This window comes from Neisseria sp. 23W00296, assembly GCF_044772855.1.
Lineage (GTDB): Bacteria > Pseudomonadota > Gammaproteobacteria > Burkholderiales > Neisseriaceae > Neisseria.
Genome location: NZ_CP173024.1, coordinates 2,414,774 through 2,470,980 on the forward strand (window position 1 = coordinate 2,414,774; position 56,207 = coordinate 2,470,980).

Genomic DNA, 56,207 nt, shown 5'->3' on the forward strand with positions numbered 1-56,207 from the left:
CTTCGTAAAAGATGTTCATGGGTTGTGTCTGCGGACGGAAAAGGGGCGGATTATATAGTGGAATGAATTTGCACGCCTACGCCCGATCTTGCGGCAAGCGGATGCGCGAAGGCCGTCTGAAAAGCGGGCGCGGCGGCAAACCCGGCTTTTCAGACGGCCTTTATCGGAGGGAATCAGTCGGCGAACTGTTTTTTCATGCGTTCGCGCCGCTCCTGCGCTTCGACGGACAGGGTGGCGGTGGGGCGGGCAAGCAGGCGTTTGAGGCCGATGGGTTCGCCCGTGTCCTGACAGTAGCCGTATTCGCCTTCGTCGATCAGGCGCAGCGAGGCTTGGATTTTGTTCAGGAGCTTGCGTTCGCGGTCGCGGGTGCGCAATTCGAGGGCGTATTCCTCTTCCTGCGTGGCGCGGTCGGCGGGATCGGGGGCGGTTTCGTGCTTTTTCAGTTCGGCGGCGGTGTCGCTTGCGTTGTCGATCAGTTCGTCCTGCTGTTTGACGAGCAGTTCGCGGAAAAACGCGAGCTGGTCTTCGTTCATATAGTCATCTTCCGGGCCGTTCCAGTTGATGATGTCTTGTTCGGTCAGTTTGGCCATTTTGCTTCTCGTGCTGATTGTTCTTCGGAAAGTGCCGTGTTTTCAGTGTGCTGCGGCACGTCGTGCTGAAAAAAAAAGCAACCCGTCGAAAACGGGTTGCGCATCATAGCATGAAACAAACGGCGCTCCGCCGTTTTTCGTTTCGCTTACATTTTTACGGAACAGGTTTGCAGCCGTTTTCAGATTTCAGACGGCCTCAAACTGCCGCGCCAGTTCGCGCGAACGTTCGACACAGGCTTCGACGCCTGCGGCAATGGATTCGGCGACATGGCGCTCTTTGAAGGTTTCGACGGCTTCGTGGGTGGTGCCGCCTTTGGAGGTGACGTTTTGCCGCAATAGCGAAAAATCTTCGCCCGTCTGCGCCGCCAGCGCCACTGCGCCCCGGAAGGTGGCAAGGCTGAGTTTTTTTGCGTCTTCGCGGCTGAAACCCTGCTGTTCGGCGGCGGTTTGCAGGGCTTCGAGCAGATAGAAGACATAGGCCGGGCCGCTGCCGCTGATGCCGGTGATGCGGTGCATGCCGTCTTCGCTCTCGAGCCATACGGTTTGGCCGACGCTGTTCATGATGCGTTCGGCGGTGTCCCTGTCTGCCTGCGGCAGGCCGTCTGAAAACAGGCCGGAGATGCCCATGCCGATTTTGGCCGGCGTGTTGGGCATCACGCGCACGATGCGCCGCGTGCCGCCGAGCCAGGCCGACAGGGTGTCGATGCCCAAGCCCGCAGCCACCGACAACACCAGCGCGCCGCCCGTGTTCACGCCCGCGCAGGCGGCCTGCATATCCTGAGGTTTGACAGCCAGCACCAAAACGTCGTCCGCGCCCAAGTCGGGCAGGCTCTCAGACACGCTTGCGCCGAGCTCTGCCGCCAAACGCTCGCGCGTCTCTTGGCTGCGGTCGGCAAGGTGGACGCGGTATCCGCCCTGTTTCACCAGCCCGCCGGCGATGGCGGAAGCCATATTGCCGCCGCCGAGAAAATAGATGTTCATGTTTTACTCCTTTATGGTTAAGCGTATCTGCTTAGGTGCCGTTGAGGCCGTCTGAAAAGGGTTTCAGACGGCCTGCGGATATTCCCGCCGCCCGAATATCGCGCTGCCGATGCGGACATGGGTTGCGCCGCAGGCAACGGCGGTTTCCATATCGCCCGACATCCCCATCGACAACACGTCCGCCGCCACGCCCGCCGCGTTCAAATCGGCCAGCAGCCCGCGCATGGTGTCAAACTGTTTTTTCAAAACCTCTTCGTCCGCGCCCGCCTCGGCCACACACATCAAGCCGCGCACTTTGATATTGGGCAGCTTGGCCACCTCAACAGCCAGCGCAACCGCCTCTTCGGGCGGCACGCCGTGTTTGGCCGCTTCGCCTGCAATATTCACTTCGATGCACACCTGCAAAGGCGGCATTTCAGACGGCCTCTGTCCGCTCAAACGGCGCGCGGTTTTCAGACGGCCTATGGTGTGCACCCAGTGGGCGCGCTCGGCCACCTGCCGCGTTTTGTTCGACTGCACGTCGCCGATAAGGTGCCAGACAATATCGGGCAAACCGGCCAGCTCTTCGGTTTTGCCAAACCATTCCTGTATGTAGTTTTCGCCGAAATCGCGCTGACCTGCGGCATACACTTCGCGGATGTCGGCGGCGGGAAAGGTTTTGGACACGGCCACCAGATGCACGCTTTCAGACGGCCTCTGCGCGCGCTGCGCCGCTTCGGCAAGCCGCCGCACGGTCTTTACATAGTTCTGTTGCAGGGTTGACATGATTAGATGGTTGATTTGGAAGTTTTTTTGAAATTTCCGCAGATTTGCATGGAATAAAGCGGCGTTCTTATTTAAAATGCAGCGTTATTTTTTGCAAGAAATTGTAACTGAAAAAGACAAAGGCCACATTATGCAGATTACCGACCTACTCGCGTTCGGCGTGAAAAACAAAGCATCCGACTTACACCTCTCCGCCGGCCTGCCGCCGATGATCCGCGTGCACGGCGACGTGCGCCGCATCAACCTGCCGGAAATGAATGCCGAGGAAGTCGGCCACATGATCACTTCCGTGATGAACGATTTGCAGCGCAAAAACTACCAGCAAAACCTGGAAACCGACTTTTCCTTCGAGCTGCCCAACGTCGCCCGCTTCCGTGTCAACGCGTTCAACACCAACCGCGGCCCGGCCGCCGTGTTCCGTACCATTCCCAGCAAAGTGCTGACACTGGAAGATTTAAAAGCGCCGCGCATTTTCCAAAAAATCTCGGAAAACCCGCGCGGCCTCGTGCTGGTAACCGGCCCGACCGGTTCGGGCAAATCCACCACGCTGGCGGCGATGATCAACTATATCAACGAAACCCACTCCTCGCACATCCTCACCATCGAAGACCCGATCGAGTTTGTGCACGAGAGCAAAAAATGTCTGATCAACCAGCGCGAGCTGCACGAACACACCCACAGCTTCGCCAACGCCCTACGCTCCGCCCTGCGTGAAGACCCGGACGTGATTCTTGTGGGCGAGATGCGCGACCCCGAAACCATCGGCCTCGCGCTCACCGCCGCCGAAACCGGCCACTTGGTATTCGGCACCCTGCACACCACCGGCGCGGCCAAAACCGTCGACCGTATCGTCGACGTATTCCCCGCAGGCGAAAAAGAAATGGTGCGCTCCATGCTGTCCGAATCGCTGCGCGCCGTGATTTCGCAAACCCTGCTCAAAACCCGCGACGGCCAGGGACGCGTCGCCGCGCACGAAATCCTGATTTCCACCGCCGCCGTGCGCAACCTGATCCGCGAAAACAAAATCGCCCAAATCGGCTCGGCGCTGCAAACCGGCCAGCAATACGGCATGCAGACGCTCGACCAGTCATTGCAGGCTCTGGTGCGCACCGGCGTCATTTCCCAAGAAACCGCCCGCGCCAAAGCGCAAAACGCCGACTTTATGTAAACGGATAACGGAGAAAAAACATGAGCGACATCCCGCAAAACCTCGACGGCCTGCTGAGCGAAATCGTGTCCGACTATTCGGGCAGCGACAACCCGCACATCGATCAGGAAAGCCCTGCCGCCATCGGCCAGCACCTGCATCCTATTCTGGCGCGCATGTGCGAAGAAGCCGAAAAACGCGGCGCATCCGATATTTTCATCAGCTCGGGCTTCCCGCCTTCGGTAAAAATCGACGGCAACCTCATTCCTGTGCCGCTGCCCGCGCTGACTGCGGCCGACACCGAAAAAATCGTCGCCTCCACCATGAACACCGCCCAGCGCGAGGAATACCTGCGCAACCACGAAATCAACTATTCCGTGCAATCCAAGGGCAACGTGCGCTACCGTGTCAATTCCTACCACGAACAAGGCCGCTGCGGCCTCGTCATGCGCCGCATCAACACCGAAATCCCCTCCGTGGAAGACCTCGCCCTGCCGCTCAAACTCAAAGAACTCGTCATGCAGAAACGCGGCCTGCTCATCCTGGCGGGTGCGACCGGCTCCGGTAAATCCACCTCCATGGCCGCCATGCTCGACCACCGCAACCGCAACCTGCCCGGCCACATCATCACCATCGAAGACCCCATCGAGTATCTGCACGTCCCCCGCCGCTCCATCATCACCCAGCGCGAAGTCGGCATCGACACATCCAGCTGGGAAGTGGCCGTACAAAGCGCCATGCGTCAGGCGCCCGACGTCGTCTGCGTCGGCGAGGTGCGCGGCATCGAAAGTATGGAATACGCCCTGCAACTGGCGCAAACCGGCCACCTCTGCATCTTCACCATCCACGCCACCACCGCCAACCAAACCATCGAGCGTATCATGAACCTGTACCCCGAAGAGCGGCACAAACAGGTGCTCATCGACTTGGCGATGAACCTCGTCGGCATCATCGGCCAACGTCTCGTCGTCAAAAAAGGCGGCAAAGGCCGCACCGCCATCGTCGATTTGATGATCAACACCCCCGCCGTGCAGGATTTGGTATTCAAAGGCGATTTGATGGGCATCAAAGAACTGATGACGCGCGGCCAAGGCGACGGCATGCAAACCTTCGACCAGCACTTGTTCGACCTCTATGTCGCCGGCACCATCGACTACGACGAAGCCATCCGCCAGGCCGACTCCGCCAACGACCTGCGCCTGCGCATCCAGCTCTACGAAGAAGGCAACAAGCCCGACCACATCTTCGACCGCGTCAGCGACCTCAACCTCATCTGACACGGATGCTTTTCAGACGGCCTGCCCCGCGCAGGCCGTCTTTTTTGTGTAAACAGAGGCCGTCTGAAAACCTGCTTTCAGACGGCCTCTTAACCGATACAGGCGGGAAAACAACAAACTCACCACCGTTAGTAACATTGTTACGCTTTTTTATCGGAAAAGGTTGCAAAAGGTTTGGAATATGCATATAAGCTCGGCCAGCCCGTTTGCTGTATCCGTGAAACACAGGCGGGAACAAATCCGAAAATCTGCGAAATCCGGCCGGAAAACGTCATATCGTGCCAAACCTCCGCAAACGGGGCGCAACAAGAAAAAAGGCCGTCTGAAAACCCTTTGGGCATGAGCCGAAAGAAATTTTCAAACGGAGGTGGGCAGGAAAAGTGCAATGGCACGAAATTTGCAGCAAAGTTTGGTTGCGATGCAGCCGCTGCCGCCGTGGCAAAACACGGCAGGTATTGGCGGCAGAAAAGTTTTAACAAAAAGGAAGTCAAAATGAACAAGATCTATCGTACCGTTTACAACGAAACGACCAACACTTGGGTGGCTGTGCAAGAAACAGCCAAGGCGCATGGCAAGTCCGGGCGCAGCAGCATGGTTGCTGCTGTGGTGGACGGCATTTCTCTGAATAAGAAAGTATTGACGATTTCTGCTTCTGTTGCAGCTGCCTTTATGTCGCAGACCGCAATGGCAGATAATGCTCGCATTGAGAATGGATCTGCTCAATGGACTATTGCTATTAGCCCAAGTAATAGTACTGCGGGGAATGGTGGTGCTAAAGCTACAGGTAAGACATCTATAGCTGCTGGTTGGAATGCTAAGGCCGATGGAGAGAACTCAATTGCGTTGGGGTACGGCGCATCCACAGAAACCAACTCGGCAACTTATCCTCGGATAGCATCTCAGCCTGATAAAACGATGAATAACATCGCGATTGGTAAGACAGCAAGATCAGGTGGTTTGCAGACAATTGCGTTTGGTGCTGAGTCTGTAGCTTCCAAAACACAGTCCATTGCTTTTGGTTATGATGCCCAGGCAACAGGCGATCAGTCTGTGGCACTGGGTGCGAATACCCGTTCGACCGGAGATTCTTCGGTTGCAATTGGTGGCGATGATTTGGATTCGGTTGCTTCCACAACACAGCGGGTGACTTCTCCATCCGCGAATAATGATGCGTATAATGATACGGCACTGGCAAAAAAATATCGGGAGTTAACGGGTCAGAACTTAGTTAATTTCACGCCTAATAATCGCTATATCGGCACATCTACCGGCCAAGCAGGGGTTGCCGTGGGTGTTTCTGCCAAGGCGGCAGATTTGGCAACGGCAGTAGGTACGAAATCCCATGCCACGGGTGATTATTCGGCTGCGCTCGGCGTAGGGGCAAATGCTACATTGGCCAATGCTGTTGCCTTGGGTGCAGGTAGTACAACTGCAACAAACGCTACTGATGTGTCATCAGCCACAATTGGTGCAATCACCTACGGTGGTGGGACTAGCCCGTTTGCTGGTAGCGGCAAAGTGGTTCCCGGTGACCAAGTTTCAGTTGGTGCGGCCGGTTTCGAACGCCAAATCAAACACGTTGCGCCAGGTGCTATTACTGCAGCTAGTACTGATGCCATTAACGGTAGTCAGTTGTTTCATGTAGCTAAAGGTTTGCAAGAGCAAATTACAGCTGCTGGCGGTAATGGCATTCACTTCTATCATGTAAATGGCGCAAATACTGACAATAACTACAATAATGATGGAGCAACAGGTAATAAAGCTTTGGCAGCGGGTATTAATGCTAAAGCGGCTGGCGCTAGCTCTGTTGCGGTTGGTAGCGCTGAAGTCGCAGCAAAATCTGTTGTTGGCCAGTCAAATTCCGAGGGTGCGGTTGCAATTGGTGATTCTGCTTATGCAGCAGGTCGTCAAGCAGTTACTCTTGGCGCTAGCCGTGCGGAAGAGGAGCAGGCGGTAGCCATCGGTTCTAATGCACGTTCTAGTGGTAAAGCCTCTATGGCTATTGGTGCTGCTGCAGTGGCTTCTCAAGAAAATAATATCTCTATTGGTTCCAGTGCCAATACTGCAGGTAATAATAGTGTAGCCATTGGTGCAAATAGTTCTACCGTTGTAGCGGCAGCTGGTTCGGTTGCATTAGGTCATACTTCTCAGGCTACTCGTGCCGCTATCGATGCGACTAAAGTTCAGGCTAATGCAGCACCTACCGTGGCTAACAATCAGGTTTATGCACTTGCGTCAGCTTCCAATGCTGACCAAAACAATATTACGGCAACAGTAAAAGGTGAGTTGGGTGCAGTATCAGTAGGTACACAGAATGCTACTCGTCAAATCATTAATGTGGCTGCTGGTACAGAAGATTCTGATGCGGTGAACGTTGCTCAATTGAAAGCTGTAGCGAATCAGATTACTGCCTCTTCTTCGTCTTCAGCTACGCACTACTACAGTGTTAAAGGTAGTGGATCTACAGATGGTAACTACAATAATGATGGTGCCACTGGTGATAAAGCACTGGCAGCTGGCGTGAATGCCTCTGCTAAGACAGATAATTCGATTGCAATTGGTACTAATGCTTCTGTTGATGTAGGCACAGCTACTGCTGACTCAGGTACAGTTACTGGTGTTGGCTCAGTGGCTGTGGGTGCGGATAGTGCTGCCAAAGGCACTAATGCTGCTGCATTCGGACAAAAATCAGAAGCTTTTGGTCAAAATTCTTTAGCTGCTGGTCAAGATTCCCATGCAACTGGTAAATCTTCTGTTGCTTTAGGGGATGGTGCCAGAGGCAGCCAAGATTCCGCAACAGCTGTGGGTGTATATACCAAGGCGACTGGCGCTGGCGCTACGGCAATTGGTAGCAGTGCTGAAGCCGAGACTTGGGGTGCAACGGCATTGGGTTTAGGTGCTAAAGCAATAACCAATAGCAGTACAACAGCAATTGGCCATGCAGCCAAAGCAACTGGTTCTTCTGCTACAGCTGTTGGTGCAGCGGCAGCGGCAGAAGGTAATAATTCGGTTGCTGTGGGTAATGATAGTAAGGCAGCTGGAGCCAGTTCTTTTGCTGCAGGGCATGGCGCTGAGGCTGGTGCTGTGAATAGTGTATCTATTGGTCTTAATGCAGGTAAGGGTGCGAGCAATAATATTCGCACTATTGCGATTGGCGATTCTGCAGCAATCAATAGCAATGGTAACAACAATGTTGCAGTAGGCACCCAAGCCATGAATGGCTATGTAGGTAATGCCAGTATTGGTATTGGTGAACAAGCTGGTTTGGAATCGAAGGGTCAGCATAATACCGTGATTGGTTGGACTGCTGCACGCCACTTGGATGGCGATGACAATATTGCCATTGGCACCCGTGCGAATGATGCTACTGCTGCAACTCCTCGGACAGTTGCTAAGACTGTAGCTTTAGGTTCGGACACCAAAGCAACCGTAAATGGTGCTGTTGCTGTGGGTAATAAGTCCGTTGCTTCTACCGCTGCTGGTGTGGAAGGAGCTGATCCGCTGAATGCAGTTACAGCTAAAAATAATGCTACTTGGACTTCTACTGAAGCAGCAGTATCTGTAGGCGATGTTGCAAATAATATTACTCGTCAGATTACGGGGGTAGCTGCAGGTAAGGAAGATACTGATGTAGTAAACGTTGCTCAGTTGAAAGCTGTGGCGAGTCAAATTACTACGCAAGCCGTATCCACTACTCCGTTGACCGTAGCCAACGATGGCAAAGTTACTCCGCCGGCCGCAGCCGACGCAGGCAAACTGGCCACAGCGGGCGACATTGCCAACGCCATCAACAACAGCGGCTTCCAAGCCACTGCCGGCGGCAGACTGGCTAGCGGTACTACGGCTACTGCCACTACCGTTAAACCCGGTCAAAAAGTTACCTTTGCTGCCGGTAACGGTTTGACTGTTAAACAGGATGTGGACGCTACCAACGGTGACCAGACTTACACTTACGCATTGGATGCCCAAACCGTAGTGCAGAATGCCCAAACTCCGGTGGTATACACCGATGCCAACGGCAACAAAGTGTACAAACACACGGATGGCAACTTCTACGATGCACCTAACGGCGCAGGTAACCAAGTAGCCACCGGCGACGTGATTGCCAGCATGCAGAATGCAGCAGGCAATACCACTGCACCGACCACATTGGCTAACGTGAAGGGCAATCTTGCCGATACGAGCAATGCCACCGGCAATCCGAACGGTAACGATCGTGCTACCTTGGCAGCAGGTAACAAAGGCAACAACGCCGCCACCGTCAACGACGTACTCAACGCAGGCTTCACCGTCCAAGGCAACGGCGTAGCGAAAGACTTCGTAACCCACGGCGACACCGTCAACTTCGCCAACGGCCAAGGCACAGTCGCCAAAGTCGAAAGCAAAGACGGCGTAACCAAAGTCAGCTTCGACACCCCGATGCAGTACGTCGACAACAGCGGCAAAGCCAGCACCGACCCGACCAACACCGTCAGCCTCGTCGGCAAAGACAGCGGCAAACCCGTACAGCTCAAAAACGTCGCCAAAGGCGTAGCCGACACCGACGCAGTGAACGTCAGCCAGCTCAAAGGCGCGGCATCGGCACTGGGCGGCGGCTCGTCCATCGACAAAGACGGCAACTTCACCGCACCGAGCTACACCCTTGTGGACGGCAAACCGTCTGACGGCAAAACCAAAGCCTACAACAACGTAGGCGACGCCCTGAGTGCCCTGAACACAGCGGCCACCAGCCCGCTGACCTTTGCGGGAGACAGCGGCACGAACGTCGAACGCAAACTGGGCAGCACCGTGAACGTCAAAGGCGGAGTAACCGACGCTTCCAAACTGAGCGACAACAACATCGGCGTAGTAGCCAACGGCACAGACGGGTTGAACGTCAAACTGGCCAAAGAGCTCAAAGGCCTGACCAGTGCCGAATTTGCCAACGCGGCGGGCGACGTAACCGCCATTGGCGGCAACGGCGTTACCATCACGCCGAAAGCTGCGGGCAAGAAACCGGTGAGCCTGACTTCAAACGGCCTCAACAACGGCGGCAACACCGTTACCGGCGTAGGTTCCGCACTGAACCTCTACCCTGCGACCGCGCCCAAAACAGCCGGACTGCTCGACCTCTCCAACCTGAGTGCCGACCAGAAAGCCAGCGCGGCCACCGCAGGCGATCTGGCCAACATGGGCTGGGTAGTCAGCTCCGACAAAACCACCGGCAACGAAAGCCAGGCATTCAGCGGCCAGGTTAAAAACGCAGGCGAAGTCGAATTTGTCGGCACCGGTGCGGCCAAAGTAACGGCCAAAACCGAAAACGGCAAACACACCGTAACCGTAGGCGTAGACAGCGCCAGCATTGCCGACAGCATTGCCCAGCCCGTCGTCTACACCAAAACCGACGGCAGCAAAGCCTACAAACGCGGCAACAAATTCTACGACGCGCAAACCGGCGGCAACGAAATCAAACCCGCCGACGTCATCGCCTCCATGAACAACGCCGCCGGCAGCACCACCGCCCCGATGACCCTCGCCAACGTCAAAGACAACCTCAAAGACGCAGCCAACGGCAAAGCGGTCAGCACACCGACAGACGGTGCCCGTTCCGACCTGACCAAAGACGGCAAAGGCAACAACGCCGCCACCGTCAACGACGTACTCAACGCAGGCTTCACCGTCCAAGGCAACGGCGTAGCGAAAGACTTCGTAACCCACGGCGACACCGTCAACTTCGCCAACGGCCAAGGCACAGTCGCCAAAGTCGAAAGCAAAGACGGCGTAACCAAAGTCAGCTTCGACACCCCGATGCAGTACGTCGACAACAGCGGCAAAGCCAGCACCGACCCGACCAACACCGTCAGCCTCGTCGGCAAAGACAGCGGCAAACCCGTACAGCTCAAAAACGTCGCCAAAGGCGTAGCCGACACCGACGCAGTGAACGTCAGCCAGCTCAAAGGCGCGGCATCGGCACTGGGCGGCGGCTCGTCCATCGACAAAGACGGCAACTTCACCGCACCGAGCTACACCCTTGTGGACGGCAAACCGTCTGACGGCAAAACCAAAGCCTACAACAACGTAGGCGACGCCCTGAGTGCCCTGAACACAGCGGCCACCAGCCCGCTGACCTTTGCGGGAGACAGCGGCACGAACGTCGAACGCAAACTGGGCAGCACCGTGAACGTCAAAGGCGGAGTAACCGACGCTTCCAAACTGAGCGACAACAACATCGGCGTAGTAGCCAACGGCACAGACGGGTTGAACGTCAAACTGGCCAAAGAGCTCAAAGGCCTGACCAGTGCCGAATTTGCCAACGCGGCGGGCGACGTAACCGCCATTGGCGGCAACGGCGTTACCATCACGCCGAAAGCTGCGGGCAAGAAACCGGTGAGCCTGACTTCAAACGGCCTCAACAACGGCGGCAACACCGTTACCGGCGTAGGTTCCGCACTGAACCTCTACCCTGCGACCGCGCCCAAAACAGCCGGACTGCTCGACCTCTCCAACCTGAGTGCCGACCAGAAAGCCAGCGCGGCCACCGCAGGCGATCTGGCCAACATGGGCTGGGTAGTCAGCTCCGACAAAACCACCGGCAACGAAAGCCAGGCATTCAGCGGCCAGGTTAAAAACGCAGGCGAAGTCGAATTTGTCGGCACCGGTGCGGCCAAAGTAACGGCCAAAACCGAAAACGGCAAACACACCGTAACCGTAGGCGTAGACAGCGCCAGCATTGCCGACAGCATTGCCCAGCCCGTCGTCTACACCAAAACCGACGGCAGCAAAGCCTACAAACGCGGCAACAAATTCTACGACGCGCAAACCGGCGGCAACGAAATCAAACCCGCCGACGTCATCGCCTCCATGAACAACGCCGCCGGCAGCACCACCGCCCCGATGACCCTCGCCAACGTCAAAGACAACCTCAAAGACGCAGCCAACGGCAAAGCGGTCAGCACACCGACAGACGGTGCCCGTTCCGACCTGACCAAAGACGGCAAAGGCAACAACGCCGCCACCGTCAACGACGTACTCAACGCAGGCTTCACCGTCCAAGGCAACGGCGTAGCGAAAGACTTCGTAACCCACGGCGACACCGTCAACTTCGCCAACGGCCAAGGCACAGTCGCCAAAGTCGAAAGCAAAGACGGCGTAACCAAAGTCAGCTTCGACACCCCGATGCAGTACGTCGACAACAGCGGCAAAGCCAGCACCGACCCGACCAACACCGTCAGCCTCGTCGGCAAAGACAGCGGCAAACCCGTACAGCTCAAAAACGTCGCCAAAGGCGTAGCCGACACCGACGCAGTGAACGTCAGCCAGCTCAAAGGCGCGGCATCGGCACTGGGCGGCGGCTCGTCCATCGACAAAGACGGCAACTTCACCGCACCGAGCTACACCCTTGTGGACGGCAAACCGTCTGACGGCAAAACCAAAGCCTACAACAACGTAGGCGACGCCCTGAGTGCCCTGAACACAGCGGCCACCAGCCCGCTGACCTTTGCGGGAGACAGCGGCACGAACGTCGAACGCAAACTGGGCAGCACCGTGAACGTCAAAGGCGGAGTAACCGACGCTTCCAAACTGAGCGACAACAACATCGGCGTAGTAGCCAACGGCACAGACGGGTTGAACGTCAAACTGGCCAAAGAGCTCAAAGGCCTGACCAGTGCCGAATTTGCCAACGCGGCGGGCGACGTAACCGCCATTGGCGGCAACGGCGTTACCATCACGCCGAAAGCTGCGGGCAAGAAACCGGTGAGCCTGACTTCAAACGGCCTCAACAACGGCGGCAACAGAATCACCAATGTTGCGCCGGGCACAGCCGATACCGATGCAGTCAACGTTTCCCAGTTGAACCAGGCGGCAGCGAAAGCGGCCAACAAAGTTGAAGCGGGCAGCAACATTGTCGTTACCCCGACTCAGAACAAAGACGGCAGCACCACTTACAAAGTGGCCACCGCCAACGATCTGAAAGCCAATAGCTTCACTGCGGGCGGCGTATCGCTTTCTGCCAAAGGCATCAACGCCGGCAACAAAGCCATCACCAACGTTGCCGCCGGTGTGAACAACACCGATGCAGCCAACGTCGGCCAGGTGAAAGCGGCGAAAACCGAAGTCAAAGCCGGCACCAATATTGCCAGCGTTGTGGAAACCAAAGGCAGCAACGGCCAAAGCATTTACACCGTGAATGCCGACGGCGCGAGCGTTTCGGCCGGCTCTACCGCCCTCACCGTTACCAAAGGCAAGAAAAACGCCAACAACGTAACCGACTACGCCGTGGATCTGTCGGCCAAAACCAAAGCCGACATCGCCAAAGGTGCGGTCGCGAAAGACGCGCTGGACACCAAAGGCCTGACCTTCACCGGCGACACCGGCACAACCGGCGTGAAAAAACTGGGCAGCCAGGTAGCCGTAACCGGCGACAGCAACATCACCACCAAAGCCGACGCTTCGGGTGTGAATGTCGCCCTCAAACGCGATCTGAACGTGGACAGCGTTACCGCCGGCAACACCACCGTGAACAACGGCGGCGTTACCATCAAATCGCCGACCACCGGTAATCCGAACAACACCGTGAACCTGACCGCAAACGGTCTGAGCAATGGCGGCAAGCAGATTACCAATGTTGCCAGCGGTTTGAACGGCAGAACCGTCGCCCAGATCAAAGCCGAAGGCAGCAAGGCGGCCGAATGGAACAATGCGGCGACCGTTGGCGACCTGACCCAGGTTGAAAACAACGTAACCAATATTTCCAACAATTACAGCAAAACCCTCGGCGGCGACAACAACCAGTATGTCGACAACACCGGCAAGCTGACCCCCGCCGGCAAAGTTGCCCTGAAAACCTACAACGTTTCCGGACAAAAAGAGTACGTCAACAACTCGGTTATTTCCGCCATCAAAAACATGAACGAACAAGGCATCAAGTTCTTCCATGTGAATGACGGACAGACGCAGATTGACCAGGCCACCAACACCGAGGATTCCAGCGCGGCCGGCAAATACGCCGTTGCTATCGGCTACCAGGCCAAAGGCAACGGTGTGGATGCCGTAGCGATGGGCAGCCAGTCTGTGGCTTCCGGCCAGAACGGCATCGCCATCGGCAAAGGCGCGCAGGCGACCGGCGCGAATTCCATCTCCATCGGTACGGGCAACAAAGTATCGGGAGCGAATTCCGGCGCATTCGGCGACCCGAGCATCATCAACGGAGCCAACAGCTACAGCGTCGGTAACAACAACACCGTCGCCACAGACAACACCTTTGTCTTGGGCAACAACGTTACCGCCACCAAAGCCAACTCCGCGTTCTTGGGCAACAATTCGGGCAGTTTCTCGCAAACCGGCGCAACCACCGACGCAACCACCGGCGTACACAAAGCCGTATCCGGCAGCAGCAACTACACCTACCTGGGTGCGAACGACGCCAATGTTGCGGGCGTGAGCGACACAGTCGGCATCGTCAGCGTCGGCAACGCAAGCGAAACCCGCCAGATTCAGGGCGTGGCCGCAGGCGTGATTTCCGCCACCAGCACCGACGCCATCAACGGCAGCCAGCTCTATTACACCAACCAGGCCATCAACCAAAACATCAACAACCAAGTGGTCAACATGGGCAACCAGTTGAACCAGAAAATTGACGATGTGGCGGCCGACTCCAAAGCCGGAACAGCTGCGGCGATGGCGGTGGCCGGCCTGCCCCAGGCTTATCTGCCCGGCAAGAGCATGATGGCCGTCGGCGGCAGCGTGTATCGCGGCGAAAGCGGTTACGCCATCGGCTATTCCAGCATTTCCGACGGCGGAAACTGGATCATCAAAGGCACCGTAACCGGCAACTCGCGCGGCCATGTCGGCGGCACCGCTGCCGTAGGCTACCAGTGGTAATGTCGTAAACGTTTTCAGACGGCCTCTTTTATAATAGAGGCCGTCTGAAAACCAAACTTAAAGGATTTGAAACATGAAAAACACACAATTTCTGAAAACGGGCGCGGCACTGGCCGCCGCCTGCCTCCTGGCCGCCTGCGCCACCAAAAGCAAAATCACCGCCGAGGGCACGACCGACAACCCCGTGTTCCCCAAACCCTATTCCCTCACCTTCAACAAAGACCGGGGCACTTTCCCCACCTATGACGAGCTGGACAAAATGCGCCCCGGCCTGACCAAAGACGACATCTACAAAATCCTCGGCCGCCCGCACTACGACGAAGGCATGTACGGCGTGCGCGAATGGGATTACCTGTTCCACTTCTACACTCCGGGCGTGCCGGCCGATCCCGACAACACTTCCGGCGTGGACGGCATCACCACCTGCCAGTACAAAGTGATTTTCGACAAACACAAATTCGCCCGCAGCTTCCACTGGAATCCCGTATTCCCGCAAGGCGCGGTCTGCCCGCCGCCGCAGCCCGAGCCGCCCAAAGCCGAGCCGCAGGTCATCATCCGCGAAGTAGTGGCCGCTCCGGCCAAGAAAATCCGCCAATAAACGGGTTGTATGCTGAAAACCTTATGGTTTGTGATGCTGCTGGGAGGAAGCGTTGCCGCTTCCGCTTCTGGCAGCATTGATGCTTTCAAGCAGAGCCGCAAAGTCGTGGTCGATACCGCCAAAGCCGAATTGTGCTTTGCCGACAACGGCCAATGCCATCCCGTTCTGGTCGGCAAAACCACGCCGAAAGGCGTGTTCGACATGAAAATCTACAAAACCGACAAGCGCGGCTACGGCGGCGACATCATCGGTTTCAAGCAGGAAAAGGATTTTCTGTTCGCCCTGCACCGCGTTTGGACGCTCAAACCGTCCGAACGCCGCTTGGAGCGCATCCAATCGCCTGTGGCTGCCGACCGCATCATGACCAACGGCTGCATCAACGTCAGCGACGAGGTATACGAAAAACTGAAACAGTATTTCGTGCTGGAAGTCATCTGACAGATTCCGAATAACGGGGCGCAAGCCCCGTTTTCTTTTGCTCCAAATCATCAAACCACAGGATAAACGCCGCAGAACGCCTCCGAACGGTTTAAGCGCATGGCGTGAAAAGCTATAATCACGCCCTGCCGCCGCCTGTTCTGCCTGCCCCGTTTCCCGCGCCTGTACGGCAATAGGCCGTCTGAAAGCGCAGCTTCGGCAGAACCGATTTCCCGATTCAAAAACGGATACGGCAAACCCAAGCGCTTCGGCAGCGCAACACACGGGCGCAACGCCCGATTGTCCAAACCATTTTTACGGAAGGAAAATCCATGTCGCAAACGCAACAACCCGCCGTTCCCTCTTGGGAATGGATGATGCGCCGCCCCGTGCGCATCCTCGGTCTCGGCTTCGGCACCGGCCTGGCCGGCAAAGCCCCCGGCACCTTCGGCACGCTGCCCGCCGTTTTCGTCTCCGGCCTGCTCTTGGGAATGGGCATGAGCCGCACCGCCCTGCTGGTTTTGGCGCTGATTCTGTTTGCTGTCGGCGTGCGCATCTGCGATACCGTCAGCCGCGAATTGGGGCAGACCGACCACCGCGCCATCGTTTGGGACGAATTTGCCGCCATGATGCTGGTGCTTGCCTGCGTGCCGCAGGGCTTCGGCTGGTGGCTGCTGGCCTTTATTCTGTTCCGCGTTTTCGACATCGCCAAACCGCAGCCCGTCAAATGGGCCGACAGCCGCGTCAAAGGCGGCTTGGGCGTGATGCTCGACGACACCGTCGCCGCCGTCTGCACCATCGTGCTGATACAGATTCTGCATTGGCTGTTTGCCTGACTCAAAAATAAGAAGAGGCTGTCTGAAAAAAGTTTCAGACGGCCTCTTCTTATTTCCGCAGCCTTTGTGCCGGTTTGGCGGAGTAGGGCGTTCAGACGGCCTTTTGCCAAACTGCTCTTTCAGACGGCCTTATCGGTGCAGAAAAACGAATACAGCAGCTCGATGGTGGCGGCGACGCGCGGGTCGGCAATCGAATAGAGCCGCTCGCGGTGTTTGGTTTCGCAGGCCACCAGCCCGGCTTCGCGCAGCAGGGCGAGTTGGGCGGACATGGCGGCCTGCGGCAGGCCGACGGCTTCGGCCAACTCGGTGACGTTGCGCGGGGCATCGTGCAGGCTGCACAACACGGCCAGACGGTTGGGGTTGGCCAGCAGTTTTAAAAAGGCGGCGGCTTCTTCGTAGGGGGGATTTTCTGTGTTCATGTTTGGCGCGGTTTGTGTGTTTTTATAGTGAGCCAAAATAAAAAATCTACGGCGTTGCTGCGCCTCGACGTACTATCTGTACTGTCTTCGGCTTGCTGCCTTGTATCTTTTTTATTTTGACTCACTATAAAATCAAAATGTTTTCAGACGGCCTTTGCGCTTGGCTGAAAGGCCGTCTGAACGGGTTGGCAAACAGATTGTACCAGCTTTGCTTCAAAGCCGATTCCACGGCATCCGCGCCAGGATTTTGGCCATGCCGCAAAACCCGGTCAGCCCCGCCGTGAGCAGCCCCGCACCGACAAAGGCAGAGAGCCAATACAGCGTGGGCAAGAGAAACGCGCCGCCGATGACGCCGAGCAACACCAGCGAGCCTGCGCCGATTTGTACCTGCCGCATGATGTCGGGCGGCGCGCTGCGGTCGGCCACGGTTTGCAGGCCGGCTTTTTTCCATGCCTGCAAACCGCCGTCCAGAATATAGGCCATGCGCCCGTTTGCCGCTGCGGCCAGCGTTGCCGCCGCCTGCGCGGTACGCATGCCCGACAGGCAGTAAAACACCAGCGTATCGGCGTTTGCGGCGGCATCGGGTTTTGCGGCCAATTCGGCTGAAGGAATGCAGACGGCCTCGGCGATGTGTTCGCGCCGGTATTCGGCCGCGCTGCGGATATCGACAAACAAGACTTTGCCGCCCAGTTTGCCCGCTTCGTTTGCGCCGATACGCGGCAGATTCGCCGTGCTCATTTTTTATCCGCCGGACAAGTGTTGATGCCGAGCAGGCTGTATAAAAGGCAGTTCGACATCAGCCCCGTGGCCAGCGGCACGATGCCTATCCAGCCCCACCGGCCGATTGTGCCTGTGGCGGCGGCGGCGATTAAGGCCAAACCCAATGCGATGCGGATAATGCGGTCAAGCGTGCCGACGTTTTTTTTCATGGTTTCATCTCCTGAGTTGCAGATATAAAAAATTTTATATATTAAGCGAATCATAGTTGAGCGCAATCCGCGCTGTCAAGGCCGCCGAATGCGGTTGATATACGCTATAATCCGTTCATTTCTAAAAAGGATTATCTATGGAAGCCGTCGTTTACTTGGAAGACAAAGAATACATCGCCCTGTGCGACCTGTTGAAACTCGCCGGATTGGCCGAAAGCGGCGGGCAGGCGAAAATGCTGATTGCGGCGGGAAACGTGTTGCGTAACGGCGAAGTGGAAACACGCAAAACGGCGAAAATACACGGCGGCGAAGTGATTGAGTTTGACGGCGCAAGATTGGAGATTGCCAATGGCTGCGACCCCGAAGCCTGATATGAGGCCGTCTGAAAATCTGCTGCCCGAACCCGTGCGCCCCGAAGACTGGGAATGCTGCGGCAGCGAATGCGGCGATGCCTGCACTTTTGAAATCTACCGCCGCGAAAAAGCGGCCTACGACGCACAGAAAAAACAGTTGGAAAATCAAAATAATGAGGCCGTCTGAAAGTACATTATGATAGATTTGCACTGCCATTCCACCGTTTCAGACGGCCGCTTAAGCCCCGCCGAAGTCGTGCGCCTCGCGTATCAAAACGGCTGCACCCTGCTCGCGCTCACCGACCACGACCACACCGGCGGCCTCGCCGAAGCCCGCGCCGAAGCCGCCGCGCTCGGTTTGCGCTTTGTCAGCGGCGTGGAAATCTCGGTAACGTGGCACGGCAACACCGTCCACATCGTCGGCCTTGATTTTGACGAGAACAACACCGCGCTGCAAAACCTGCTTGCCGCCGTGCGCCAAGGCCGTCTGAAACGCCTCGAAGCCATCGCCGCCAAGCTGGAGAAAAAAGGCATCGTCGGCGCATACGAAGGCGCGCTCGCGCTGGCCGCCAACCCCGAAATGGTCAGCCGCACCCACATCGCCGACTTCCTTATCCAACAAGGCCATGTCCGCAACAAACAGCAGGCGTTCACCAAATATCTGGGCGAGGGAAAATCCTGCGCCGTGCCGCACCAATGGGCAGAGCTGGCCGACTGCGTGGCCGCCGTCAACGGCGCGGGCGGCCTCGCCGTGGTTGCCCACCCCATGCGCTACGGCTTTTCCGCCACCGCCAAACGCCGCCTGTTTGAAGAATTCAAAGCCTTGGGCGGCGCGGGTATCGAAGTGCACAGCGGCAGCTGCAGCAAAAACGACAGCCTCAACTACGCCCTGCTCGCCGAACGCTACGGCCTGCTCGCCAGCGCAGGCAGCGATTTCCACCGCTTGGGCGACTTCTCCGGCGGCATCCTCGGCGCGTGTCCCGAGTTGCCGAAAGGCTGCCGGCCGGTATGGGAACACTTTAAGGCCGTCTGAAAACGCGTTCCCGCTCCGTTGCCGCGCCGTGTTCAGGCCGTCTGAAAGCAAGGATTTCACGAAGTTAAAACCGTACGGGCGCGTTTCAGACGGCCTCAATGTCCCAGCGAAGGAAGCGCCGGAAACGGATGCCGTTATATTGAGCTCGTGTGACGAATCCGCGCAGGCAAAGTCCGCTCCCGCCTGCACGCAAACGGCGTTTACAAGCCTCCGTAACTTTTCCCGCACCGGAACAAAAAGGTCGTCTGAAACGCGTTTTCTGTGCCAACTTCATTGGAGATCCGCTTTCAGACGGCCTTTGGCGCGCGGCTGCGCCTGTCCTCCTCCTGCGCTATAATCCGCCCCCTCACAGTCTGCGAAAAAACCAAGAAAAGAGGCCGCGATGTTCACCCCCAACCCCGACGAAATCGTTATCTACGGCACAACCTGCAAAGGCAAAGTCTTCCGTCCGAGCGATTGGGCGGAACGCCTGTGCGGCATCCTGTCGTCGTTCGACAAGGGCAACCGCCTGTCCTACCACGAATGGGTGCGGCCGCTTCTGGTCGGCAAAGTGCGCAGCGTCGCCGTGGGTACGAGGTTGGAAACCATCAATCCGCCGATGTTCCGCTTCCTGATGGACTTTGCCGCCGACAACGATTTGCAGGTGCTCGATGCAGACGGCCTCGCCGCCCTGACGCGCGAACAGCCGCCCGCCGCAGCGCCCGTGTCGGAACAAAGCGCCCCCGCGCCGCAGCCCGCCCCCGTAACAGAGGCGGAACACAGCCTGATCGTGCGCGAAATTGCAGCGGGCGACACCAAGCTGGCCTTCCCCGCGTTAAGCGTATTGCGCCCCGAGCTGACCGATGCCAACCGCTTCGCCGAGCAGGTGGACAACGGCCAGCGCCCCGAAGGCTACCGCTTGTTCGGCGTGTTTGAAGCGGGCAAAAACAACGCCGTCGCCGTATGCGGCCTGCGCACCGCCACCAGCCTCTCGGCGGGCAGGCATATTCTGATTGATGATTTGGTTACCGTGCCGCAGATGCGCGGGCGCGGCTGCTGCCGCCTGCTGCTGCAAGCCGTGGCCGCGTTCGCGCGGGCCGAAAACATTGCACAAATCCACGCCGCTGCCGATGCGGGTCTCGAACGCGCCGAAGCGCACCGCCTCTATTTCCGCCACGGCTTTGCCATCGGCGCCTACCGCTTCGTCTGCCAAACCGATTCCTTCCGCCCTTGAGCCGCCGCAGTTTGAAGGCCGTCTGAAACCCCGCTTTCAGACGGCCTTTGCCGTTTCGCGCTATAATCGCCGCCTCATTATTTATTGATTGATAAACGGCAAAACCGCTATGGCAGTAATCATCCACACCCCCGAAGAAATCGAAAAAATGCGCGAACTCGGCCGCCTGGCCGCCGAAGCGCTCGACTACATCGGCCAATTCGTCAAACCCGGCGTCACCACCAACGAAATCGACAAACTCATCTACGACTACCACGTCAACGTACAGGGCGGCTATCCCGCGCCGCTGAACTACGGCAACCCGCCGTATCCCAAATCCTGCTGCACATCCGTCAACAACGTTATCTGCCACGGCATCCCCAACGACAAACCGCTGAAAAACGGCGACATCGTCAATATCGACGTCACCATCAAAAAAGACGGCTTCCACGGCGATTCCAGCCGCATGTACGCCGTCGGCACGATTTCCCCCGTCGCCCGCCGACTGATCGACGTGACGCACGAAGCCATGATGGCGGGCATCGCCGAAGTCAAACCCGGTGCCACGCTCGGCGACGTCGGCCATGCCTGCCAGCAGGTGGCCGAAAACGCGGGCTATTCCGTGGTGCAGGAATTCTGCGGCCACGGCATCGGCCGCGAATTCCACTGCGAACCGCAGGTGCTGCACTACGGCCGCAAAGGACATGGGCTGGTGTTGAAACCCGGCATGATTTTCACCGTCGAACCGATGATCAACCAAGGCAAACGCCATCTGAAAATCCTGGCCGACGGCTGGACAGTGGTCACCAAAGACCGCTCGCTCTCCGCCCAGTGGGAACACGAGGTGCTGGTGACCGAAACAGGATACGAAATCCTCACCGTCAGCCCCGCAAGCGGCAAGCCGTAAGCCGCAGAGAAAACAAAACGTTAAGCAGTGTAAAAAAACAGAGCGCCGTGGTGGTATAGTCACACGGCGTTATTGTTTTTAAATTATACTGATTTGCGCCGTTTGTTCTAAAAAATAACCTTTTATTTTCGGCTCGGTTACTTTATACTACACACAAGATTCGGTTTGGTTCGGATAAGGTTTGTTTGTAATGATTAATTTCGGTATGGATAAGTATCGGAATTAAATGTTTTGGTTGGCATAGTCAGATAGATTTTAAATTTTGATTAAGTTGTTGAAAACAGGGTTTAAATCCGAATATCCCGTCTCTATAATTCCCACACGTGAAAATGGGTAGGAAACCGTCCCTCAGAGTCGGATTTCCGCACCGCATTAAGAAAAAAGTCTGTTATTTGTTAAGGAAGTTAAGAATGTCTACATTTCCCCAACTGTCAAACATCCGTGACATACGGAAAAAGCTCGGCCTGAATCAAAGCGAATTCTGGAGCAAAATCGGTGTTACCCAATCCGGCGGTTCCCGCTACGAATCCGGCCGTAATATGCCCAAGCCCGTGCGCGAGCTGCTGCGCCTGGTACACATCGAGCGCGTCGATTTGGAAAAAGTAAACGGTCGCGACTACCATCTGCTCAAACTGCTTAAAGAACAGGAAGCCGAAACCTACCACCGCCTGCTCAAACAACTCGAAAAAACAGAAAATCCCTGAAACAGCGATGTATCCACTTCCCAAACCCATATCCCCAAGCGCCGCGCCGCTTGGGGATTGCTTTTTTCAGACGGCCTTTGCGCTATAATCCGCTGTTTTCAAATCAATACAGAAACCTCCCCATGCTCGACAAATACTCCCCCTCTGACATCGAAAGCAAACACTACCAAAACTGGGAAAGCAAAGGCTATTTCGCCCCCGATATGGATTTGGCGAAACCCTCGTTTGCCATCCAGCTTCCGCCGCCCAACGTAACCGGCACGCTGCACATGGGACACGCGTTCAACCAGACGATTATGGACGGCCTCACGCGCTATTACCGCATGAAAGGCTGCAACACCGCCTGGATTCCGGGCACCGACCACGCGGGCATCGCCACGCAAATCGTGGTTGAGCGCCAGCTTGCCGCGCAAAACGTGTCCCGTCATGACTTGGGGCGCGAAAAATTCTTGGAAAAAGTGTGGGAATGGAAAGAAGTTTCCGGCGGCACGATTACCCAACAAATGCGCCGCGTGGGCTGCTCTGCCGACTGGACGCGCGAGTATTTCACGATGGACGACGTGCGCGCCGAAACCGTGACCGAAGTGTTCGTACGCCTGTATGAACAGGGCTTGATTTATCGCGGCAAACGCTTGGTAAACTGGGATCCGGTTTTGGGTACGGCGGTATCGGATTTGGAAGTGGAAAGCGTGGAAGAACAAGGCTCTATGTGGCACATCCGCTATCCGCTGGCGGACAATCCCGCCGAAGCCGTTATCGTGGCGACCACCCGTCCCGAAACGCTGCTGGGCGACGTTGCCGTTGCCGTCAATCCTGAAGACGAACGTTATACCCATTTGATTGGCAAGGAATTAATTCTGCCGCTGACCGGCCGCACCATCCCCGTGATTGCCGACGAATACGTCGAAAAAGACTTCGGTACCGGCTGCGTAAAAATCACGCCTGCGCACGACTTCAACGACTACGAAGTCGGCAAACGCCACGACACGCGCCTGATTAACGTGTTCGATTTGGAAGCCAAAGTGCTGGCAAACGCCGAAGTGTTCAACTTCAAAGGCGAAGCGCAACAAGGCTTTGCCCTGCCTGAAAAATATGCAGGCTTGGACCGATTTGCCGCGCGTAAACAAATGGTCGCCGATTTGCAGGAACAAGGCTTGCTGGTCGAAATCAAAGCGCACACGCTGATGACGCCGAAAGGCGACCGCACAGGTTCGGTGATTGAACCGATGCTGACCAGCCAATGGTTTGTCTCTATGAAGGGTAAACCAAACCAATTGGATAAGGTTAGCATGGATCGTATTAACCAAATGCATGAAAATGGTAGTGGTCAAATAACTTTCCGCAGTCAGCCACTATTTCCTGAGCCTGACAGCGAATTCAAAGGCTTGAGTCTCGCCGAAAAAGCCAAAAAAGCCGTCGACAGCGGCGCGGTACGCTTTATCCCTGAAAACTGGGTCAACACCTACAACCAATGGATGAACAACATCCAAGACTGGTGTATCTCGCGCCAACTGTGGTGGGGGCATCAAATCCCTGCGTGGTACGACAACGAAGGCAATGTTTACGTTGCCCGCAATCAGGAAGAAGCCGAAAAACAAGCCGGCAAAACAGGCTTGACCCGCGAAGAAGACGTATTGGACACATGGTTCTCCTCCGCGCTCGTGCCGTTTTCCACGCTCGGCTGGCCGTCTGAAACCGACGAACTCAAAGCCTTCCTGCCGTCCAACGTTTTGGTCACCGGCTACGAAATCATCTTCTTCTGGGTGGCGCGCATGATTATGATGACCACCCACTTCACCGGCAAAGTACCGTTTAAAGACGTGTACATCCACGGCATCGTGCGCGACCACGAAGGCAAAAAAATGTCCAAATCCGAAGGCAACGTCATCGACCCCGTCGATTTGATTGACGGCATCGACTTGGACAAGCTGCTGGTGAAACGCACCACCGGCCTGCGCAAACCTGAAACCGCGCCGAAAGTGGAAGAAGCAACCAAAAAACTCTTCCCCGAAGGCATTCCAAGCATGGGCGCGGACGCATTACGCTTCACCATGGCGAGCTACGCCAGCCTCGGCCGCAGCGTCAACTTCGACTTCAAACGTGCCGAAGGCTACCGCAACTTCTGCAACAAAATCTGGAACGCCACCAATTTTGTGCTGATGAACACCGAAAACCAAGACTGCGGCCAAGACGAAACCCAGCCGCTGGCCTACACCTTCGCCGACCAATGGATTATCGGCCGCCTGCAACAAACCGAAGCCGCCGCTGCCGAAGCATTTGAAACCTACCGCTTCGACTTGGCCGCGCAAACGCTGTACGAATTCGTGTGGAACGACTATTGCGACTGGTATATCGAATTGGCCAAAGTGCAAATCCAAACCGGCTGCCCCACCACCCAGCGCACCACGCGCCGCACCCTCGTGCGCGTACTCGAAGCCATCCTGCGCCTCTTGCACCCCATCATGCCCTTTATCACCGAAGAGCTGTGGCAAACCGTCGCCCCGCTGGCAAACGCCAAACACAGCGACAGCATCATGCTCGCCGCCTACCCCGTTGCCGACCAAGAAAAAATCGTCCCCGCCGCCTTCGACAAAATGGGCAGCCTGAAAGAGCTGGTGGAAGAAGTGCGCAAACTGCGCGGCGAAATGGGCATCGCCCCCAATGTCAAAGCCCCGCTGTTTGTCGAAGGCGGCAGCGAACTGGCCGACCTGCTCAAATACCTGCCCGCCCTCGCCCGCCTCACCGAAGCCAAGCTGGTGGACAAACTGCCCGAAGCCGAAGACGCCCCCGTCGCCGTGTGCAACGGCGCACGCCTGATGCTCAAAGTAGAAATCGACAAAGCCGCCGAAACCGCCCGTTTGAGCAAAGAAGCCGAAAAGCTGCAAAAAGCCTTGGACAAACTCAACGCCAAACTCGCCAAACCCGGCTACACCGACAAAGCCCCCGCGCATCTGGTGGAGAAGGATAAGGCGGATTTGGCGGAGCTGACGGATAAGATGGCGAAGGTTGAAGGGCAGTTGGCGAAGTTGAAAGGGTAGTATTGTTGGGTTGTGAGAAAGGCAGCCTGAAAATGATGGAGTGGTTTTCAGGCTGCTTTATCACATCAAAAATATTTGATCCAATGGGGTTGAAATAATTTCAATTACCATTATTTTGAATTTTGCCATTATTGGCTAACTTAACTTTCTTATTCATGAGGATTTAATATTATGATTACCGAGACAAATCCAGAAATTTTTGCAAAAAATTTTCTTGAAGAAAAAGGTTCTGGGCGTTATACATTAGATGATTTAGTAGACGCTTATTATGAGGGAATAAACACCTCAACAGCAGAGAAAGAAGCAGCTAAAGCTGGATTCAGAAAAGTTATAAAAGATGGAGTTATACGTGCAGATGACAAAGGTTATCTACATCTTCAATAACAAATTTTCAGCAAGCGTAGGTTGGGTCAAGACCCAACAAAACCATTAAACCATCTGTTTTGCGTTGGGTTTACAACCCAAGCTACCCAAAGTTCGTCTGAACCCCACCTTTCAGACGGTCTCTCCATTTTCAGGCTGCCTTCCCCAAGGCAGCCTGAAACCTTTCCCCTATACCAAGCCCCCATCGCACTCAAACGCCTTTACAATACCGCCAAACATTGAGCACCAACCAAGCAGCCTGAAAACCTTTTCAGGCTGCCGCAAACGGAATTCCTATGGACAACCTAATCATCTACAACACCGACGACGGCCAAAGCCATGTTTCCCTGCTGGTGTCCGACGGCGAAGCCTGGCTGACGCAAAACCAGCTCGCCGAACTTTTTGCCACCTCGGTGCAAAATATATCTGAACACATCAATAATATATTGTCAGACAATGAGTTAGATGGAAATTCAGTTATCAAGTATTTCCTGATAACTGCCCAAGACGGCAAGCAGTATCAGGTCAAGCATTACGCGCTGGATATGATTCTGGCAGTCGGTTTCCGCGTCCGCAGCCCGCGCGGGGTGCAGTTCCGCCGTTGGGCGAATACGCAGCTTCGCACCTATTTGGACAAAGGTTTTTTGCTGGACAAAGAACGGCTGAAAAATCCGCAGGGGCGTTTGGACTATTTTGACGAACTGCTGGCGGAAATCCGCGAAATCCGTGCCAGCGAAGCACGGTTTTATCAGAAAGTGCGCGATTTGTTCGCCCTATCCAGCGACTACGACAAAACCGATAAGGCGGCGCAGATGTTTTTTGCCGAAACGCAAAACAAGCTGATTTTCGCCGTTACCCGCCAAACGGCGGCCGAACTGGTCTGCACCCGCGCCGATGCCGCGCTGCCGAATATGGGCTTGACCTCATGGAAAGGGAGGATAGTGCGTAAAGGCGATATTGTGGTGGCGAAAAACTATCTGTCTGCCGACGAGTTGGACACGCTCAACCGTTTGGTGATGATTTTCTTGGAAAGCGCGGAACTGCGCGTGAAAAACCGCCAAGACCTGGCGCTGGATTTCTGGCGCGGCAATGTGGATAGTCTGATTGGTTTCAACGGTTTCCCCGTATTGCAAGACAAAGGCGGCCGCACGCACCGCCAAATGGAGCTGTTCGCCCAAGAACAATACGCGCTGTTTAACCAGGCACGCAAAGCTGCCAAACTGGCCGCCGACGAAACCGAAGACTTGCGCGAACTGGAAAACTGGCAGGCGGAATTGGAAAAACGCTAAACAACGGTTGGCAACGGTTGGCGCAAGCCGAACTCGGTTGTTGGAAAATATTGGTTCTGACAACCCAAGCAGCCTGAAAACAAAAAAAGCCGTCTGAAACCCTTTTCAGACGGCCTTTTAAAATCCCAACCATACTTTCAGGCTGCTTTTAGCCTGAGGCAAAACCTACCGCACCCGCGACCGATGTTCGCTTTCTTTGTAATCGCGGATAACGTGGTTGGTGTCGGTAATGAAATAGCGGTAGCGGGTGAAATTGGTTACGCCGCGCTCGTAATAATTGGTTTGGCTGCCGTCGCTGTGGTAGCCCGTGCCGAGATAATGGGTCGATTCGCTGTTTTGGCTGACATCCGTCCAAGTGTAAATGTAGCCTTCCTGCCCTTTGAGTTTGCCTTCCTGGATAATTCCGTGCTGGATATCGTCGGCCTTACCGAGTTCCGCATACGCCGAAACAATGTGCTTGCCTTTGAAACGCGCGCCGGCCACGCCCCTGCGCGCCGCGTTGATTGCGCCGTGCGGCGAGATGTCGGCACTCATAATTTTGTCCACCGTTTCGCAACCGGCAAGCGTCAGCACGGCGGCGGACAACAGCAAAACGGATTTCAAAGCGGATTTTGGTGAAAACATAATTTCCCTTAGCAAAAATAAAATAAACGGACACTCAAGCCGCGCATTATAAGGCTGCGGAGGCGAAAGCGATATGAACCTTGTATAATCGCGTGCTGCACGGCGATACCTGTTTTGACCATTATTATCTGAAAGGAGTTGTATCTTGTTGAACAAAAAACATCTGTTGGCGGCCGGCGCGCTCAGCCTGCTGTTGTCCGGCTGCCAAGGCTCGCTTGCTTACGAACTTCTTCAAGCCGCCAAAGGCAGCAGCGGCCCCACTGCGGAGCAAGTGCAAAATATGATGCCCATTGTGGAAGACATGGAAAAACTGCCTTCCGCCGCCGAATTGTCCACGCGCCAAATGCGACCGCGCAAATGGGGCGCATACGCCGCTTCTCCCGAGATAAAAATGGTATGGGTAACCGATAAAGCCTTCGACACCCCCGAAGCCGCTTCGGCAGATGCAGTAAAACAATGCCTTCAAAATGGCGGTAAAAACTGCCAAACCTATATTATTTACAGCAATTTGTGTTTTGCCATGTCGCAAGGCTATAAAAACAAGCCCATTAACGACATGGGCTACGGCCCCACCGGCGAGTTTGCCAAAAAAGTAGCGGTTGCTTCCTGCAAACACCACGGCGGCACAAACTGCATACCCGTCCCCGGTGCGCCAGCTTCATGCGCCACACCATGCAATCTGATGACCGATCCGACCTGCCGCTACGAAGACCCCGCATATATCTTCCCCAATAAAAACGGCGGCAGAATGCAGAAAATGCCTTCGTTTATCCGCTAGCACGGGCGACTAAGGAAAGCCGTATCGTTATGAGTGCCGTTTTGGGCGGGTAGCCCGATGTGCTTACAGTTTGAACAGAAAGGCCGTCTGAAACCTGTTTTCAGACGGCCTTTAACTTTGTCGGAGTTGCGCTTTCAGACGGCCTTGTCCGCCAGCAGCGGCACACCGCTCAAAGCCGACATCCGGCGGACATAGTCGGCCGTTTTCGGCGGCATCTGCAAGCCGCGCACGATGGTGAGGTTGCGCAGAATCGGAAAAACGATGATGTCTTCCATGCCCAAAACGCCGCCCAGCGCTTCGGGCGAAACCACAAGCGCTTCCAGCTCGGCCAAATCGCCGGCAAGCTGCGCCAAAAGCCCTTCGGTTTTTTCGAGGTTGGCGGCAAAGCTGCCGATCAGCTTTTCCTTGCGCTCGGTGAAATAATCGATTGCCGACTGCGTGGCAAACTCGGGCAAACCCGCCAGCACGTCGCGCGGCTGGATAAGCTTTTTGGAGTATTGGGTGACCCTGTCGAACCAAGCTTGGATTTCGGGGCGGATGTCTTCTTTCAGACGGCCTTTTCCTGCCGTTTCATCGATGTGGCGCACGATATCGAGGCTTTCGCCCATAAACGAACCGTCGTCTTTTTCCAGAATCGGCAGCTGCTTCGCGCCTATCATCGCAATGGGCGCGGCTTCGTCGTCGTTTAACAAAACGGCCTCTTCAACCGGCAGGCCGCGCAAGCCGAAAATCATGCGCGCGCGGACGCAGAACGGGCAGTGGTCGTAAATATAAAGCTTCATCGCATCTCCTTTTTGTCTGACAGATTGATCGGATAAACCGGCCGCAAACCCCGCAAAGGGTGCGGCAGAATCATACCGACAAATCCGGATAAATGCCAAAGTGTTGTTTCGAATGACGAATTAACCATTTTTTACAAAAATAAATGTCTAAAATTTAATCAATTCTTGATGGTTGTTTTTTATAGAATATTTTTCGCCAAACCGACAATCGGTAGATTTTCAGGATAAATGGTAAGGTACCGCACAGGCAGTTTGCCTGCCTGTGCGGTTTACTTAATTAAAACGCAGGCATATACTGCGCACAACTTTACCGCCGCACACACAAGCGCGGTAATCGTCGCCGGGCGGTCCGGTATAAAAACCACATCACATTATCGAAACAAACGGAATATGCCGGCTTCGCCGATAGAGCTGCCGGTTCCTCTTACTAACTTGTTATCTTTGGAGTTTATTATGAATTACAATAAAGCGGTATCGGAAATGTTGAATGTTGACGGCGCACTGGCTGCCGCCGTTGTGGATTTCGAAAGCGGCATGATGCTGGCCGGCGGCGGTTCGCCCTCAATCGACTTGGAAATCGCTGCTGCGGGTAACACCGAAGTGGTGAGCGCCAAAATGAAAACCATGAAAATGCTCGGCATCAACGACGTAATCGAAGACATCCTGATCACCTTGGGCAAACAGTACCACCTGATCCGCCCGCTGAAAAAACACGAAGGCCTGTTCCTGTACTCCGTACTGGATCACTCCAAATCCAACTTGGCTTTGGCCCGCCGTTCGCTGATCGAAGTAGAACGCAACCTGAGCTAATCGCAATCCGCCAGAAAAAGCGGCCGGTTTTTCCGGCCGCTTTTGTTATGCCTGCCGTTTGTAAAGCGGACAGGGTGGCAGGGTTCGTGTCCGCACTATGCCGTCCGTGTTCTTTCAGAAACGCCATTCCCGCGCAGGCGGAAACGGCTGATAAACGCTGCTTCTTGATATATCGGCTTTTGCGCCTTATCGGCACGGCGGCATTGGGCTACAATGCGCCGTCTTTTTCCTGATCGGATTCGGAGCGCATTATGGTTGACGCAACTTCCCTGCCTGACGCATCAGACGGTTTTCAGACGGCCAAACAATGGCTCGAACAGTATGCCGCCGCGCAACCCGAGGCGGAAGCCGCCATGCTGCGGCAGGCGCTGGCGGCAGCGCAGAAAGCCTATCCTGCCGATGCCGCCACGCCGATGGGCGAGCCGCTGCTGCCGCATCTTTTGAAAGCGGCGCGGCTGGTGGCGGAAATCGACCTGCTGCCCGAAGCCGTTGCCGCCACCGTGCTGGCCGACATTTCGTCCTGCCGCGAAGGCTGGTATGAGGCCGTTGCCGAAACCTGCGGCAAAACCGTGGCCGATCTGGTGCGCGGCATCGACGAAGTGCAGAAGCTTACCCACTTCGCCCGCGTCGACAACCTGAACACGCCCGAAGAGCGCGCCGAGCAGGCGGAAACCATGCGGAAAATGCTGCTGGCGATGGTGTCGGACATCCGCGTCGTGATTGTCAAACTCGCCCTGCGCACGCAAACCCTGCACTTTCTCGGCAGCGTGCCCGACAGCCCCGAAAAACGCGCATTGGCCAAAGAAACGCTGGATATTTTCGCGCCGCTGGCCAACCGCTTGGGCGTGTGGCAGCTCAAATGGCAGCTCGAAGATTTGGGTTTCCGCCACCAAAATCCCGAAAAATACCGCGAAATCGCCAAGCTGCTCGACGAAAAACGCACCGAGCGCCTCGAATATATCGAAAGCTTCCTCAACACCCTGCGCGGCGAACTCGACAAATACGGCATCCGCTACGACGTGGCCGGCCGGCCGAAGCACATCTATTCCATCTACAAAAAAATGGTAAAGAAAAAGCTCGGTTTCGACGGGCTGTACGACATCCGCGCCGTGCGGATTCTGGTGGATACCGTGCCCGAGTGCTACACCACCCTCGGCATCGTCCACAGCCTGTGGCAGCCCATCCCCGGCGAGTTCGACGACTACATCGCCAACCCCAAAGGCAACGGCTACCAGTCGCTGCACACCGTGATTGTCGGCCCCGAAGACAAAGGCGTGGAAGTGCAGATCCGCACCTTTGAAATGCACCAGTTCAACGAATTCGGCGTGGCCGCCCACTGGCGTTACAAAGAAGGCGGCAAGGGCGACGCGGCCTACGAGCAGAAAATCGCCTGGCTGCGCCAACTGCTCGACTGGCGCGAAAACATGGCCGAAAGCGGCAAAGAAGACCTCGCCGCCGCCTTCAAAACCGAGCTGTTCAACGACACCATTTACGTCCTCACGCCGCACGGTAAAGTGCTGTCGCTGCCCGTCGGCGCGACGCCCATCGACTTTGCCTATGCCCTGCACAGCAGCATCGGCGACCGCTGCCGCGGCGCGAAAGTCGAAGGCCAGATTGTGCCGCTGTCTACACCGCTGGAAAACGGCCAGCGCGTCGAAATCATCACCGCCAAAGAAGGCGAGCCCTCGGTAAACTGGCTCTACGAAGGCTGGGTCAAATCGCACAAAGCCATCGGCAAAATCCGCGCCTACATCCGCCGCCAAAACGCCGAAGCCGTGCGCGAAAACGGCAAACAGCAGCTGGAAAAAATCCTCGCCAAAATCCCCTTCAAGCCTAATTTGCAGCAGCTTTGCGACAAACTCGGCTTTGGCAAAACGGAAGACCTCTACACCGCCGTCGGCCAGGGCGAAATCACGCCGCGCGCCGTACAGAAGGCCGCGGGCGCATTGAACGAGCCGCCGCCCGCGCCCGTGAGCGAAAGCAGCATCGTCAAACAGTCGAAAATCAAAAGCAGCCAGTCCGGCGGCGTTCTGATCGACGGCGAAGGCGGCCTGATGACCGTGCTGGCCAAATGCTGCAAACCCGCGCCGCCCGACGACATCACCGGCTTTGTCACACGCGGACGCGGCATTTCCGTCCACCGCAGCAGCTGCCCCGCGCTGCAAAACCTTGCCCGCCAGTCGCCCGACAAAGTGCTGCCCGCCGCATGGAACGGCGCCGAGAGCGGACAGGTGTTCGCCGTCGACATCGAGATCCGCGCGCAAGACCGCTCCGGCCTCTTGCGCGACGTGTCCGACAACCTAGCCCGTCACAAAATCAACGTCACCGGCGTGCAAACCCAGTCGCGCGATCTCGAAGCCAGCATGCGGTTTACGCTGGAAATCCGCCAGGTCGGCGACTTGCCGCGCGTCTTGGTCGGCCTGAGCGAAATCAAAGGCGTGCTATCCGTCACCCGTTTGTAGCCGCTTGGACAGAGGCCGTCTGAAAGCACAGCTTCGGCGCAGCCAAAACGGGTTTTCACTTTGTCGAAGTGTTTTCAGACGGCCTTTATCCCTGTGCCGCTTTGTCGGAACGTGCGGCTGCCGCCGCGCAAAGAGGCCGTCTGAAAGGAAAAAACCGCTTTCAGACGGTCTTTTGCCATATCGTCCGCCCCGCCTGTTGCTATATAATCCGCCGCGCCGAAACACAAAGGCCGTCTGAAAACCCGTTTTCAGACGGCCTGTTCAAATCAAGATAAAGAACACCATGAGCCAAACGCCCCTACTGGACAACGTCGCCCTGCCGCAAGACCTGCGCCTGCTCGCCCCCGCCGAGCTGCCGCAGCTGTGCGGCGAAATCCGCGCCTTCCTGCTCGAATCCGTCGGCAAAACCGGCGGCCACTTCGCCAGCAACCTCGGCGCGGTCGAACTCACCGTCGCCCTGCATTACGTTTACGACACGCCGAACGACCATCTGGTTTGGGACGTCGGCCACCAAAGCTATCCCCACAAAATTCTCACCGGCCGCAAAAACCGCATGGACACCATGCGCCAGTTCGGCGGCCTCGCCGGTTTCCCCAAACGCAGCGAAAGCGAATACGACGACTTCGGCGTCGGTCACTCCTCCACCTCCATCGGCGCCGCACTGGGCATGGCCGTGGCCGACAAACTCGCCGGGCGCAGCGCCCGCAGCGTCGCCATTATCGGCGACGGCGCAATGACCGCCGGACAAGCCTTCGAAGCCCTCAACTGCGCGGGCGACATGGCCGACACCGACCTGCTCGTCATCCTCAACGACAACGAAATGTCCATCTCGCCCAACGTCGGCGCCCTGCCCAAATACCTCGCCCGCAACGTCATGCGCGACATGCACGGCCTGCTCAGCACCATCAAAGCCCGCTCCGACAAAGTGCTCGGCAAACTCCCCGCCGTCAAAGAAATCGCGCAAAAAGCCGAAGAAACCATCAAATCGCTGGCGGGCGAGAGCGAACACATCAAACAATCCCTCTCCCTGTTTGAAAACTTCGGCTTCGCCTACACCGGCCCCGTCGACGGCCACAACGTCGGCAAACTCGTCGAAACCCTGTCCGAGCTGCGGCGCAGAAAAGGCCCTCAGCTCTTGCACGTCGTCACCAAAAAAGGCCAGGGCTACAAACTCGCCGAAAACGACCCCGTCAAATACCACGCCATCGGCAAAACCCCAGCCCCCGCCGAAGCCGCCGCCCCCGCGCCCGCCGCGCGTCCCACCTACACCGAAATCTTCGGCCGCTGGCTGTGCGACCAGGCCGAAGCCGATCCCCGCCTCGCCGCCATCACCCCCGCCATGCGCGAAGGCAGCGGCCTCGTCGAATTTGCCCGACGCTTTCCCGAACGCTATTTCGACGTCGGCATCGCCGAACAGCACGCCGTCACCTTCGCCGCCGGCCTCGCCTGCGAAGGCGTCAAACCCGTCGTCGCCATCTACTCCACCTTTTTGCAGCGCGGCTACGACCAACTCGTGCACGACGTCGCCCTGCAAAACCTGCCCGTGCTCTTTGCCATCGACCGCGCCGGCATCGTCGGCGCCGACGGCCCCACCCACGCCGGCGCCTACGACCTCAGCTTCCTGCGCTGCATTCCCAACATGACCGTCGCCGCCCCCAGCGACGAAAACGAATGCCGCCTGTTGCTCTCCACCTGCTACGCGCTGGACACCCCCGCCGCCGTGCGCTACCCGCGCGGCACAGGCTGCGGCGCACAAGTTTCAGACGGCCTCGACACCGTGCCCGTCGGCAAAGGTATCATCCGCCGACAGGGCAAATGCATCGCCGTCCTCGCCTTCGGCAGCATGGTTGCCCCCGCCCTAGAAGCCGCCGAAACACTGGACGCCACCGTCGCCGACATGCGTTTCGTCAAACCGCTCGACAAAGAACTCGTCCTGCAACTGGCCGACAGCCACGATTATCTCGTCTGCGCCGAAGAAAACGCCGTTTGCGGCGGAGCGGGCAGTGCCGTCCTCGAAATGCTCGCCGCCGAAGGCCGTCTGAAACCCGTCCTCCTTATCGGCATCCCCGACACCGTTACCGACCACGGCGACCCCAAACTCCTGCTCGACAAACTCGGCCTCAGCGCAGAGCGGCTCGCCGAACGCATCGCCGCCTTCGCCCGAGAGGCCGTCTGAAAACCGGAAAACCGTGCCGCATTTGCCGTTTCAGACGGCCTCAATCTGTGGAGGCCGTCTGAAACGGCAAAGCCCGAACCCGTCATCAAAGAAAACGGCATAAGCCGCATACTGGGCAAAATCATCGCAAGTCAAATCTCCGCCCGACACAGCCGTTCCGTATCTGCCGCCCTACGACGAATGCGGTTTGCGGCGGCAGATTTTGCGGTGTCGGATATTCGTCGTCCGCATGGGTGCGCTGCATATCCTGTACATAGCGAAGAGGCCGTCTGAAAAGATTTCAGACGGCCTCTTCGGCTGTTCGCGGCGGGGTTTTAACTGTGAAAACCGTGTTGCGGAAACATCATTCCTGCATCTGCGCCCCGAAGGTGCGGGCGGGAGCGGGTCAGGCAAACAGTATTTGCGAATCGCGCACGCAGGGGTTTTCCCTGTCCCAGGCGTAGCCGGCGAGGATGGCGCAGACCATGCGGCAGAGTTCGCTGTCTTTGTCGACGTCGAAAATCAGGTCTTGGAAGCGGCCGTCGTACCAGCCGTTGATGTAGCTGCCGAAGGCGTTGACGCCGGTGGTGAGCGGTACGGCAAACTCGTTTTTCCAGTCTACGGGCAGGCCGCGCAGTTCGCGTGCCACGCAGTCGGCGGCCAGTTTGGAGGAGTGCACGGCGATGGTGACGCCGGAGGAGAAGACGGGGTCGAGAAATTCGCCCGAGGCGCCCAAAAGGGCGAAGTGGCGGCCGTAGAGGCCTTTGCCTTTGGTGGTGTAGCCGGGCAGGTAGCGGAAGGGGAAGCCGTTGTCCCATTTGGCGTCGGCGAGGATTTCGGCGAGGAAGGGGATTTCGGCAACGGTTTCTTTCAGGATGTTGGCGGTGCTTTCGTGGCGGAAGTAGTGTTCTTCGCCGACTACGCCGATGGAGCTGCGGCCGTTGGCGAAGGGGATGAGCCAGACCCATACGTCGCGGTGTTCGGGGTGGATGCAGACGAGGTTTTTGTTGCGGTCGAATTTGGGGGAGGTGATGCGGTCGTCGATATGGGTGAAATGCACCTGGCGCATAACGGTTTCGGGCGGCAGCTCCCAGTTCATCAGGCGGGGCAGGGCGCGGTAGAAGCCGCTGGCGTCGAGGACGAAGCGGGCTTCCATGTCGTAGGTGTCGCCGTTGTCACGCTCGACGGTGAGCAGCGCGGTATTGCCTTCGTTGTCGAATTTTTTCAGGGTTTCGCCAAAGCGCACGGCCACGCCCTGTTTTTCCGCTTCGCGGATCAGGAGCAGGTCGAACTCGGCGCGCTGCACGTTGAAGGCGGTGTCGTTGCCTGCGCTGAATTTGTCCAAAAAGCTGAACGAGGTGTAGCGCTCGCCCCATGAGAAGGCGAAGCCGTTTTTGTATTGGAAACCCAAACCGGCGGCCTGCACGGCACGCAGCAGCCCGGCTTCCTGCAAGATGTCCATCGCGTAGGGCAGCAGGCTCTCGCCGATAACAAAACGCGGAAAATGCTGCTTTTCGAGTACGCAGACATTGAAGCCCTGCTTGTTCAGCAAGGCCGCCGCCACAGAACCGGCAGGCCCTGCGCCGACAATCACAACATCGTAGATAAATGCAGCCACAACGTCCCCCTGTTTGTTAAATTACGGAATTTTTTGTTTGTTTGTTTTCGTTATTGTAACGGTGGTGCCGTTTTCTGACAATCGCACGGCATATGCGGCAGGCGGTAAAAAGGCCGTCTGAAAAGGTTCGGCCGGCCTTTTCAGACGGCCTCAAATGCGCTGCGCCAATTCTTCGGCTTTGCCCACATACAGCGCGGGCGTGAGCGCGAGCAGGCCGGCTTTGGCCTCGGCGGGGATGTCGAGCGATTCGACAAACGCTTTGAGCACTTCGGGCGTGATGCCGTCTTTGCCGCGCGTGAGGTCTTTGAGTTTTTCGTAGGGGTTGGCCACGCCGTAGCGGCGCATCACGGTTTGAATCGGCTCGGCCAGAAGCTCCCACGTTGCGTCCAAATCGGCAGCCAGCGCGGCAGGGTTCGGCTCGAGTTTGTTCAGGCCGCGCAAGTGGGCGGCGAAACCGAGCAGGGTATAGCCCGCGCCCACGCCCATATTGCGGAGCACGGTGCTGTCGGTAAGGTCGCGCTGCCAGCGGGATACGGGCAGTTTTTCGGCGAGGAAACCGAGTACGGCGTTGGCCATGCCGAGGTTGCCTTCGGAGTTTTCAAAGTCGATGGGGTTGACTTTGTGCGGCATGGTGGACGAGCCGACTTCGCCCGCTTTGACTTTTTGTTTGAAGTAACCGAGCGAGATGTAGCCCCATACGTCGCGGTTGAAATCAATCAGGATGGTGTTGATGCGCGCGAGGGTTTGGAAAAACTCGGCCATGTAGTCGTGCGGTTCGATTTGGATGGTGTAGGGGTTGAAGGTCAGCCCCAAGCCGGTTTCGACGAAGCGGCGGCAGTGTGCTTCCCAATCCACGTCGGGATAGGCGGCCAGATGGGCGTTGTAGTTGCCCACCGCGCCGTTGATTTTGCCGAGGATTTCCTGCTGTTCGAGCTGTTTTTTCTGGCGTTGCAGGCGGTAAACCACGTTGGCGATTTCTTTACCGAGTGTGGTGGGCGTGGCGGGCTGGCCGTGGGTGCGGCTCATCATGGGGATGGCGGCCAAATCGTGTGCCATGCCGGTGAGTTTGTCGATGATTTCGGCGAGCTTGGGCAGTAATACGGCTTCGCGCGCTTCGCGCAGCATCAGGGCGTGGGAGAGGTTGTTGATGTCTTCGCTGGTGCAGGCAAAGTGGATGAACTCGGCGGCGGCGGCCACTTCGGGTACGCCGGCGAAGCGTTCTTTGAGCCAGTATTCGATGGCTTTGACATCGTGGTTGGTGGTGGCTTCGATGGCTTTTACGGCGGCGGCGTCTTCGAGCGAGAAGTGTTCCGCCACTTGGTCGATTTCGGCCAGCGTGAAGCTGCCAAAAGGCGGCACTTCGCTGATTTTCGGCTCGGCGGCAAGGGCTTTGAGCCAGCCCAGTTCGACTTTGACGCGGGCGCGCATCAGGCCGTATTCGGAGAAAATCGGGCGTAGGGCTTCGACGGAGGCGGCGTAGCGGCCGTCGAGCGGGGAAAGGGCGGAAATCGGGGTGATCATAGCGGGATTCCTTAATGGATGGTTTTTTGAAAACGGCTTGGGCAGCCTGAAAAACGGGATGGGCGGGTTTTTCAGGCTGCTTTGGATATGGAGAAACTTATTTTGCCGATGAAGGCTTGAACTTGCCGTAGCCCATAAACCTTTTACCTGCGGCTTCTCTGGCATTGATACAGGCAGGCGTGTCTCTCAGCTTGGCGGGATCGTTACTGCATTTATCCAACTGTGCATCCAGCTCTTGGGGATGGTCGAGATACCACTGCACATCGTGTGCTTTTTCGCCACAGGCGGCGAGCAGGAGCAGGGCGGTGGCGGAAAGCAGGAGTTTGTTCATGGCGGTTTCCTTATCGGGCGAAACGGGTTGTTGAATTCAAATGCGGAATCGGCAATGTCGTGGCGGCGGGATTCCTGTTCGGACAAAAGCCGCGATTATAGCGGAACGGCAGGAAGAAACATTGTTAAAATAAGGCCGTCTGAAACCCTGTTTTAATCTTTTCAGACGGCCTCTTGCCCTTTATTTCAGGAATCCGCCATGGAACAAACGACCGAACACGCCGCCGTCACCCGTCCGCCCAGCATCCACCCCGCCGCCTATGTGCTGGCGGGCATTTCCTTTATCCCGCTGCTCGGCCTGCCTTTCGGCCTGGCCGCCATCGTTTGGGGCTTGGCGGCGCGCAAAAAACGCGGCGGCAAAATCGCCGCCCTGATTGCCGCCGCCGGCGTCGCCTGCTCCGTTGCCGTTTACGGCGCGCTGTTTTATTTCGGCTTCCAACAGCGCGGCGGCGTTTACGACAAACTGCGTGTCGAACTCGCGCAGCAGCAGCTCGGCCAACTGGTGCAAAGCATCGAATTCCACAAGCTGCAACACGGGCAATACCCCGAATCGCTGGCCGCCCTGCAACAGGCGCAGCCGAAAACGCCGCTGTTTGTGATTGACCCCACCGACACCCGCCTCACCGATACGCCGCGCCTGTTCCACTACGAGCGCGTCGGCGCAGAGCATTACTACCTGCGCAGCGCGGGCGCGGACGGCGTTCCCTTCACCGCCGACGACATCGTCCCGCCAACCGACACCGCAGGCGGCAAAATCGGCCTGCTCAAAGAAAAGGCACAACCGTGATTCCGTTGAACGCCGCAGCCGACGCCCCCGCCGCAGCCCTCGCCATTGCCCAAGACTACGGCTTCAGGCCGTCTGAAAACCCCGTTTCAGACGGCCTCTACCTCCTTGCCGACGCCGAGGGCATCAGCCTGTGCCAAGCAGGCGAAAAAGGCCGCGTCCGCGCCGATTTCACCGGCGGCGCGGCGCAATACCGGCGCACAAAAGGCGGCGGCGAACTCATCGCCAAAGCCGTCAACCACACCGCTGCCCCCCTCGTGGTCGACGCCACCGGCGGCCTCGGCCGCGACGCCTTCGTCCTCGCCGCGCACGGCCTCACCGTCCACATCATCGAACGCCACCCCGCCGCCGCCTGCCTGCTCGCCGACGGCCTGCGCCGCGCCCTCGCCGACGGACAAACCGCCCCCGCCGCAGAGCGCATCACCCTGCACCACGGCGACGCCCTCGAACTGCTGCCCCGCCTCGCCGCCGAGCTGCACCCCGACGTCGTCTGCCTCGACCCCATGTATCCCGCGCGGCAGAAGTCCGCCGCCGTCAAAAAAGAAATGGCGTATTTCCACCAGCTTATCGGCGCCGCGCAGCCGCAAAACGACGCCGCCCTCCTCGCCGCCGCCCGCGCCGCCGCCGCAAAACGCGTCGCCGTCAAACGCCCGCGCCTCGGCGAAACCCTCGCCGGCGAAAAACCCTCCTACCGCTACGAAGGCAAATCCACCCGCTTCGACATCTACCTGCCCGCCGCCAAGCCATGAACCTGCCCCGTCTCAGCCCCCTGCCCGACAGCGTGCAAACCGGCCTGCTCGGCTTTCTGCACGACACCTTCCGCTTCCACGCGCCCGACTGGCGCCCGCTGCTGCTCAACGGCCTGCCGCTGGGCATGGTCAACGGCATCTGGCAACAGCGCCTGCTGCGCGACTGGCCGGGCAGCCAGCAAATCCTTTCAGACGGCCTCCTGCTGCAAAGCGGCAGCTGGGACGACATGGCGCGCCTGTTGCAGCAAACCGCACGCGGCTGGCACGATGCCGGACTGTTCGGCGGCTGGCGCAATGAGACCTTCGATGTCTGCGACAGCAGCGGCACGGCACTATTCGCCCTCGAACGTGCCGCCTTCCGCCCGCTCGGCCTGCACAGCAAGGCCGTGCACATCAACGGCCTGAGCCCGTGCGCCGACGGCTGGAGTTTCCTCATCGCCCGCCGCAGCCCGCACAAAGCCGTCGACCCCGGCAAACTCGACAACCTCACCGGCGGCGGTATCGCCGCAGGCGAAACCCCCGAAGCCGCCATGCGCCGCGAAGGCCGCGAAGAGGCCGGCCTGCCGCCCGAGCTCCTCGATACCGCCGCTCCCGCCGGCCGCATCATGAGCCTGCACACCGTCAAACGCGGCCTGCACCGCGAAAGCCTGTATCTCTACGACATCATCCTGCCCGACGGTTTCACGCCGCAAAACCAAGACGGCGAAGTGTCCGCCTTCGCCGCCATGGACGCGCACGCCGTCGCCGATGCCGTCATACGCGGCGAAATGACGAACGACGCTGCCCTCGTCACCCTCGACCTCTTCCGCCGCTGCGGCCTGCTGTCGCCGCAACACCCGCTGACGGCCTATTTGCACTCAACCCGCCTGCAAACGGCCGTCTGAAAAGACTGAGGCCGTCTGAAAACCTGTTTGGCGGGTTTTCAGACGGCCTTTGTCGTGTTTTACGCCCATTGCGCCCGATTCGGCTGCCTGTCCGGCGCGGGCTTTGATTTGGTGTAATCGAAAATCGGGAGCGGCGGCAACCATTGTCAAAAGGCCGTCTGAAAAACCCTTTTCGGGGTTTTCAGACGGCCTTTGTACGAAAAAACGCGGCTTATTTCACAAAACGCTTGTCGGCTTTGAACGGCGCGCTGCTGGTCGGTTTGGCGGTGTAGAAGCGGGTGAAGGTGCTGTCGAGTTCGGTTTCCACCGCTTTGCCGTCGATCACCGCACCGGCTTTCAGCTTCACGCCGCCGCCGCTGGCTTCGCCTTTTTTCATGTTCGGCAGCTCCAGCTCGCTGATATGCAGGTGGGCTTTTTCAACCACGGCGTTTTCGTTCATCAGCTGTTTGCCGACGGGGCGGATTTTCTCGTCAGGCGTGTGCGGCGCATCACCGCCGTTGTCGTCCACCACGCCGATGTTGAGCAGGCGGGCGTGTGCCAAATCGGCTTTGCCTTTGACGACGGGCACGCCGACAAACAGTTTGATGCCTCTGTGGACGTAGGCTTTTTCACGCCATTGGCTCTGGCCTTCTTTGGGCGGTTTGGTCTCGGCGGCGGCGGAGTAGGTGCGTCCCATAATCATGATTTTGTAGCCGGGCACTTTTTTGCCGGACAGGCCGTCGGTAATGTCGTCCACCAGTTCGGGCGCTTTGAGCTCTTTATTGGCGAGGATGCGGGCGGAGGTTTCGGCCAGATAGGCGGCTTTGCCGTCGATGGTGAGGGTTTGCTTGCTGCCGAAATCGGCGGCGGAGGCGGGCAGGGCGGCTGCGGCGAAGGCTGCGGCCAGAATCAGGGCGGTTTTTTTCATAAGGATGTCTCTCTTGTTTAAGGATGTTTGAATGGTTGGCAAACGATTCGCGGCAAACGGCGTATCGTCCTGCGGCCGCATTGTGCTACAAATGGAAAGTATTATCAAGTTTATGCGTGATTGTGTCAGAAAACGTGTGTGCAGCCCGAGGGGCTTTAACATTGTGTTACAATGCGCCGTTTTCGTTTGCCGCCTGCGCCGCAGGCAGAAATCATGGAACTTCCCTGTCTTTTGACATTTTTCCTTCCCTTACGCAATCCGTAGCCATCCCGCCTGAATGCCCTGCCGTCTTCATGCGGGCGGAGCATTTATGAGCAGCCAGAATCCCGTTTCCTCTTCCCGTCCGTCCGACGCGCAGCGTCTCGAACTCGATATCGACCGCGTGCACGAGCTGGCCGCCGCGCTGCTGCCCGTTTACGCGCAAATCGCCGCCGCCGCGCCGCTGGCCGACGCTTCCCTCAACGAAAAACTGTCCGAGCTGACGGGCATTTTGCACGAACTGCACCCCGCCGACATGGCGGTGCTGCTCGAATCGCTGCCGCCGAAAGAGCGCGTGGTGGTGTGGCGGCTGGCCGAGCCGGAAGACGACGGCGAGGTGCTGCTGGAAGTGTCCGAAGCGGTGCGTGAAACGCTGATCGAGGCGATGAACCGCGAAGAGCTGCTCTCGGCGGTGGAAGACATGGATGCCGACGAGCTGGCCGAGCTGGCCGACGATCTGCCGCACCAAGTCGTATACGAAGCCCTGCAAACGCGCGACGAGGAAGAGCGCGAGCAGGTGAAGGCGGCGATGTCCTACGAAGACGGCCAAGTCGGCGCACTGATGGACTTCGAGCTGGTGAGCGTGCGCGCCGACGTCACCTGCGAAGTCGTTTTGCGCTACCTGCGCCGCTTCGACAGCCTGCCCGACCACACCGACAAAATCTTCGTCGTCGACGAAGAAGACGTGCTGATCGGCGTGCTGCCCGTGCGCAAGCTGCTGATTTCCAACCCGGAAGATTTGGTGGCCGACGTCATGGCCACCGACGTGGTGCGCTTCTCGCCGCAGGACGACGCCGAAGAAGCCGCGCAGGCTTTCGAGCGTTACGACCTGGTGACCGCGCCCGTGATCGACGCAAACGGCAAACTCATCGGCCGCATCACCATCGACGAAATGGTGGACGTCATCCGCGAAGAATCGGAAGCCGACATTTTGAACATGGCCGGTTTGCAGGAAGAAGAAGACCTGTTCGCCCCCGTGCTCGATTCGGTGAAAAACCGCTGGATGTGGCTGGCCATCAACCTGTGCACCGCCTTTCTCGCCAGCCGCGTAATCGGCGCGTTTGAAGGCAGCATCGAAAAAATCGTCGCCCTGGCCGCGCTGATGCCGATTGTGGCGGGCATCGGCGGCAATTCGGGCAACCAAACCATCACCATGATTGTGCGCGCGATGGCCGTCGGCCAGCTTGCCGACATCCAGGCCGGGCGGCTGCTGAAAAAAGAAATCGGCGTCGCGCTGGTGAACGGCATCCTGTGGGGCAGCGTGATGGGGCTGCTCTCCTATCTGCTCTACGGAAGTGTCGGCATCGGCCTCGTCATGGTGGCCGCCATGACGCTCAACCTGCTCTTGGCCGCCGCCGTCGGCGTGCTGATTCCCATCGTGATGGAAAAACTCGGCCGCGACCCCGCGCTGGGCAGCTCGGTATTGATTACCGCCGTCACCGACTCGGGCGGCTTCCTGATTTTCCTCGGGCTGGCGACGATATTCCTGCTGTGATTGTTCAAACATGAAAAGGCCGTCTGAAACTCCGGTTTCAGACGGCCTCATTGTTTTGCGGCGGCAGCAAAGAGGCCGTCTGAAAGCCTGCGGCGGACTTTCAGACGGCCTCTGTCTGCAAACGCTCAATAGCGGTAGGCCGCCAGCTTGCGTTTGATTTCCGGCAGGGCGGCGAGAGCGGCGGCTTCGCCCGTTTTAATCGCCTGCGTCTTCTGGTCGAAACCGCCCACCGCGCCGAGGTTCTGCACGCGCGGTTTGATTACCACGTCGGCCTTGCCCAACTCGGCGTTCAGCGCGGAAGTGCTCATGATGTTGAGCGTTTGGTCGAGGTAGGCGAAGAAACTTTTGCCGACCGCGTTTTCCGGTTTGGCGGAAATATCGACGGCAATCACGAAATTCGCCCCCTGCTGCCGCGCGGCGGTGACGGGCACGGGCTGGGTCAGGCCGCCGTCGACGTATTTCCGCCCGCCGATAACGGCAGGCTGGAACACGTTGGGAATGGCGGCCGAGGCGCGCACCGCCTGCCCCGCGTTGCCGCGGTTGAAGGCCACGGCCTTGCCGGTGGAGAAATCGGTGGCGACGGCGGCGAATTTGAGCGGGAACTGCTCGATGGGGCGGTTGCCCGTTTTGCGGTTGACATAGTCTTGCAGCTTTTCGCCCTTGATAAAGCCGTTGGTTGACAGGGTGAGGTCGACCAAATCGGTTTTGCCGAGGATTTCCGCTTCGAGCTCCATGCGGTCGGGCGACATACCCGAGGCGTACATGCTGCCGACGATGGCGCCCGCGCTGGTGCCGGTGACGACTTTGACGGGGATGCCGTGCTGTTTGAGTACTTTGAGAATGCCGATATGGGCGAAGCCTTTCGACGCGCCGCCGCCGAGGGCGATGGCGACGACGGCCTGCGGTTTTTGCGGCTGCGGTTTGACACGCACCTGCGGTTGCGGTGTGTTGCCGCTCGGACAGGCGGCAAGAACGAGGGCGGCGAAGGCGGCCAGGGCGGCGCGGCGGGACAGTGTTTTCACGGGTTTCCTTTCGGATGATTGGGAGGACGGGTTTCACTTCGTTAGGGCTTGGCTTTCAGACGGCCTCAGGGGGTGTTCAGGCCTTGCCGCGCGGAAAGAACATGACTTCGCTCTCGCCCGCGGGCAGGGCTTTTTTCTTGACGGCGTGGCCGTACACCGTTTCCAACTCGATGCGGGCAAGCTCGCCTTTGTCCCACAGGCTTTGCGCGGCGGCGCGGGCGGCGGCGGGGTCGGCGAAATCGAGCGCCTGCCACAGGCCGAGGGTGTCCATGTCCTGCCAGAAGGTGTCGGCGCTGCGGTATTCGAGGCGCAGGGCGGCGGTGTCGGTGACGGGGTCGTAGAAGCCGCTGTCGGCCAGCATGTCGCCCAAGTCGTGCATATCGATCAGGGCGGGGCGGCGGGCTTCGTGTCCCAGCGTTTTCAGACGGCCTGTGAGTTCGGCGAGGCTGTCGCGGCCGAAGTGGGTGAAAAACAGCAGGCCGTCGGTTTTCAGCGCGTGCGCCCAGGCTTGGAAAACGGGCAGCGGGTCGGCTTCGGTTGTCAGGCCGAGGTTCGACCACAGCATGTCGGCCGAGGCTTCGGGCGGCGGAGAGGCGAGGCTTTGGCAGTGCTGCGGCACGCTTTTTCCCGCCAGCTTGGCGAGAAACCCGCTTTTGCGCGCGGCGGCGGCGGCATCAAGAAAATCGCGGCGCGGGTCGTATTCGGAGAAGGCGGCTTTGGGGTAGCGGGCGGCGAGCAGGCCGCGGCTGAGATCGCCGTCAGCACCCGAGAGCAGGATGTGCTGCGGCGCGGCTTTGAGGATTTGCAGACGTTCGTCGGCGGTTTGGGCGAGGTAGCGGTGGATTTGCCAGCGGTCGTTGTTCATATTTCAGTGTCCCAATGGTGCGCGGGGCGGGAGTGTAACCGTTTTGCGCGTGCGGTTCAGCAGTTTTGCGGCGGCGGCTTGGGAAACGGCGTCCCGGCGCGGTGTTGCCCGTCTGGAAAGCTTTCAGACGGCCTTTATAGTGAAACAACACGAAAATCTACGGCGTTGCTGCGCCTTGCCGTACTACTTGTACTGTCTGCGGCTTGCTGCCTTGTGTCTTTCCTATTTTGTTTCACTATATGTTTCTTTATCCAGCCACGGATAAAGCCGCAGGATGCGTTTTTCGGCGAAGCTGCGCACGGAGCGGGCGAAGAGGCAGGCGATGCGGCGGGAGGCGGGGTCGGGCAGAGCGGCGGCGCGGGGTTCGAGGACGTCGAGCAGGGCGCGGGCGCGGCGGCGTTCGCCGCGTATCCATTGGTGCACGGCGGGATCGGCGGACAGGGCGGCGAAGTCGGGGCGGAAGGACGTCGGGTTTGTGCGGTCGGAGGCTGTCTGAACCGCTGCGTAGGGTGTGTCGCTCCGCGACGCACGCGGTTTGTGTTGTTCGGAAACGGCGGGGCGGCTGTTTTGCCATCCGCCATCCGCGTGCGTGGCTGCGCCACATACCCTACCTGTATTTTCAGACGGCCTTTCGGCTTGGTTCAAAATTTCGGCGGGGATGTTGACGATGCCGGCGGCGAGGTCTTGGCGCAGGTCGCGCATTACGGAGCACCAGGCGAGCGCGTCGGCCAGTTCGGGCACATTGCGGCTGCGGGTGGCCGCGCCTGCGGCGGCAAAGAGGAGGTCGAGCGAGTCGGCGAAGGTGGCGCGGTGGTGGGCGGCGAGTGCGGCGGCAGGCCAAATTTCGGCGGCGTCGGCGCGCAGGCGGTCGCGGCGCATGGTGTGCAGCAGGGAGGCCGTCTGAAACACGGCTTCGCGGGCGGTGTCGGGCGGCAGCACGGCATTCAGACGGCCTCGGAAGCAGGCGGCGAGGCGGCTGTAATGGTCGTGCGTGTCGAAAACGCCGCGCTGCCATTCGCTTATCAGGCGGTCTGCTTCGGCGACGGGGCTTGCGGAAACGTCATGCCCGCACGCTTTGGGCGGGAGCGGCCTGTCGCCGTCCATCAGGTCGTCGAAAGCCTGCAAAAAGCAGTAGCCCGCCACCATCAGGCCGCCGCGTTTCGGGCGGCGGAGGCGGTAGAGGGCGAGAATCAGGCTGATGAGGGCGTAGCGGCGGTGGCGGCGGGCGAAGGCGGCCTGTTCGCGCAGCAGCAGAAAGGCGGTGTCGGCGCGGCGGAAGGCGTCGCCGTCGGCGCGCGCGGGAACGAGGCGGCAGGCGGCGAAGGCGAGCAGGCCGCCTGCGGCGAGGTCGGCCAGATGGTGTTCGTGTATCAGCAGGGTGGAGAGGACGACGGCCGCCGCCCACAGGACATAAAGGGCGCGGGCGGGAAACCGCTGCCGCCATGCGAAGCGGGCAGCGGTTAGGGCGAAGGCAGTGTGCAGCGAGGGGAGGTGGTTGCGCGACAGGCTGACGCGGTCGGCCAAAAGGAAAAAGGGCTGCCAAAAGCCCCCGGCTTCGCGCGGCGGCCAGGCCGTCTGAACGGGCAGGAAAACGAAAAAGGGAAGGGCGGCCGCCAGCTCGGCGGCCAGCACGGCAAACAGCAGCCACGCGCCGTGCCTGTCCGCGCGCAGGCCGCACAGCAGAAGCAGCAGCGGCAGGCTGAGATAAACAACGCTCCACGCGGGCACAAAGGGAACGGCGGCCTCAAAAGGCAGGGCGGGGCGGATGCGCCACGGCACAAGGGCGGCAAGCAGATTTGCGCCGCCGTAAAGCAGGACAAACAGCAGGGCGAAGAGGGCGGCAAGGGCAAGGCAAAAGGCGGGATCGCGGCGGAAATTCATGGGGCGGGATTTTAAGCGATTGGGACGGGAAGGCGTTTTCACTTCGGTGGAACTTAGCTTTCAGACGGCCTTTTTGCGTTTACACAATATCCCGTTCGCGAAAGCGCGGGAAGTTTTCGAGGCGGCGGGGGCCGCGCAGGCAGGCGAGCCAGACGGTGAAAAAGGCGGGGCCGCGGGCGGGGCGGCGGGGCAGTTCGTACCAGGGCAGCTCGGGGTGGCGGTGGTGGGTGAGGTGCAGGTGGTAGTTGAGGAAGACGAGGCGCAGCCAGCGCGGGGTGTGGAGGTTCCATGCGCCGTTGTGTTTGTCGAGCGGCGAGAAGGCGTGGTCGGTGTATTGCAGCGAGCTCCACGCGAGGGCGAAGGCGGCGTAGCAGGCGAGCCAGCCCGTCCATGTCCAGCCCAGCGTCCATGCCCAGAAAAGCTGCCATGCGGCCGCGCCGAGCACTTCGAGGCGGGCGGCGGCGGGCAGGCTGTCGAGCGCGCCGATGTAGTCGTCGGCGCCGGTCTGTATGCCGCCGCGTTGGCCGAAGGCGCGGATCAGGGCGCGGCGGACGGCGGCGGGGGTGAGGGCGTAAACCAGCACGCCGGTGGCGGAGACGAACCAGTAAACGCCGGTGTAGATGGCGTACCACTGGGCGTATTTCAGCCACAGGACGTCGCCTTCGTGCAGGATGTCGAACTGTTCGGAGGCGGAGCGGTTGTTGCGGTGGTGGGTGAGGTGGAAGACGCGCTGGACGGCGAGGCCGGTGGGAAACCATGCCGCCGCCAGTCGGCCGCACCATTCGTTCAGACGGCCTCCCCGCCCGTTGGCGGCGGGGGCGAACACGCCGTGCACGCATTCGTGCAGCAGGGCGAAGACGGTGTTGTTGCTGAGGGCAAACAGCAGCGCGGCGGCGACGGCAACCGGCCACGGCGCGTGCGAGGCGGCGGTGAGCAGGGCGAGGTTGGCGCATGAGGCGGCGGCGAGGATGAGGAGGTTGCGGGCGATGGGGGTCATGGCGGTTTTGTGGAGGGAGGCCGTTCCCGCCTTCGCGGGAATGACGTTTCTGAAAATCCCGGCAGACGGGGATTACAGGCTTTCGAGCGTGCTTTGGTAACGCGCGGCCTGCTGCACGCCGGGGTCGTCGGCGCCGTCGAGTTTCAGGCGCATATTTTCGACAATGACGAAGTCTTTTTTCAAAAACGCCAGATATAAAAAGCGGGCGATGTAAAGTTGCAGGCGCGGGAAGAGGGTGTCGGGCGGGATGCCGATGGCGGCGAAGGCGAGGGTGCTGCGCTCTTCGGGCGGCGTGCCGGGGGCGTCTTGCGGCAGCAGGGCGAAGATACCGCTGGCACGGAAGCGGCCGACGCGGCTTTCCACCATGATGCTGCTGCCGTTGCAGGTGTGCGCCAGTTCGACGCGCCCGCCGGAGAGCCGCTGCATCAGCCAGCTGGAAAAGCCGCCTTTGGGCAGGATGCGGGTGGCAAAACGCATGCGGATGCCGCCCTCGGGCGGGGTGTCGAATACGGGATTGCCTTCGGGCGTGCGCTGGTGGACGATGGCCATGTGCGAGAGGTCGAAGCCGTTGCAGATCATGGCGCGCCAGTCGGCGTTGATGGTGCGGGAGGCGGTGAGGCGCAGGTGGCCGTTGTTGGCGAAGGGTAGGGGCGGGGCGGTTTCGCCTTCGGTCAGCGGCGGGTGCAGCCAGACGAGGCCGAAGCGTTCGGCGCACGGCCATGCCTGCGCGCCGATGCGGCAGCCGGGGCGGATGGGGGGGAGGCCGTCTGAAAGGGCGGTTTGCGGCTCGATCAGGCAGCCGTGCAGGCCGCAGCAGAGGGCTTGTCCTTCGACGCGCGCGCTTTTGAGGTGCGCGCCCATGTGCGGGCAGAAGGCGTCGGTGGCGCGGAACGTGCCGTCGGCGTCGCGGTAGAGCGCCCACTCTCGCGTGCCGAGGCGGCCGCTGCGGACTTGGCCGGGGGCGAAACCGTGCACGCGGGCGGCGGGATACCAGCAGCGCGGCCAGTGGTGCCATCGTGTTTCGGCGGGGTCGTGTTCGGTCATGGGGTTTCCGTTTGTTGTTTTTACTGGTGTCAGAATGATGTTTGGCTTGTGCTTTCAGACGGCCTCAGCCGTTTTCTTCGTCGAGCAGGCGGCGGATGTCGTGCGTTTGGTTGCGGCGGTTTTGCCGGTGGACGGGCGGCCTGTCGCGGACGCAGAGGGCTTTGACGGATTGGTGGCGGTTCATGAATTTCATCCGCTGCCCGTTGCCCCTGCCGCCGTCTTCGCCGCAGGTAATCCATTCGCTTACGGTATACGCGCCGACGCGGGCGTTGCAGATTTTGCGTTTGGCAAACTCTTTTTCCTGTTCGCAGCGCAGCTTGTTGATGTATTGACGCATTTGCGCGTCGCCCAGCGGCTCTTGGCCGAGGCGCGAGAGGGCGGCGTAGGTGCGCAGGTCTTTCAATAACAGGTGTCGGTAAAAGCGCGGGAAGGCTGCTTTGGCTAGGGAGAGGACTTCGAGTTGCTCCGCTTCGCCGAGTTTGCCGTTTTCGAGGATGGAGCGGAAGAGGGCGAGCGGGTTGAAGTCGGCGTAACGCTTGTGGTTGGCAATGGCTTCGCGGTAGCGCGGCAGGGTGAAGGTGTTGAAACGAGCGTTGAGTTTCATGGTTTCCTTTTCAGACGGCTTCTGTGCCGTTGCAGGCCGCTCCCTCCTACGCGGGAATGACGTTTCTGAAAACGTGTTCAGCCGAAAAAACGGGCGAGCAGATTGGCGAATTCTGCGGCGTGGCTGAGGAAGGGGGCGTGGGCGGCTTTGTCGATCACGACGGTTTCGGCGTGCGGCAGGTGCTCTTGCAGATATTCGCCCATGCGCGGCGGCGTGATGCCGTCTTTGCCGCCGTATACCAGCAACACGGGCTGGCGGATGTGCGGCAGCAGGCTTCGGGCGTCGGCGCGCTCGACGGCTGCGAGGGCGGCGGCCAGCGCGGCGGGCGTGCCGTGGCGGACGATGTCGGGCAGCAGGGCGTCGACTATCTGCCGCGCTTCGGGCGTGTGCAGCAGTTGCAGCTCCAAAAACTGGCGCATATATTTCGCATAGTCCTGCGCAAACAGAGGCAGCATTTTGTGCAGCGCGGGGCGTGCGAGACCCTGCGGGTAGCCGGGCGCGGCGGCGAGTTTGGCGAAGGAGGCGGTGAGGCACAGGCGGCGCACTTTGTGCGGGTGGCGGTGTGCGGCGTGCAGGGCAAGCAGTCCGCCGAGCGACCAGCCGACAAGGTCGCTGCCTTCGGCCAGGTTGTCGGCCAGTTCGTCGGCGGCCGCTTCAATATCGAACCCGCCGGCAAAGGGCGCGCCGCCGTGGCCGGGCAGGTCGGGCGTGTGCACCTGCCAGTGTGCGGGCAGCAGCGGGCGCAGGCCGTCGAACACGCGGCCGTTTGCCGCCCAGCCGTGTATCAGATAAACAGGATGATGGGGTGTGTCTGTCATGAAATTCCTTTCCCGATTAAGCCGTTTGGCCGGGCCGCAAAGCTGCGCATTATGCCATGCGCGGGCTGAGGGCGGCATCTGCGGCGGCTGTATGGCCGATTTGCTGAAAACCGCCACGCCGCCCGAACGGGTCTGCCCGCGGTGCGGCGGCGCGGGCGACGGCGTGACGATCTGCGGCGCGTGCCAAAAGAAGCCGCCGCCGTTTGATTTGTTGTGGTCGTCGTGCGCCTACGCGCCGCCCGTCAGCGGCATCCTCCACGAATTCAAACACCTGCGCCGCTTGGAGCTGCGCCGTCCGCTCGCCTGCCTGATGGCCGCGCTGCCGCCGCCGTGGCTGCGGCACGAAGCCGTAGACGGCATACTCGCCGTGCCGCTGAGCCGAGAGCGGCAGATGGAGCGCGGCTTCAACCAGTGCACGGAACTCGCCCGCCTGATCGCGCCGTTTTTCCGCCTGTCCGTGCTGCCCGAAAACACCGTTTTCAGACGGCCTTCCGCGCCGCAAAGCACGCTGTCCTACCGCGAGCGGCTGAAAAACGCCAAAGGCTTGTTTGAGGTGCGCGGCGACGTTAAGAAACGCAATCTGCTGTTAATCGACGACGTGGCCACCACAAACGCAACATTGGCCGAACTGGCGCGGATGTTAAGACGGGCGGGGGCGGAGCGCGTTTTCTGCTGGACGCTGGCGCAGGCGAAAATGCAAAGGCCTTGACGCACCGGGCAGATGGGGGCATAGTGCGCGCCGTTTTAAGTGTCTGATTTTATAGTGAGCCCAAATAAAAAACCTACGGCGTTGCTGCGCCTCGGCGTACCGGATGTACTGTCTTCGGCTTGCTGCCTTGTATCTTTTTCATTTTGACTCACTATATGTTTACTGTTGTTTTGTACCAGCCGGAAATCCCGCAGAACACCGGCAACATCATCCGCCTCTGCGCCAATACCGGCGCGGCTTTGCACCTCGTCAAGCCGCTCGGATTCCCGCTCGACTCGGCCAAAATGAAACGCGCGGGGCTGGATTACCACGAGTTCGCCAGCCTCACCGTCCACGAAAACTTCGCCGACTGCCTCGCCGCCCTCGCCGGCCGCCGCATCTTCGCGCTGACCACCAAAGGCAGCACCCGCCCCGACCAAGTGTCTTTCCGGGCGGGCGACGTTTTCCTCTTCGGCCCGGAAACGCGCGGCCTGCCCGCCGACATCCTCGAGAGCCTGCCCGCCGAACAAAAAATCCGCCTGCCGATGCGGGCAAACAGCAGAAGCATGAATTTGTCGAACACCGTTGCCGTCACCGTATTTGAAGCGTGGCGGCAAAACGGCTTTTCAGACGGCCTCTGAACGGGTTTGGCCCGCAAAGGCCGTCTGAAAACACCAAAGCAGCACCCCGCCGCACAAGAAGAGAAACAGACGCGGCACATCCCTTCAACTCCGGAACAGGACCTTGTTTTGACTCAAGCCAAAAATACTTTCTTCGCCGGCCTCGCCGCCGTTCTCTCCCTCACCGCCTGCGCCGGCGCGCAACCCGCCGCCGACCCGTCCCCCCCTTCTGCCGCCGCGTCTGCCGCGCCGAAGGTATCGGTTAAAGCAGAGCCGCTGCACAAATCGGCCAACCTCAGCTACAAAGTGGCCGGAAAACGCTACCAGCCCGCCAAGAAAGTAGAAAACTTCAGTCAGACCGGCAAAGCCTCATGGTACGGCCCCGGTTTCCACGGTAAAAAAACCTCCAACGGCGAACGCTTCGACATGGGTTCGCTCTCCGCCGCCCACCGCACCCTCCCCATCCCCAGCTACGCCCGCGTCACCAACCTTGCCAACGGCAAAAGCGTCGTCGTCCGCATCAACGACCGCGGCCCCTTCCACGGCAACCGCGTGATGGACGTTTCCAAAGCCGCCGCGCAGCAGCTGGGCTTTGTCCGCACCGGCACCGCGCAGGTGAAAATCGAACAAATCGTGCCCGACGGCAAAACCCGCCGCGAACAAAACCGCCGCAGCGGCATCGTTACCGACAACAAGGGCAAAGGCCAAACCGCCATTTAAGCGCCCTGCGCCGCCAAACCCGTGCCCCGCACGGGTTTTTTGCGCGCTTGCGCTATAATCCGCCGCCCGCCTCCCCGGCCGTTTTCAGACGGCCTACCGTACACCGAAGGAAAACCCATGATCGGCAGCCTCACCGGAAAACTGACGGAAAAACATCCGCCGCAAATCATCATCGACGTCAACGGCGTCGGCTACGAAGTCGACGTTTCCATGCAGACCTTCTACAACCTGCCGCCCGCGGGTGAAACCGTGCGCCTCTACACCCATCTGGCCGTTCGCGAAGACGCACACCTGCTGTTCGGTTTTGCCACCGCCGCCGAGCGCGCCACCTTCCGCCAACTCATCAAAGTCGGCGGCATCGGCGCGAAAACCGCCCTCGGCATCCTGTCGGCCATGAACGCCGAAGAGCTGGCGCAGGCCGTGGCGCAGGAAGACGTCAAACGCCTGTCGTCCGCACCCGGCATCGGCAAAAAAACCGCCGAGCGCATGATTCTCGAGTTGCGCGGCAAACTCGCCGCCGCAGGCATTTCAGACGGCCTCTTCGCTCCAACCGCCGCCGACGGCAGCGACGACATCGTCAGCACCCTGCTGGCGCTGGGCTACAGCGAACGCGAAGCCCGTGCCGCCGTCAAAGGCATCGCCCCCGACACGGACGTGGCCGAGGGCGTGCGGCTGGCCTTGAAGAACCTGATGAAATAGGCAAAGGCCGTTCCCGCCAAAACCGTGTTCTGACAAGCAGCTTCTTTCAGACGGCCTCTGTGCGTTTTTCTGTGCGGCGGGGAAACCAAAATCCCGCTGCATTCGGCCATGCCGGAAGAAACAGTCCGTTTGCTTGGCTTGCGATAAGATTTCCACCTGCGCAGAAGCAGCATTGTTTGGGGATTTGGGATTTCAGGCTTGGCGCAGGCAGCTTCGCCCCGACGGATCGGCAAAAGGCCGTCTGAAAACGCGAAATGCGGTTTCAGACGGCCTTTTGCCGCTGCCGCACACAGGGCGCGGCACGGATTGGCGGGATAAAAAACAGCCGCCGCACATTCCCACAATATGCAGCGGCCTATCCCTAAAAGACTCCGCCTTCCCGAGCGGAGCGACAGCATAGAGGCCGTCGGTTTTACCGTAATGTATTTGTTTTTCGATGCCGTAGCATCCGTTAAAAACGACCGACGCGCTGTGCATCGGTATGGGATACCAAGCAAGCTGCGTGCCAGCTTGCGGCATAGTTTGGTTTTGCATTTAGCATGATGATTTGCAAAGAAAAATAAAATTTTCGTCAAAAAACGTCTGCCGACTGTTTTTTAAAGGCGAATATTTTTTGCTTCTTTTTGCCCTTGCACGCGTTTGCGGAAACTGCGGCTTTATGCCGTTTTTCGGCAGAACATGGGCATATCGGCGGTGTGTCAAATCGCCGTCTGAAAGTTGAGGCCGTCTGAAAGTTGAGGCCGTCTGAAAGTTGGGGCCGTCTGAAAGTTGGGGCCGTCTGAAAGTTGAGGCCGTCTGAAAGTTGAGGCCGTCTGAAAGTTGAGGCCGTCTGAAAGTTGAGGCCGTCTGAAAGTTGAGGCCGTCTGAAAGTTGAGGCCGTCTGAAAGTTGAGGCCGTCTGAAAGTTGAGGCCGTCTGAAAGTTGAGGCCGTCTGAAAGTTGAGGCCGTCTGAAAGTTGAGGCCGTCTGAAAGTTGAGGCCGTCTGAAAGTTGAGGCCGTCTGAAAGTTGAGGCCGTCTGAAAGTTGAGGCCGTCTGAAAGTTGAGGCCGTCTGAAAGTTGAGGCCGTCTGAAAGTTGAGGCCGTCTGAAAAAACCTGCTTCGCAGGTTTTTTCAGACGGCCTCTTTTGCTTTGCAGCGGCGGTTTAGGAAACCACTTCGCCGTTTTTGCGCTGCTGCTCAGTGCTGCGGTTAACGTACATCTGCTGGGCGATGGTCAGGATGTTGTTCACCACATAGTAGAGCACCAGCCCGGCCGGGAAGAGGAAGAACATGAAGGAGAAAACGAAGGGCATGATTTTCATCATTTTCGCCTGCATGGGGTCGGAGGGCGGTGGGTTGAGGGTAGTTTGGAACCACATGGTGGCGGTCATCAGTACGGGCAGGATGAACCAGGGGTCGTGGCGCGACAGGTCGGTAATCCAGCCCAGCCAGGGTGCCTGGCGCAGTTCGACGGAGCTGAAAATCGCCCAGTAGAGGCCGATGAAGATGGGGATTTGCAGCAGCATGGGCAGGCAGCCGCCCAGGGGGTTGATTTTTTCGTCGCGGTACATCTGCATCATGGCCTGCTGCATCGCCATGCGGTCGTCGCCGTATTGTTTTTTCAGGGCTTCGAGTTTGGGGGCGACGGCACGCATTTTCGCCATGGATTTGTAGGCGGCGTTGTTCAGCGGGAAGAGGACGATTTTGACGATAACGGTGAGCAGCACAATCGCCCAGCCCCAGTTGCCGGTGAAGCCGTGCAGTTTGTCCATCAGCCAGAAGAGGCCGGTGGCCGGCCAGTGGACGCGGCCGTAGTCTTTGACGAGTTCGAGTTTGTCGGCAACGGCGCCCAAGTCGGCGGTGGTTTGCGGGCCGGCGTAGAGGGTGGCGGCGTAGCTTTGTGTCATGCCGTTTGCCAGTTCGGGTTCGGCCACGCTGACGCCGGCGGAGTAGAGGCCGTCGGCGCGGCGTTTGATGTCGATTCGGCATTCTGTGCCGGCGCAGATGCTTTGGCCGTTTTTCGGTTGCAGTATCCACGAGGAGAAGAAGTAGTGCTGGCTCATGCCGACCCAGCCGGACTGGCTTTTGCGCTCGTATTCGGCCTGGTCGCGGCCTTTTTCAAAGTCGCTGTCGAGGTCGCCGAAGGAGACTTTTTGGAAGTCGCCCTGCGGGGTGTAGAGAACGGGGCCGGTGTAGCTGGACATGAAGTAGCCTTGTCCGGCGGGGGCTTTGCCGTCGCGGAGGATGCGGTAGACGGCGTCGGCTTTGACGGGGCGGCCGCTGCGGTTGGTGACGTCGAAACGCACGCCGATTTGGTAGCTGCCTTTGGTGAAGGTGTAGGTTTTGGCGATTTGCAGGCCGTCGGCAGTGGCGGCGGTGAGGCGCACTTCGGCTTTGTCGCCGTTTAAGGCGTATTGTTTCTGCGCGCTTTTGAAGCCGGTGCCCTGGGTGAGGCTGCGTCCGGCGGCGTCGACAAGGTCGGACTGGGCGATGTAGGTGTTGTCTTTGCCGTTTTCAAAGAGGACGAAGGGTTTGCCTTCGTCGTCGGCGGAGTTGTATTTGAGCAGGGTGAGGCCGCGCAAATCGCCGCTGGTTTCGTCGATGACGGCGGAAACGGTGTCGGTGCTGACGGTAATGGGGACGGTGGGGTTGAGGGCGGTTGGCGCGGCGGCGGCCTGCTGCACCTGTTGCTGTTGCGCGGCGGGCTGTACTTTCGGGCTGGGGAAAAGCTGTTCCCAACCCAGCAGTATCAGCAGGGCAACGGCAAAAAACACGGTCATTCTTTTGGCGTCCATACGGATGCTCCTGTGGTGTGGTCTGGATAACGGCGGGAAGGCCGTCCCCGCCTGTACCCCTTCGGGGCATAAATGCGGGGATGACGTTTCTGAAAAAGGGGGCGGTTGCGTTGCGGGCGGATACCAGCCGACCGCAAAGCGCCGCAGCATAACAGATTATGCGGCGGCATCAAATGTTTGTTCCTTATCCGTTTTCAGACGGCCTCAATGCGCAGAGGCCGTCTGAAAAGGCTTATGCTCCATCGTACAGATAAAGTGCGTTTTGCGGCAGGACGTGGCGGAAGAAACGCCATTCGCCCACCGCTATGTCGTCGATGTACACGTCGGGCTTGGACAGGAAAGCGGCGAAGCAGTGTTCCAGCTGCAAAAAACACGCGGCCTCGCGGGCGTAATCCGCGTCGCCGCTGCTCCACAGATTAAAGCGTTGCGCCTTCGGCGGTAAGCCGCTTCACGGCCTCGACGGCGGCGGGAATCGGAATGCGCACGCTGCCTGCGCTGCGCAGCAGGGTGTCGTCGACATCGACGAAAACGGTTTTCGGGCGGCGGTTCATGGCTTCGCTGTGTCCTTTGTATCGGAAAACGGGTAACAGCCATTAGGGCACGGGATCGTGCCCGTGC

At 58.9% G+C, this 56,207-nt stretch carries 53 protein-coding genes and 2 pseudogenes (2 of these 55 running past the window's edge); 28 read left to right on the forward strand and 27 right to left on the reverse strand.

Annotated features, from left to right (window positions below):
* From ACG2K1_RS12145 to ACG2K1_RS12160, 4 genes are all read right to left on the reverse strand, one after another.
* Window positions 1-19 carry the beginning of a ribonuclease catalytic domain-containing protein gene (locus ACG2K1_RS12145; RefSeq protein ID WP_395429511.1) on the reverse strand. The gene continues 1,832 nt to the left of window position 1, outside the view, so the window shows 19 of its 1,851 coding nt (coding positions 1-19); its start codon is at window positions 17-19; the stop codon falls past the left edge of the window.
* A gap of 154 nt (window positions 20-173) precedes the next feature.
* Window positions 174-590: an RNA polymerase-binding protein DksA gene (gene dksA, locus ACG2K1_RS12150; RefSeq protein WP_009426816.1), complete on the reverse strand. Its 417-nt coding sequence runs from the start codon at window positions 588-590 to the stop codon at window positions 174-176.
* Between the two features lie 186 nt (window positions 591-776).
* Window positions 777-1,571: a pyrroline-5-carboxylate reductase gene (gene proC / locus ACG2K1_RS12155; protein ID WP_009426814.1), complete on the reverse strand. Its 795-nt coding sequence runs from the start codon at window positions 1,569-1,571 to the stop codon at window positions 777-779.
* Window positions 1,572-1,634: 63 nt separating this feature from the next.
* Window positions 1,635-2,336, reverse strand: a complete 702-nt coding sequence (locus tag ACG2K1_RS12160; protein WP_009426813.1) for a YggS family pyridoxal phosphate-dependent enzyme — start codon at window positions 2,334-2,336, stop codon at window positions 1,635-1,637.
* Between the two features lie 130 nt (window positions 2,337-2,466).
* Between ACG2K1_RS12160 and ACG2K1_RS12165 the strand changes: the two genes are divergently transcribed.
* Entirely contained in the window at window positions 2,467-3,504 is a 1,038-nt protein-coding gene (locus ACG2K1_RS12165; protein WP_036496460.1) for a type IV pilus twitching motility protein PilT, read from the forward strand.
* 20 nt (window positions 3,505-3,524) lie between these two features.
* Complete coding sequence (locus ACG2K1_RS12170; protein ID WP_094031054.1) at window positions 3,525-4,760, forward strand: PilT/PilU family type 4a pilus ATPase; 1,236 nt, start codon at window positions 3,525-3,527, stop codon at window positions 4,758-4,760.
* 140 nt (window positions 4,761-4,900) lie between these two features.
* On the opposite strand, the gene ACG2K1_RS12175 is transcribed toward ACG2K1_RS12170, so the two are convergent.
* Window positions 4,901-5,260 (reverse strand): hypothetical protein, encoded by a 360-nt coding sequence (locus ACG2K1_RS12175; RefSeq protein ID WP_402839191.1) that lies wholly within the window; start codon window positions 5,258-5,260, stop codon window positions 4,901-4,903.
* Here ACG2K1_RS12175 and ACG2K1_RS12180 point away from each other — a divergent pair.
* The 5 genes and pseudogenes from ACG2K1_RS12180 to ACG2K1_RS12200 all read left to right on the forward strand — a co-directional run.
* A pseudogene (locus ACG2K1_RS12180) lies at window positions 5,253-8,459 on the forward strand (ESPR-type extended signal peptide-containing protein); the annotation flags it as partial. The gene ACG2K1_RS12175 and the pseudogene ACG2K1_RS12180 overlap by 8 nt on opposite strands.
* Window positions 8,460-14,621 carry a YadA-like family protein gene (locus ACG2K1_RS12185; RefSeq protein ID WP_402839186.1) on the forward strand — a complete coding sequence of 2,054 codons (6,162 nt, stop codon included), beginning with the start codon at window positions 8,460-8,462 and terminating at the stop codon, window positions 14,619-14,621.
* A 73-nt stretch (window positions 14,622-14,694) separates the two neighbouring features.
* Complete coding sequence (locus ACG2K1_RS12190; RefSeq protein ID WP_009426477.1) at window positions 14,695-15,219, forward strand: outer membrane protein assembly factor BamE; 525 nt, start codon at window positions 14,695-14,697, stop codon at window positions 15,217-15,219.
* 33 nt (window positions 15,220-15,252) lie between these two features.
* Window positions 15,253-15,657, forward strand: coding sequence for a murein L,D-transpeptidase (locus tag ACG2K1_RS12195; protein ID WP_369799226.1), 405 nt, complete (start codon window positions 15,253-15,255; stop codon window positions 15,655-15,657).
* A gap of 311 nt (window positions 15,658-15,968) precedes the next feature.
* On the forward strand, window positions 15,969-16,472 hold the full coding sequence (locus tag ACG2K1_RS12200) for a phosphatidylglycerophosphatase A (RefSeq protein ID WP_009426474.1): 504 nt from the start codon (window positions 15,969-15,971) through the stop codon (window positions 16,470-16,472).
* Between the two features lie 119 nt (window positions 16,473-16,591).
* Here ACG2K1_RS12200 and ACG2K1_RS12205 read toward each other — a convergent pair whose 3' ends face one another.
* From ACG2K1_RS12205 to ACG2K1_RS12215, 3 genes are all read right to left on the reverse strand, one after another.
* Window positions 16,592-16,891: a helix-turn-helix transcriptional regulator gene (locus tag ACG2K1_RS12205; RefSeq protein ID WP_009426473.1), complete on the reverse strand. Its 300-nt coding sequence runs from the start codon at window positions 16,889-16,891 to the stop codon at window positions 16,592-16,594.
* A gap of 213 nt (window positions 16,892-17,104) precedes the next feature.
* Window positions 17,105-17,629: a rhodanese-like domain-containing protein gene (locus ACG2K1_RS12210; protein ID WP_395429394.1), complete on the reverse strand. Its 525-nt coding sequence runs from the start codon at window positions 17,627-17,629 to the stop codon at window positions 17,105-17,107.
* Window positions 17,626-17,820, reverse strand: a complete 195-nt coding sequence (locus tag ACG2K1_RS12215; RefSeq protein ID WP_395429395.1) for a DUF2892 domain-containing protein — start codon at window positions 17,818-17,820, stop codon at window positions 17,626-17,628. Before ACG2K1_RS12215 ends, ACG2K1_RS12210 begins: the two co-directional genes overlap by 4 nt.
* A gap of 137 nt (window positions 17,821-17,957) precedes the next feature.
* Here ACG2K1_RS12215 and ACG2K1_RS12220 point away from each other — a divergent pair, with 137 nt between their 5' ends.
* The 9 genes from ACG2K1_RS12220 to ACG2K1_RS12260 all read left to right on the forward strand — a co-directional run bounded on the left by ACG2K1_RS12220 (window position 17,958) and on the right by ACG2K1_RS12260 (window position 26,699).
* The gene (locus ACG2K1_RS12220; RefSeq protein ID WP_009426469.1) at window positions 17,958-18,191 is read left to right on the forward strand and encodes an RNA-binding S4 domain-containing protein; all 234 of its coding nucleotides are present in this window, start codon (window positions 17,958-17,960) and stop codon (window positions 18,189-18,191) included.
* On the forward strand, window positions 18,169-18,360 hold the full coding sequence (locus tag ACG2K1_RS12225) for an oxidoreductase-like domain-containing protein (protein WP_009426468.1): 192 nt from the start codon (window positions 18,169-18,171) through the stop codon (window positions 18,358-18,360). Before ACG2K1_RS12220 ends, ACG2K1_RS12225 begins: the two co-directional genes overlap by 23 nt.
* Before the next feature lie 9 nt (window positions 18,361-18,369).
* On the forward strand, window positions 18,370-19,206 hold the full coding sequence (locus ACG2K1_RS12230) for a PHP domain-containing protein (protein ID WP_009426467.1): 837 nt from the start codon (window positions 18,370-18,372) through the stop codon (window positions 19,204-19,206).
* A gap of 382 nt (window positions 19,207-19,588) precedes the next feature.
* Entirely contained in the window at window positions 19,589-20,419 is an 831-nt protein-coding gene (locus tag ACG2K1_RS12235; RefSeq protein WP_009426465.1) for a GNAT family N-acetyltransferase, read from the forward strand.
* A gap of 109 nt (window positions 20,420-20,528) precedes the next feature.
* Window positions 20,529-21,305: a type I methionyl aminopeptidase gene (map, locus tag ACG2K1_RS12240; protein WP_009426464.1), complete on the forward strand. Its 777-nt coding sequence runs from the start codon at window positions 20,529-20,531 to the stop codon at window positions 21,303-21,305.
* Window positions 21,306-21,715: 410 nt separating this feature from the next.
* Window positions 21,716-22,009: a DNA-binding transcriptional regulator gene (locus ACG2K1_RS12245; protein WP_009426463.1), complete on the forward strand. Its 294-nt coding sequence runs from the start codon at window positions 21,716-21,718 to the stop codon at window positions 22,007-22,009.
* A 122-nt stretch (window positions 22,010-22,131) separates the two neighbouring features.
* Entirely contained in the window at window positions 22,132-25,047 is a 2,916-nt protein-coding gene (locus tag ACG2K1_RS12250) for a valine--tRNA ligase (protein WP_395429396.1), read from the forward strand.
* A gap of 171 nt (window positions 25,048-25,218) precedes the next feature.
* Window positions 25,219-25,431: a hypothetical protein gene (locus tag ACG2K1_RS12255; RefSeq protein ID WP_395429397.1), complete on the forward strand. Its 213-nt coding sequence runs from the start codon at window positions 25,219-25,221 to the stop codon at window positions 25,429-25,431.
* Window positions 25,432-25,706: 275 nt separating this feature from the next.
* Window positions 25,707-26,699, forward strand: coding sequence for a virulence RhuM family protein (locus tag ACG2K1_RS12260; protein WP_395429398.1), 993 nt, complete (start codon window positions 25,707-25,709; stop codon window positions 26,697-26,699).
* A 165-nt stretch (window positions 26,700-26,864) separates the two neighbouring features.
* Here the strand turns inward: ACG2K1_RS12260 and ACG2K1_RS12265 are convergent, their stop codons facing one another.
* Window positions 26,865-27,323: a hypothetical protein gene (locus ACG2K1_RS12265; RefSeq protein ID WP_395429399.1), complete on the reverse strand. Its 459-nt coding sequence runs from the start codon at window positions 27,321-27,323 to the stop codon at window positions 26,865-26,867.
* 145 nt (window positions 27,324-27,468) lie between these two features.
* On the opposite strand from ACG2K1_RS12265, the gene ACG2K1_RS12270 reads away from it, so the two are divergent.
* Window positions 27,469-28,101, forward strand: coding sequence for a DUF4189 domain-containing protein (locus ACG2K1_RS12270; RefSeq protein WP_395429400.1), 633 nt, complete (start codon window positions 27,469-27,471; stop codon window positions 28,099-28,101).
* Between the two features lie 134 nt (window positions 28,102-28,235).
* On the opposite strand, the gene grxB is transcribed toward ACG2K1_RS12270, so the two are convergent.
* Complete coding sequence (grxB, locus tag ACG2K1_RS12275; protein ID WP_395429401.1) at window positions 28,236-28,883, reverse strand: glutaredoxin 2; 648 nt, start codon at window positions 28,881-28,883, stop codon at window positions 28,236-28,238.
* A gap of 453 nt (window positions 28,884-29,336) precedes the next feature.
* Between grxB and ACG2K1_RS12280 the strand changes: the two genes are divergently transcribed.
* The 3 genes from ACG2K1_RS12280 (at window position 29,337) to dxs (ending at window position 34,331) form a co-directional block, all read left to right on the forward strand.
* Window positions 29,337-29,693, forward strand: coding sequence for a hypothetical protein (locus ACG2K1_RS12280; protein WP_402838246.1), 357 nt, complete (start codon window positions 29,337-29,339; stop codon window positions 29,691-29,693).
* A gap of 251 nt (window positions 29,694-29,944) precedes the next feature.
* Window positions 29,945-32,155 carry a RelA/SpoT family protein gene (locus ACG2K1_RS12285; protein WP_395429402.1) on the forward strand — a complete coding sequence of 737 codons (2,211 nt, stop codon included), beginning with the start codon at window positions 29,945-29,947 and terminating at the stop codon, window positions 32,153-32,155.
* Between the two features lie 283 nt (window positions 32,156-32,438).
* A complete protein-coding gene (dxs, locus tag ACG2K1_RS12290) occupies window positions 32,439-34,331 on the forward strand; it encodes a 1-deoxy-D-xylulose-5-phosphate synthase (RefSeq protein ID WP_036496228.1) in 1,893 nt (630 codons plus the stop codon).
* 385 nt (window positions 34,332-34,716) lie between these two features.
* Here dxs and ACG2K1_RS12295 read toward each other — a convergent pair whose 3' ends face one another.
* The 3 genes from ACG2K1_RS12295 to ACG2K1_RS12305 form a co-directional block, all read right to left on the reverse strand.
* A complete protein-coding gene (locus tag ACG2K1_RS12295; RefSeq protein WP_395429403.1) occupies window positions 34,717-35,928 on the reverse strand; it encodes an NAD(P)/FAD-dependent oxidoreductase in 1,212 nt (403 codons plus the stop codon).
* A 150-nt stretch (window positions 35,929-36,078) separates the two neighbouring features.
* Entirely contained in the window at window positions 36,079-37,449 is a 1,371-nt protein-coding gene (gene purB / locus ACG2K1_RS12300) for an adenylosuccinate lyase (RefSeq protein WP_395429404.1), read from the reverse strand.
* Window positions 37,450-37,546: 97 nt separating this feature from the next.
* Window positions 37,547-37,780: an EexN family lipoprotein gene (locus tag ACG2K1_RS12305; protein ID WP_395429405.1), complete on the reverse strand. Its 234-nt coding sequence runs from the start codon at window positions 37,778-37,780 to the stop codon at window positions 37,547-37,549.
* 198 nt (window positions 37,781-37,978) lie between these two features.
* On the opposite strand from ACG2K1_RS12305, the gene ACG2K1_RS12310 reads away from it, so the two are divergent.
* From ACG2K1_RS12310 to ACG2K1_RS12320, 3 genes are read left to right on the forward strand one after another with little or no spacing between them, the layout of a single operon-like run.
* Window positions 37,979-38,566 carry a type II secretion system protein GspG gene (locus tag ACG2K1_RS12310; RefSeq protein WP_395429406.1) on the forward strand — a complete coding sequence of 196 codons (588 nt, stop codon included), beginning with the start codon at window positions 37,979-37,981 and terminating at the stop codon, window positions 38,564-38,566.
* Complete coding sequence (locus ACG2K1_RS12315) at window positions 38,563-39,312, forward strand: class I SAM-dependent methyltransferase (protein ID WP_395429407.1); 750 nt, start codon at window positions 38,563-38,565, stop codon at window positions 39,310-39,312. The genes ACG2K1_RS12310 and ACG2K1_RS12315 overlap by 4 nt, the downstream gene beginning before the upstream one ends.
* A complete protein-coding gene (locus tag ACG2K1_RS12320; protein ID WP_395429408.1) occupies window positions 39,309-40,196 on the forward strand; it encodes an NUDIX domain-containing protein in 888 nt (295 codons plus the stop codon). Before ACG2K1_RS12315 ends, ACG2K1_RS12320 begins: the two co-directional genes overlap by 4 nt.
* Here ACG2K1_RS12320 and ACG2K1_RS12325 read toward each other — a convergent pair.
* Window positions 40,170-40,340 carry a hypothetical protein gene (locus tag ACG2K1_RS12325; protein WP_395429409.1) on the reverse strand — a complete coding sequence of 57 codons (171 nt, stop codon included), beginning with the start codon at window positions 40,338-40,340 and terminating at the stop codon, window positions 40,170-40,172. The genes ACG2K1_RS12320 and ACG2K1_RS12325 overlap by 27 nt on opposite strands.
* Window positions 40,341-40,407: 67 nt before the next feature.
* A complete protein-coding gene (locus tag ACG2K1_RS12330) occupies window positions 40,408-41,103 on the reverse strand; it encodes a hypothetical protein (RefSeq protein WP_036496225.1) in 696 nt (231 codons plus the stop codon).
* Between the two features lie 310 nt (window positions 41,104-41,413).
* Here ACG2K1_RS12330 and mgtE point away from each other — a divergent pair, with 310 nt between their 5' ends.
* Window positions 41,414-42,856 carry a magnesium transporter gene (mgtE, locus tag ACG2K1_RS12335; protein WP_009426439.1) on the forward strand — a complete coding sequence of 481 codons (1,443 nt, stop codon included), beginning with the start codon at window positions 41,414-41,416 and terminating at the stop codon, window positions 42,854-42,856.
* 125 nt (window positions 42,857-42,981) lie between these two features.
* On the opposite strand, the gene ACG2K1_RS12340 is transcribed toward mgtE, so the two are convergent.
* From ACG2K1_RS12340 to bioH, 7 genes are all read right to left on the reverse strand, one after another.
* Entirely contained in the window at window positions 42,982-43,878 is an 897-nt protein-coding gene (locus tag ACG2K1_RS12340) for a patatin-like phospholipase family protein (protein ID WP_395429410.1), read from the reverse strand.
* A gap of 76 nt (window positions 43,879-43,954) precedes the next feature.
* Window positions 43,955-44,743 (reverse strand): methyltransferase, encoded by a 789-nt coding sequence (locus ACG2K1_RS12345; RefSeq protein ID WP_395429411.1) that lies wholly within the window; start codon window positions 44,741-44,743, stop codon window positions 43,955-43,957.
* Window positions 44,744-44,965: 222 nt separating this feature from the next.
* Complete coding sequence (locus ACG2K1_RS12350) at window positions 44,966-46,624, reverse strand: phosphoesterase (RefSeq protein ID WP_395429412.1); 1,659 nt, start codon at window positions 46,622-46,624, stop codon at window positions 44,966-44,968.
* Window positions 46,625-46,703: 79 nt separating this feature from the next.
* Entirely contained in the window at window positions 46,704-47,621 is a 918-nt protein-coding gene (locus tag ACG2K1_RS12355; RefSeq protein WP_036496223.1) for a fatty acid desaturase, read from the reverse strand.
* A gap of 72 nt (window positions 47,622-47,693) precedes the next feature.
* Window positions 47,694-48,665 (reverse strand): Rieske 2Fe-2S domain-containing protein, encoded by a 972-nt coding sequence (locus ACG2K1_RS12360; protein WP_395429413.1) that lies wholly within the window; start codon window positions 48,663-48,665, stop codon window positions 47,694-47,696.
* A 64-nt stretch (window positions 48,666-48,729) separates the two neighbouring features.
* Window positions 48,730-49,269, reverse strand: a complete 540-nt coding sequence (locus ACG2K1_RS12365; RefSeq protein WP_395429414.1) for a hypothetical protein — start codon at window positions 49,267-49,269, stop codon at window positions 48,730-48,732.
* Window positions 49,270-49,346: 77 nt separating this feature from the next.
* Window positions 49,347-50,087: a pimeloyl-ACP methyl ester esterase BioH gene (bioH, locus tag ACG2K1_RS12370; protein WP_395429415.1), complete on the reverse strand. Its 741-nt coding sequence runs from the start codon at window positions 50,085-50,087 to the stop codon at window positions 49,347-49,349.
* Between the two features lie 91 nt (window positions 50,088-50,178).
* Between bioH and ACG2K1_RS12375 the strand changes: the two genes are divergently transcribed.
* From ACG2K1_RS12375 to ruvA, 4 genes and pseudogenes are all read left to right on the forward strand, one after another.
* Complete coding sequence (locus ACG2K1_RS12375) at window positions 50,179-50,796, forward strand: ComF family protein (RefSeq protein WP_395429416.1); 618 nt, start codon at window positions 50,179-50,181, stop codon at window positions 50,794-50,796.
* A gap of 155 nt (window positions 50,797-50,951) precedes the next feature.
* Complete coding sequence (trmL, locus tag ACG2K1_RS12380) at window positions 50,952-51,416, forward strand: tRNA (uridine(34)/cytosine(34)/5-carboxymethylaminomethyluridine(34)-2'-O)-methyltransferase TrmL (protein ID WP_009426430.1); 465 nt, start codon at window positions 50,952-50,954, stop codon at window positions 51,414-51,416.
* 108 nt (window positions 51,417-51,524) lie between these two features.
* A pseudogene (locus ACG2K1_RS12385) lies at window positions 51,525-52,034 on the forward strand (septal ring lytic transglycosylase RlpA family protein); the annotation flags it as partial.
* Window positions 52,035-52,232: 198 nt separating this feature from the next.
* Complete coding sequence (gene ruvA / locus ACG2K1_RS12390) at window positions 52,233-52,814, forward strand: Holliday junction branch migration protein RuvA (protein WP_395429417.1); 582 nt, start codon at window positions 52,233-52,235, stop codon at window positions 52,812-52,814.
* Between the two features lie 192 nt (window positions 52,815-53,006).
* Here ruvA and ACG2K1_RS12395 read toward each other — a convergent pair whose 3' ends face one another.
* From ACG2K1_RS12395 to yidD, 5 genes are all read right to left on the reverse strand, one after another.
* Window positions 53,007-53,348 carry a hypothetical protein gene (locus ACG2K1_RS12395; RefSeq protein ID WP_009426427.1) on the reverse strand — a complete coding sequence of 114 codons (342 nt, stop codon included), beginning with the start codon at window positions 53,346-53,348 and terminating at the stop codon, window positions 53,007-53,009.
* A gap of 609 nt (window positions 53,349-53,957) precedes the next feature.
* Window positions 53,958-55,589, reverse strand: coding sequence for a membrane protein insertase YidC (gene yidC / locus ACG2K1_RS12400; RefSeq protein ID WP_009427529.1), 1,632 nt, complete (start codon window positions 55,587-55,589; stop codon window positions 53,958-53,960).
* A gap of 232 nt (window positions 55,590-55,821) precedes the next feature.
* A complete protein-coding gene (locus ACG2K1_RS12405; RefSeq protein ID WP_255351491.1) occupies window positions 55,822-55,956 on the reverse strand; it encodes a hypothetical protein in 135 nt (44 codons plus the stop codon).
* Window positions 55,957-56,005: 49 nt separating this feature from the next.
* On the reverse strand, window positions 56,006-56,140 hold the full coding sequence (locus tag ACG2K1_RS12410; RefSeq protein WP_009427527.1) for a hypothetical protein: 135 nt from the start codon (window positions 56,138-56,140) through the stop codon (window positions 56,006-56,008).
* Between the two features lie 42 nt (window positions 56,141-56,182).
* A protein-coding gene (gene yidD, locus ACG2K1_RS12415) for a membrane protein insertion efficiency factor YidD (RefSeq protein WP_009427526.1) crosses the window boundary here: on the reverse strand, window positions 56,183-56,207 show its 3' portion. It continues 188 nt past the right edge of the window; 25 of the gene's 213 nt are visible here — the last part of the coding sequence; its start codon lies beyond the right edge, outside the window — the gene reads right to left on this strand; it ends in the stop codon at window positions 56,183-56,185.

Coding starts and splice junctions, on each gene's coding strand:
- ACG2K1_RS12230 (WP_009426467.1), top strand. CDS start 18,370: ATGATAGATTTGCACTGCCATTCCACCGTTTCAGACGGCCGCTTAAGC.
- ACG2K1_RS12320 (WP_395429408.1), top strand. CDS start 39,309: ATGAACCTGCCCCGTCTCAGCCCCCTGCCCGACAGCGTGCAAACCGGC.
- ACG2K1_RS12220 (WP_009426469.1), top strand. CDS start 17,958: ATGGAAGCCGTCGTTTACTTGGAAGACAAAGAATACATCGCCCTGTGC.
- ACG2K1_RS12410 (WP_009427527.1), bottom strand. CDS start 56,140: ATGAACCGCCGCCCGAAAACCGTTTTCGTCGATGTCGACGACACCCTG.
- ACG2K1_RS12255 (WP_395429397.1), top strand. CDS start 25,219: ATGATTACCGAGACAAATCCAGAAATTTTTGCAAAAAATTTTCTTGAA.
- ACG2K1_RS12265 (WP_395429399.1), bottom strand. CDS start 27,323: ATGTTTTCACCAAAATCCGCTTTGAAATCCGTTTTGCTGTTGTCCGCC.
- ACG2K1_RS12190 (WP_009426477.1), top strand. CDS start 14,695: ATGAAAAACACACAATTTCTGAAAACGGGCGCGGCACTGGCCGCCGCC.
- yidC (WP_009427529.1), bottom strand. CDS start 55,589: ATGGACGCCAAAAGAATGACCGTGTTTTTTGCCGTTGCCCTGCTGATA.
- ACG2K1_RS12355 (WP_036496223.1), bottom strand. CDS start 47,621: ATGACCCCCATCGCCCGCAACCTCCTCATCCTCGCCGCCGCCTCATGC.
- ACG2K1_RS12350 (WP_395429412.1), bottom strand. CDS start 46,624: ATGAATTTCCGCCGCGATCCCGCCTTTTGCCTTGCCCTTGCCGCCCTC.
- ACG2K1_RS12305 (WP_395429405.1), bottom strand. CDS start 37,780: ATGAACAAACTCCTGCTTTCCGCCACCGCCCTGCTCCTGCTCGCCGCC.
- ACG2K1_RS12235 (WP_009426465.1), top strand. CDS start 19,589: ATGTTCACCCCCAACCCCGACGAAATCGTTATCTACGGCACAACCTGC.
- map (WP_009426464.1), top strand. CDS start 20,529: ATGGCAGTAATCATCCACACCCCCGAAGAAATCGAAAAAATGCGCGAA.
- ACG2K1_RS12360 (WP_395429413.1), bottom strand. CDS start 48,665: ATGACCGAACACGACCCCGCCGAAACACGATGGCACCACTGGCCGCGC.
- ACG2K1_RS12325 (WP_395429409.1), bottom strand. CDS start 40,340: ATGGTTGCCGCCGCTCCCGATTTTCGATTACACCAAATCAAAGCCCGC.
- ACG2K1_RS12395 (WP_009426427.1), bottom strand. CDS start 53,348: ATGCAAAACCAAACTATGCCGCAAGCTGGCACGCAGCTTGCTTGGTAT.
- dksA (WP_009426816.1), bottom strand. CDS start 590: ATGGCCAAACTGACCGAACAAGACATCATCAACTGGAACGGCCCGGAA.
- purB (WP_395429404.1), bottom strand. CDS start 37,449: ATGATCACCCCGATTTCCGCCCTTTCCCCGCTCGACGGCCGCTACGCC.
- ACG2K1_RS12200 (WP_009426474.1), top strand. CDS start 15,969: ATGTCGCAAACGCAACAACCCGCCGTTCCCTCTTGGGAATGGATGATG.
- ACG2K1_RS12195 (WP_369799226.1), top strand. CDS start 15,253: ATGCTGCTGGGAGGAAGCGTTGCCGCTTCCGCTTCTGGCAGCATTGAT.
- ACG2K1_RS12225 (WP_009426468.1), top strand. CDS start 18,169: ATGGCTGCGACCCCGAAGCCTGATATGAGGCCGTCTGAAAATCTGCTG.
- mgtE (WP_009426439.1), top strand. CDS start 41,414: ATGAGCAGCCAGAATCCCGTTTCCTCTTCCCGTCCGTCCGACGCGCAG.
- ACG2K1_RS12345 (WP_395429411.1), bottom strand. CDS start 44,743: ATGAACAACGACCGCTGGCAAATCCACCGCTACCTCGCCCAAACCGCC.
- dxs (WP_036496228.1), top strand. CDS start 32,439: ATGAGCCAAACGCCCCTACTGGACAACGTCGCCCTGCCGCAAGACCTG.
- ACG2K1_RS12210 (WP_395429394.1), bottom strand. CDS start 17,629: ATGAGCACGGCGAATCTGCCGCGTATCGGCGCAAACGAAGCGGGCAAA.
- ACG2K1_RS12170 (WP_094031054.1), top strand. CDS start 3,525: ATGAGCGACATCCCGCAAAACCTCGACGGCCTGCTGAGCGAAATCGTG.
- ruvA (WP_395429417.1), top strand. CDS start 52,233: ATGATCGGCAGCCTCACCGGAAAACTGACGGAAAAACATCCGCCGCAA.
- ACG2K1_RS12365 (WP_395429414.1), bottom strand. CDS start 49,269: ATGAAACTCAACGCTCGTTTCAACACCTTCACCCTGCCGCGCTACCGC.
- ACG2K1_RS12330 (WP_036496225.1), bottom strand. CDS start 41,103: ATGAAAAAAACCGCCCTGATTCTGGCCGCAGCCTTCGCCGCAGCCGCC.
- ACG2K1_RS12205 (WP_009426473.1), bottom strand. CDS start 16,891: ATGAACACAGAAAATCCCCCCTACGAAGAAGCCGCCGCCTTTTTAAAA.
- ACG2K1_RS12160 (WP_009426813.1), bottom strand. CDS start 2,336: ATGTCAACCCTGCAACAGAACTATGTAAAGACCGTGCGGCGGCTTGCC.
- trmL (WP_009426430.1), top strand. CDS start 50,952: ATGTTTACTGTTGTTTTGTACCAGCCGGAAATCCCGCAGAACACCGGC.
- ACG2K1_RS12280 (WP_402838246.1), top strand. CDS start 29,337: ATGAATTACAATAAAGCGGTATCGGAAATGTTGAATGTTGACGGCGCA.
- ACG2K1_RS12260 (WP_395429398.1), top strand. CDS start 25,707: ATGGACAACCTAATCATCTACAACACCGACGACGGCCAAAGCCATGTT.
- proC (WP_009426814.1), bottom strand. CDS start 1,571: ATGAACATCTATTTTCTCGGCGGCGGCAATATGGCTTCCGCCATCGCC.
- ACG2K1_RS12375 (WP_395429416.1), top strand. CDS start 50,179: ATGGCCGATTTGCTGAAAACCGCCACGCCGCCCGAACGGGTCTGCCCG.
- bioH (WP_395429415.1), bottom strand. CDS start 50,087: ATGACAGACACACCCCATCATCCTGTTTATCTGATACACGGCTGGGCG.
- grxB (WP_395429401.1), bottom strand. CDS start 28,883: ATGAAGCTTTATATTTACGACCACTGCCCGTTCTGCGTCCGCGCGCGC.
- ACG2K1_RS12310 (WP_395429406.1), top strand. CDS start 37,979: ATGGAACAAACGACCGAACACGCCGCCGTCACCCGTCCGCCCAGCATC.
- ACG2K1_RS12245 (WP_009426463.1), top strand. CDS start 21,716: ATGTCTACATTTCCCCAACTGTCAAACATCCGTGACATACGGAAAAAG.
- ACG2K1_RS12215 (WP_395429395.1), bottom strand. CDS start 17,820: ATGAAAAAAAACGTCGGCACGCTTGACCGCATTATCCGCATCGCATTG.
- ACG2K1_RS12285 (WP_395429402.1), top strand. CDS start 29,945: ATGGTTGACGCAACTTCCCTGCCTGACGCATCAGACGGTTTTCAGACG.
- ACG2K1_RS12165 (WP_036496460.1), top strand. CDS start 2,467: ATGCAGATTACCGACCTACTCGCGTTCGGCGTGAAAAACAAAGCATCC.
- ACG2K1_RS12250 (WP_395429396.1), top strand. CDS start 22,132: ATGCTCGACAAATACTCCCCCTCTGACATCGAAAGCAAACACTACCAA.